General features: G+C 45.2%; 46 protein-coding genes and 1 pseudogene (1 of these 47 only partly in view). 18 read left to right on the top strand and 29 right to left on the bottom strand.

The window, feature by feature from the left end; genetic code table 11:
* Positions 1–4: 4 nt before the first annotated feature.
* Both ectB and ectA read right to left on the bottom strand, forming a co-directional pair.
* Entirely contained in the window at positions 5–1,270 is a 1,266-nt protein-coding gene (gene ectB / locus L4D79_RS00650) for a diaminobutyrate--2-oxoglutarate transaminase (protein WP_428645975.1), read from the bottom strand.
* A gap of 34 nt (positions 1,271–1,304) precedes the next feature.
* The gene (gene ectA / locus L4D79_RS00645) at positions 1,305–1,838 is read right to left on the bottom strand and encodes a diaminobutyrate acetyltransferase (RefSeq protein ID WP_428645973.1); all 534 of its coding nucleotides are present in this window, start codon (positions 1,836–1,838) and stop codon (positions 1,305–1,307) included.
* Between the two features lie 670 nt (positions 1,839–2,508).
* Between ectA and proV the strand changes: the two genes are divergently transcribed.
* The 3 genes from proV to proX are packed head-to-tail and all read left to right on the top strand — an operon-like array spanning position 2,509 to position 5,786.
* Positions 2,509–3,696, top strand: coding sequence for a glycine betaine/L-proline ABC transporter ATP-binding protein ProV (gene proV, locus L4D79_RS00640; RefSeq protein WP_428645970.1), 1,188 nt, complete (start codon positions 2,509–2,511; stop codon positions 3,694–3,696).
* Between the two features lie 4 nt (positions 3,697–3,700).
* A complete protein-coding gene (gene proW / locus L4D79_RS00635) occupies positions 3,701–4,786 on the top strand; it encodes a glycine betaine/L-proline ABC transporter permease ProW (RefSeq protein ID WP_428645967.1) in 1,086 nt (361 codons plus the stop codon).
* On the top strand, positions 4,779–5,786 hold the full coding sequence (proX, locus tag L4D79_RS00630; protein WP_428645964.1) for a glycine betaine/L-proline ABC transporter substrate-binding protein ProX: 1,008 nt from the start codon (positions 4,779–4,781) through the stop codon (positions 5,784–5,786). Before proW ends, proX begins: the two co-directional genes overlap by 8 nt.
* A gap of 194 nt (positions 5,787–5,980) precedes the next feature.
* Here proX and L4D79_RS00625 read toward each other — a convergent pair whose 3' ends face one another.
* The 4 genes from L4D79_RS00625 to L4D79_RS00610 all read right to left on the bottom strand — a co-directional run bounded on the left by L4D79_RS00625 (position 5,981) and on the right by L4D79_RS00610 (position 11,718).
* Positions 5,981–7,168 carry a potassium/proton antiporter gene (locus L4D79_RS00625; RefSeq protein ID WP_428645962.1) on the bottom strand — a complete coding sequence of 396 codons (1,188 nt, stop codon included), beginning with the start codon at positions 7,166–7,168 and terminating at the stop codon, positions 5,981–5,983.
* Between the two features lie 241 nt (positions 7,169–7,409).
* Positions 7,410–9,239: an alpha-amylase family protein gene (locus L4D79_RS00620; protein WP_428645959.1), complete on the bottom strand. Its 1,830-nt coding sequence runs from the start codon at positions 9,237–9,239 to the stop codon at positions 7,410–7,412.
* Positions 9,240–9,387: 148 nt separating this feature from the next.
* Positions 9,388–10,263, bottom strand: a complete 876-nt coding sequence (locus tag L4D79_RS00615; RefSeq protein ID WP_428645957.1) for a MalM family protein — start codon at positions 10,261–10,263, stop codon at positions 9,388–9,390.
* A gap of 135 nt (positions 10,264–10,398) precedes the next feature.
* Positions 10,399–11,718, bottom strand: a complete 1,320-nt coding sequence (locus tag L4D79_RS00610; RefSeq protein ID WP_428645954.1) for a carbohydrate porin — start codon at positions 11,716–11,718, stop codon at positions 10,399–10,401.
* Between the two features lie 371 nt (positions 11,719–12,089).
* Here L4D79_RS00610 and glgX point away from each other — a divergent pair, with 371 nt between their 5' ends.
* On the top strand, positions 12,090–14,039 hold the full coding sequence (gene glgX / locus L4D79_RS00605) for a glycogen debranching protein GlgX (protein WP_428645951.1): 1,950 nt from the start codon (positions 12,090–12,092) through the stop codon (positions 14,037–14,039).
* 68 nt (positions 14,040–14,107) lie between these two features.
* Here the strand turns inward: glgX and L4D79_RS00600 are convergent, their stop codons facing one another.
* Together L4D79_RS00600 and L4D79_RS00595 are read right to left on the bottom strand one after the other, a co-directional pair.
* Entirely contained in the window at positions 14,108–15,238 is a 1,131-nt protein-coding gene (locus L4D79_RS00600; RefSeq protein WP_428645949.1) for a tyrosine-protein phosphatase, read from the bottom strand.
* Positions 15,239–15,312: 74 nt separating this feature from the next.
* The gene (locus L4D79_RS00595) at positions 15,313–16,962 is read right to left on the bottom strand and encodes a glycoside hydrolase family 13 protein (protein WP_428645946.1); all 1,650 of its coding nucleotides are present in this window, start codon (positions 16,960–16,962) and stop codon (positions 15,313–15,315) included.
* 216 nt (positions 16,963–17,178) lie between these two features.
* Between L4D79_RS00595 and L4D79_RS00590 the strand changes: the two genes are divergently transcribed.
* Positions 17,179–18,078 (top strand): LysR family transcriptional regulator, encoded by a 900-nt coding sequence (locus L4D79_RS00590; RefSeq protein ID WP_428645943.1) that lies wholly within the window; start codon positions 17,179–17,181, stop codon positions 18,076–18,078.
* 172 nt (positions 18,079–18,250) lie between these two features.
* Entirely contained in the window at positions 18,251–19,507 is a 1,257-nt protein-coding gene (locus tag L4D79_RS00585; protein WP_428645940.1) for a maltoporin, read from the top strand.
* Positions 19,508–19,631: 124 nt separating this feature from the next.
* Here the strand turns inward: L4D79_RS00585 and L4D79_RS00580 are convergent, their stop codons facing one another.
* The 10 genes and pseudogenes from L4D79_RS00580 to L4D79_RS00535 form a co-directional block, all read right to left on the bottom strand.
* A complete protein-coding gene (locus tag L4D79_RS00580) occupies positions 19,632–20,777 on the bottom strand; it encodes a carbohydrate porin (protein ID WP_428645938.1) in 1,146 nt (381 codons plus the stop codon).
* Between the two features lie 310 nt (positions 20,778–21,087).
* Positions 21,088–22,101 (bottom strand): LacI family DNA-binding transcriptional regulator, encoded by a 1,014-nt coding sequence (locus tag L4D79_RS00575; RefSeq protein WP_428645935.1) that lies wholly within the window; start codon positions 22,099–22,101, stop codon positions 21,088–21,090.
* A gap of 108 nt (positions 22,102–22,209) precedes the next feature.
* Complete coding sequence (locus tag L4D79_RS00570) at positions 22,210–22,740, bottom strand: MltR family transcriptional regulator (protein ID WP_428645933.1); 531 nt, start codon at positions 22,738–22,740, stop codon at positions 22,210–22,212.
* 102 nt (positions 22,741–22,842) lie between these two features.
* Positions 22,843–23,877 (bottom strand): annotated as a pseudogene (locus L4D79_RS00565) (PTS mannitol transporter subunit IICBA); the annotation flags it as partial.
* Between the two features lie 111 nt (positions 23,878–23,988).
* Positions 23,989–24,345: a hypothetical protein gene (locus tag L4D79_RS00560; protein ID WP_428645930.1), complete on the bottom strand. Its 357-nt coding sequence runs from the start codon at positions 24,343–24,345 to the stop codon at positions 23,989–23,991.
* A 98-nt stretch (positions 24,346–24,443) separates the two neighbouring features.
* Entirely contained in the window at positions 24,444–25,589 is a 1,146-nt protein-coding gene (locus L4D79_RS00555; RefSeq protein WP_428645927.1) for a mannitol-1-phosphate 5-dehydrogenase, read from the bottom strand.
* 97 nt (positions 25,590–25,686) lie between these two features.
* Complete coding sequence (locus tag L4D79_RS00550) at positions 25,687–27,642, bottom strand: PTS mannitol transporter subunit IICBA (RefSeq protein WP_428645925.1); 1,956 nt, start codon at positions 27,640–27,642, stop codon at positions 25,687–25,689.
* 525 nt (positions 27,643–28,167) lie between these two features.
* Entirely contained in the window at positions 28,168–30,138 is a 1,971-nt protein-coding gene (locus L4D79_RS00545; protein WP_428645923.1) for an MtrB/PioB family decaheme-associated outer membrane protein, read from the bottom strand.
* 10 nt (positions 30,139–30,148) lie between these two features.
* A complete protein-coding gene (locus L4D79_RS00540; RefSeq protein ID WP_428645920.1) occupies positions 30,149–31,105 on the bottom strand; it encodes a DmsE family decaheme c-type cytochrome in 957 nt (318 codons plus the stop codon).
* A gap of 55 nt (positions 31,106–31,160) precedes the next feature.
* Positions 31,161–33,353 (bottom strand): OmcA/MtrC family decaheme c-type cytochrome, encoded by a 2,193-nt coding sequence (locus L4D79_RS00535; protein ID WP_428645917.1) that lies wholly within the window; start codon positions 33,351–33,353, stop codon positions 31,161–31,163.
* A gap of 736 nt (positions 33,354–34,089) precedes the next feature.
* Between L4D79_RS00535 and L4D79_RS00530 the strand changes: the two genes are divergently transcribed.
* Positions 34,090–34,707, top strand: coding sequence for a c-type cytochrome (locus tag L4D79_RS00530; protein ID WP_428645914.1), 618 nt, complete (start codon positions 34,090–34,092; stop codon positions 34,705–34,707).
* Positions 34,708–34,721: 14 nt separating this feature from the next.
* Positions 34,722–35,291, top strand: a complete 570-nt coding sequence (locus L4D79_RS00525) for a NapC/NirT family cytochrome c (protein WP_428645912.1) — start codon at positions 34,722–34,724, stop codon at positions 35,289–35,291.
* Between the two features lie 49 nt (positions 35,292–35,340).
* Here L4D79_RS00525 and hppD read toward each other — a convergent pair whose 3' ends face one another.
* Complete coding sequence (gene hppD / locus L4D79_RS00520) at positions 35,341–36,417, bottom strand: 4-hydroxyphenylpyruvate dioxygenase (RefSeq protein ID WP_428651668.1); 1,077 nt, start codon at positions 36,415–36,417, stop codon at positions 35,341–35,343.
* Positions 36,418–36,695: 278 nt separating this feature from the next.
* Here hppD and L4D79_RS00515 point away from each other — a divergent pair, with 278 nt between their 5' ends.
* Positions 36,696–37,667, top strand: a complete 972-nt coding sequence (locus L4D79_RS00515; protein WP_428645910.1) for a CHAD domain-containing protein — start codon at positions 36,696–36,698, stop codon at positions 37,665–37,667.
* Between the two features lie 169 nt (positions 37,668–37,836).
* On the opposite strand, the gene L4D79_RS00510 is transcribed toward L4D79_RS00515, so the two are convergent.
* From L4D79_RS00510 to L4D79_RS00480, 7 genes are all read right to left on the bottom strand, one after another.
* Positions 37,837–38,877 (bottom strand): hypothetical protein, encoded by a 1,041-nt coding sequence (locus L4D79_RS00510; RefSeq protein WP_428645907.1) that lies wholly within the window; start codon positions 38,875–38,877, stop codon positions 37,837–37,839.
* A gap of 39 nt (positions 38,878–38,916) precedes the next feature.
* Positions 38,917–39,840 (bottom strand): 6-phosphogluconolactonase, encoded by a 924-nt coding sequence (locus L4D79_RS00505; protein WP_428645904.1) that lies wholly within the window; start codon positions 39,838–39,840, stop codon positions 38,917–38,919.
* 30 nt (positions 39,841–39,870) lie between these two features.
* The gene (locus L4D79_RS00500) at positions 39,871–40,602 is read right to left on the bottom strand and encodes a sugar isomerase domain-containing protein (RefSeq protein ID WP_428645901.1); all 732 of its coding nucleotides are present in this window, start codon (positions 40,600–40,602) and stop codon (positions 39,871–39,873) included.
* Positions 40,603–40,615: 13 nt separating this feature from the next.
* Entirely contained in the window at positions 40,616–41,893 is a 1,278-nt protein-coding gene (locus L4D79_RS00495) for a TRAP transporter large permease (protein ID WP_428645898.1), read from the bottom strand.
* Positions 41,880–42,410: a TRAP transporter small permease gene (locus L4D79_RS00490; protein ID WP_428645895.1), complete on the bottom strand. Its 531-nt coding sequence runs from the start codon at positions 42,408–42,410 to the stop codon at positions 41,880–41,882. Before L4D79_RS00490 ends, L4D79_RS00495 begins: the two co-directional genes overlap by 14 nt.
* A 46-nt stretch (positions 42,411–42,456) precedes the next feature.
* A complete protein-coding gene (locus L4D79_RS00485; protein ID WP_428645892.1) occupies positions 42,457–43,476 on the bottom strand; it encodes a TRAP transporter substrate-binding protein in 1,020 nt (339 codons plus the stop codon).
* A 521-nt stretch (positions 43,477–43,997) separates the two neighbouring features.
* Entirely contained in the window at positions 43,998–44,480 is a 483-nt protein-coding gene (locus L4D79_RS00480; RefSeq protein WP_428645890.1) for a glutathione peroxidase, read from the bottom strand.
* 158 nt (positions 44,481–44,638) lie between these two features.
* Between L4D79_RS00480 and L4D79_RS00475 the strand changes: the two genes are divergently transcribed.
* Positions 44,639–45,166 carry a hypothetical protein gene (locus L4D79_RS00475; protein WP_428645887.1) on the top strand — a complete coding sequence of 176 codons (528 nt, stop codon included), beginning with the start codon at positions 44,639–44,641 and terminating at the stop codon, positions 45,164–45,166.
* Between the two features lie 289 nt (positions 45,167–45,455).
* On the opposite strand, the gene L4D79_RS00470 is transcribed toward L4D79_RS00475, so the two are convergent.
* Together L4D79_RS00470 and L4D79_RS00465 are read right to left on the bottom strand one after the other, a co-directional pair.
* Positions 45,456–46,475 carry an adenosine deaminase gene (locus tag L4D79_RS00470; RefSeq protein WP_428645885.1) on the bottom strand — a complete coding sequence of 340 codons (1,020 nt, stop codon included), beginning with the start codon at positions 46,473–46,475 and terminating at the stop codon, positions 45,456–45,458.
* 114 nt (positions 46,476–46,589) lie between these two features.
* Entirely contained in the window at positions 46,590–47,369 is a 780-nt protein-coding gene (locus tag L4D79_RS00465; protein WP_428645882.1) for a lipid-binding SYLF domain-containing protein, read from the bottom strand.
* Positions 47,370–47,863: 494 nt separating this feature from the next.
* On the opposite strand from L4D79_RS00465, the gene L4D79_RS00460 reads away from it, so the two are divergent.
* The 8 genes from L4D79_RS00460 to L4D79_RS00425 all read left to right on the top strand — a co-directional run bounded on the left by L4D79_RS00460 (position 47,864) and on the right by L4D79_RS00425 (position 56,338).
* Positions 47,864–48,766, top strand: a complete 903-nt coding sequence (locus L4D79_RS00460) for a LysR substrate-binding domain-containing protein (protein ID WP_428645879.1) — start codon at positions 47,864–47,866, stop codon at positions 48,764–48,766.
* Between the two features lie 296 nt (positions 48,767–49,062).
* Entirely contained in the window at positions 49,063–49,725 is a 663-nt protein-coding gene (locus L4D79_RS00455; protein WP_428645876.1) for a cysteine hydrolase family protein, read from the top strand.
* Between the two features lie 9 nt (positions 49,726–49,734).
* Positions 49,735–50,607, top strand: coding sequence for an oxamate carbamoyltransferase subunit AllH family protein (locus L4D79_RS00450; protein WP_428645873.1), 873 nt, complete (start codon positions 49,735–49,737; stop codon positions 50,605–50,607).
* 1 nt (position 50,608) lies between these two features.
* A complete protein-coding gene (gene fdrA, locus L4D79_RS00445) occupies positions 50,609–52,162 on the top strand; it encodes an acyl-CoA synthetase FdrA (protein ID WP_428645871.1) in 1,554 nt (517 codons plus the stop codon).
* A gap of 13 nt (positions 52,163–52,175) precedes the next feature.
* Positions 52,176–53,588, top strand: a complete 1,413-nt coding sequence (locus tag L4D79_RS00440) for a YlbE family protein (protein ID WP_428645868.1) — start codon at positions 52,176–52,178, stop codon at positions 53,586–53,588.
* 9 nt (positions 53,589–53,597) lie between these two features.
* A complete protein-coding gene (locus tag L4D79_RS00435; RefSeq protein ID WP_428645866.1) occupies positions 53,598–54,554 on the top strand; it encodes a carbamate kinase in 957 nt (318 codons plus the stop codon).
* Positions 54,555–54,603: 49 nt separating this feature from the next.
* Positions 54,604–55,002: an allophanate hydrolase-related protein gene (locus tag L4D79_RS00430; RefSeq protein WP_428645864.1), complete on the top strand. Its 399-nt coding sequence runs from the start codon at positions 54,604–54,606 to the stop codon at positions 55,000–55,002.
* Between the two features lie 79 nt (positions 55,003–55,081).
* On the top strand, positions 55,082–56,338 hold the full coding sequence (locus L4D79_RS00425; RefSeq protein WP_428645861.1) for a cytosine permease: 1,257 nt from the start codon (positions 55,082–55,084) through the stop codon (positions 56,336–56,338).
* Between the two features lie 131 nt (positions 56,339–56,469).
* On the opposite strand, the gene L4D79_RS00420 is transcribed toward L4D79_RS00425, so the two are convergent.
* Positions 56,470–57,671, bottom strand: the 3' portion of a protein-coding gene (locus L4D79_RS00420; RefSeq protein ID WP_428645858.1) for a BCCT family transporter. Its footprint extends 391 nt past the window's final position; the window shows 1,202 of its 1,593 coding nt (coding positions 392–1,593); its start codon lies off the right edge, out of view; its stop codon occupies positions 56,470–56,472.

Raw genomic sequence — 57,671 nt, 5'->3', positions numbered from 1 at the left:
CCTGTTAAGATGCTTTTTTGTAAAATTTTTCCGCGACCGCCTCTACTGCAGCCTCGAATATGTTCAATCCTTGGGTCAACTCAGCGTCGCTAATTGTTAGCGGACAAAAGAACTTCACGACTTCATCGTTTGGGCCCGCCGTTTCGATGACCATACCATTACCAAAACATGCTTTAGCGATATCACTGGCGATATCACCACTCTGGCATTCAATGCCAATCATCATGCCGCGTCCTTTGCTTTGTACGAACATATCTGGAAAACGTTGCTTACACCGGAGAAGGATGTCGTTCACCTGTTGCGAGCACTGCTGGATATGCGTTTCAAAATTCGCATTGGACCAATAAATTTCAAGGGCGTGGGCAGCAGTAATAAACGCATGGTTATTGCCACGAAATGTACCGTTGTGCTCACCCGGTTTCCAATGATCAAGTTGTGGTTTAAGTAGCACGACAGCCATCGGTAAACCATAACCGCTAATAGACTTTGATAGCGTGACAATATCTGGCTGGATACCTGAAGGCTCAAAACTAAAGAAAGTGCCGGTACGGCCACAGCCTGCCTGAATATCATCAACAATAAGCAAAATGTCGTTTGACTGACAAATTCGGCTTAATTTCTGCAGCCATTCGTCCGAAGCAACATTTAAGCCACCTTCACCTTGTACGGTTTCAAGTAGCACGGCAGCAGGCTTATCGATACCAGCGGAATTATCAGCCAACATGGTTTCGAATAGCTTAAGACCATCAACCCCGGCATAGCCTTCAAATGGTAGACGGGTGACATTGTGCAGTTCTGAGCCCGCACCTTGTCGGTGATGTTGGTTTCCCGTGGCCGCTAGTGCGCCTGCCGTGCAACCATGAAAGCCATTGGTAAAGGCGACAATACTGCTTCTCCCTTTCACCTTTTTGGCTAATTTCAAAGCAGCTTCAACCGCATTTGTTCCTGTTGGGCCTGTAAATTGCACTTTGTACTCTAACCCTCTTGGCTCGAGGATTATCCGGTTTAGGGCATCAAGGAAAAACGCCTTTGCTTCCGAGTGCATATCCAAACCATGTGCAATGCCATCCATTTCAATATACTCAAGCAGCGCTTTCTTAAGTAATGGATTGTTGTGACCGTAATTAAGAGATCCCGCACCAGCAAGAAAGTCTAAGTATCGCTCGCCTTGATCCGTTTCAAGCCAACACCCTTTTGCTTTGCGAAAAACAACGGGGAAACTATTGGAGTATGAGCGTACGTTAGATTCCTGCTTATTAAAAATATCCATGATTAGACCGTTTTTAATTCCTATTTATTAAGGGTTACTTAAGGGAAATGCGATAGAGATACTCTGTATCATGCTTACCATTAAAGTGAGATTGTTCATCAAGAAAAGTCGTCACTTCGCTAAGGTTGCCGTGAAGAGAATCCAATTTTTTGAACAGAGCCCAAGAGGCTTCATTTTCTTTGGTGATAGTGGTTTCAACCGCTGTTAGGTTTTCAAGCCCTTCTCTGTTCATAAGTGCTTCTAACATGCTAAATGCCAACCCTTTACCTCTGAAAGCAGAGGCGACAGCAACCTGCCAAACAAAAAGTACATTCGGTTCATCCGGTTTTTGATAGCCAGAAATAAAGCCCGCAATTTCACTGTTATGCTCAGCCAAAATACAGGTCCTACTGAAGTGTGCAGATTGCAGGAAGTTACAATAAGCGGAGTTCATATCTAATGGCGGACATTCTGCGATAAGGCGGTAAATGTCATCACCATCAGAGCGATTAGGTGCACGCAAACTCCATTTTTTGCTTGAGTCGTCTCCAACTTCTGGATACTGCACCCAAGGAGCTGATGTGATCATGTGTAGAAACAATCCTTCGAGTTCTAATTAATTTCCTTTTTATTATGGGCACTCTTCTTGACAGAAAATCAAACAATCATGGAATAAATAGCATTTTATGCGATCCAAATCACAATTATACCAACTATCAGTCAGAATAAATTAATTTGAGTTCTAACGTATTTCCTCTTCATACCGAGCGATAGCATAGATTGTCTTACACTAATGACTGCATTTGCCCCTCAGAGACACCGCCGGCTGGGCTTACTCCAAACTCACCGAAGTAGCAGCAATTTATGCCAACAACAAATCAAACTAACGCTAAGTATTTTAAAGCTCGTATACCTGCAATAGAAGAACAGAGGAAAACACCAAAAGATCAATTAGAGCACTAACCATTATACAAAATACGCAGCTCACACCACGCTACCTTCTGAAAGGTTATATTGAATGATGCAAATTAAAAAATTAATAATCACTTACAACGGATAACAACCAACAACACAAAATAAACAACAAGAAAAATAAAAGACTAAAATTACAAAGACTTGCATTAAGCCACCGCCAACCAAACAAGAAAACAATAATCATTCCCACCCACTATACAGTACGGTGTACATTGAAATGTGAGATAAAATTATTTAGAGTACAAAACGTTACGCAACAAAACATATTCAAAAGGACGATTGACATGGCTCCCATACTGGAAGTTAAGGGACTATATAAAGTGTTTGGAAACGATCCTGACCGCGCATTCTCACTTATCGAGAATGGCATAGATAAAGATCACATTTTCGAACAAACCGGGCTCACACTTGGCGTCAACGACGTTTCTCTAACCATCAATGAAGGAGAGATTTTCGTCATCATGGGCTTATCCGGCTCTGGAAAGTCGACGCTAGTACGGCTACTGAACCGATTAATAGAACCCACTAAAGGCAGCGTCTACCTGAAGGGAAAAGACATTGCCCATATCTCAGAAGAAGAACTTCGAGAAGTTCGCCGCAACAACATTTCAATGGTATTTCAAAATTTTGCACTGATGCCTCACATGACAGTGATTGAAAATACCGCTTTTGGCCTTGAGTTGGCCGGCGTCAATGTTAAAGACAGAAACGTCAGTGCACTGTCAGCACTGAGACGTGTCGGCCTCGACCCTTATGCAGAATCCTACCCTGATGAATTGTCTGGCGGCATGAAGCAACGTGTTGGTTTGGCTCGAGCACTGGCTTGCGACCCTGATATTTTGCTCATGGACGAAGCGTTTTCAGCACTGGACCCTCTTATTAGAACAGAGATGCAAGATGAGCTGATTCGTTTACAAAACGATGATAAGCGAACAATCGTGTTCATCTCCCATGATCTGGATGAAGCGATGCGGATCGGGGATCGGATTGCGATTATGCAAAACGGTGAAGTCGTTCAAGTCGGTACACCAGATGAAATTCTTCACCGTCCGGCCAATGACTATGTCGAAGCCTTTTTCCGCGGTGTAAACATAGCCAATGTACTGACAGCTAAAGATATCGCCCGTAAAAAACCCTCAGCGATGTTCAAAAAATCGGAAAACGATGGTCCAGGCTCCGCATTGCAGCTCTTAATGGATCATGACCGCGATTACGGTATCGTTATTGATAAAGCCAGCCGCTTTTCTGGCATCGTCTCACTTGACTCGCTGCAGCTTGCGCATAAGGAGAACCGTTCATTAGCCAGTGCCCAGCTAGAAGATACGATCACTTTACAACCTAATCAGCCAATTAACGCCATCTTAGGCCTTGTTGCGAGCGTGCCCTATGCCGTCCCGGTTGTTGACGAGCAAGGTCACTACTTAGGTGTCGTGACTAAATCACGTCTTCTACAAACACTGGATAAGGATTAGTCTCATGTCATCAGAACAAACGAATAACGATCCTTGGTCACAACCAACAAGCCAACAAAGTGATCCTTGGTCACAAGGAACAGATACCTCATCAGGCCCAGACTGGCTAAGCTCAGAAGTCGTTGAGGAGAAGCCTTTCGATTTGTTGCACCCCTTTCAAGATGCCGTTCTACCGCTTGATAGCTGGGTGGAATCTGGCCTCAATTGGTTAGTCGAACACGGACGCCCTGTATTTCAGGCCATTCGTGTACCTATCGATTTCATTCTCTCGTCTTTCGAAACGGCACTGGTTTCAACACCGGCCCCGTTCATGCTGCTTATCTTATTCTTATTAGCATGGCAGTTTTCAAATTTCCGGTTGGGTATATCAACCCTCGCATCGCTGGTGTTTATTGGTTTAATCGGCGCTTGGTCACAAGCTATGACAACGCTGGCCTTGGTCTTGACCTCAGTTTTCTTCTGCCTGCTGATCGGACTCCCTATGGGTATCTGGCTCGCGAGAAACAACACCGCCGCGAAATTTATTCGCCCCATTCTTGATGCGATGCAAACCACCCCGGCTTTTGTGTATTTGGTGCCAATCGTCATGTTGTTCGGGATAGGTAATGTCCCCGGCGTCGTTGTCACCATCATCTTTGCCCTACCGCCAGTGGTACGCTTAACCATTTTAGGGATTCAGCAAGTGCCTGAGGAGTTAATTGAAGCGGGTCATTCATTTGGCGCAAACAAAAAACAAATGCTATATCGCATTCAACTCCCTTTAGCACTTCCAACCATCATGGCTGGGGTTAACCAAACCCTGATGCTGTCGTTGTCCATGGTTGTCATCGCTTCGATGATCGCTGTCGGCGGCTTAGGCCAAATGGTACTTCGTGGCATTGGCCGGTTGGATATGGGGCTCGCCGCTGTGGGTGGCTTAGGTATTGTAATCCTAGCAATTTTGCTCGATCGCATTACCCAAGTCCTAGGCACTAATGCGGGTAATACCAAATTACGCTGGTACCACACCGGTCCGGTTTCATACCTGTTAAAACGTAAAAACAAAACGAAGCAGCCTGATATCAACCTGAGGAGAAAAACAAATGTATAATTCATGGAAGAAAGCGCTTGTAGTCGGGGCTATCGCCTCTGTCAGTTTTTCCGGTCATACACTGGCAAATGAACTACCGGGTAAGGGTGTGTCTGTTCAACCCGTACAGTCAACTGTTGCCGAAGAAACCTTTCAAACTTTGATCGTAAATCGCGCCCTCGAAGCACTTGGTTATGATGTCCAGCCAACAAAAGAAGTGGATTACAACGTCGGTTACACGTCTATCGCTAAAGGAGATGCCACTTTCCTCGCTGTTGGCTGGTTCCCTCTTCACGCTGATAAATACACTATGTCTGGCGGTGACGAAAAATTCTACCGCCAGGGGCAGTATGTCAGCGGTGCAGCGCAAGGCTACTTAATCGACAAGAAAACCGCTGAAAAATACGGTATTACCAATATTGGACAGTTGAAAGATCCAGAACTGGCCAAGCTGTTTGACGCCAATGGAGACGGGAAAGCCGATCTAACGGGTTGTAACCCTGGCTGGGGCTGTGAAATGGTGATCGAAGAGCAACTCAACGCCTACAGCCTACGTGACACTGTTACCCACAATCAGGGCAACTATGCAGCCATCATTGCAGATACCATTTCGCGCTACAAAAAAGGCGAGTCTATCCTGTACTACACTTGGACACCATACTGGGTTAGCGGTGTACTGGTACCGGGCAAAGACGTTGTGTGGTTAGAAGTACCATTCTCCGCCCTACCTGGCGAGCGCAAGAATATCGATACAACATTGGCCAACGGTAAGAATTATGGCTTTGAGATGAACTCGATGCGTATCGTTGCCAACAAAGAGTTTGCTGAAAAGAACCCAGCAGCCGCTAAACTGTTCGAAGTTATCAAACTCAACATCAATGATGTCAGTGCACAGAACATGATGATGAGCCAAGGCAAAAACAGTACTGCGGACATCGAATCACATGTAAACGGTTGGATTAAAGCCAATCAAAAACAATTTGACGCTTGGGTTGCCGAAGCTAAAAAGGCCTCGATTTAAAGCCTATTTTACACAGAGTCTACTTAATCTAGATAACCGTTTTGGCTAACAATAAAAAACCCCTCACTCTTGCAATCAAAGTGAGGGTTTTCTTTGCGCTGTCACTTCTTACCTTAGCAACCTTTCGATAGTTACTAAGTCTTCACCTTTCGTAACCGATTTAACGGCTACTGCATTTGAGTTAAGTGAGAAAACTATTTATCAACCAACTTTAGTTTGTTTGATAAAGGCTCGATAGCCCAGCCCTGTAGCACAACAGAAATCAACACGATAAAGAACACCATGTGGACCATTTCTTGCGAGCCCGCCACACCCGCAGAGGCAGGGATCAGGGCAAATACGATAGGCGTTGCGCCTTTCAAACCGATTGCTGAAATAAATAACTTCTTCTTAAACGATACCTTTCTGAAAGGCAGGTAGCTTAAGAACACGGCGAGCGGTCTGGCAATAAATATCAGGGCGACAGCCGGTAAGAGGGCTGAGAAAACATCACTGAACAGCTCTTTCGGGAAAAACTGCAAGCCAAGGATAATAAACATCAATGCCTGAGCAAGCCATGATAGGCTGTTAAAGAAGTGCTTACTCACCTCTCGGCCACGTTTAAGTTCATTCCCGATCACCACGCCAGCGACGTAAGACGATACCAAGATATTACCACCAAGCAAATCGCTGCCATATGCTGCAATAAAGAAGCACGCCAAAATGAAGACAGGGATCAAGCCGTACTCTTCAAGCTTGATTTTGTTTAGCAACCAAACGCAGCACCAACCGATAAGGTAACCCGCTCCTAGGCCGACAAGGATCTGCTGAATAAGCTCAATGCCAATACTGATCCCGCTGATCTGCTGGTTCGTATTAACCAACATCTCTGTCAATATAGCCACCAGCAATAATGCCACCGGGTCATTGGTGGCCGATTCAAACTCCAAAATAGTGTCGGTTGACTCTTTGAGTTTAAGTTTCTTTGATTCAAGGATAGAGAACACAGCCGCCGCATCGGTTGAAGAAACGACAGCAGCAAACAACAGACAGGTTAAAATGTTGAAGTCAGTGATGTAGTAGAGCAGTCCACCGAAAATGACAGTGGTAAACAACACACCAACAGTCGAAAGCACCCCTCCCTCTTTATAAGCCACCTTGATACTGGCTTTGGAAGTATTCAAGCCCCCAACAAAAACAATCACATTCAAGGCCAACGAGCCGATGAATGAGGTTAACGCCAAATCGTCATAAACAAAATTAAATTCACCATTACCGAACAATAGGCCGACACCGATAAAAATCAGTAGTGAAGGCAGGCCCAAGGTTTTTGATGGCTGATGAAGCAGGATCCCGATGGCAATCAGAGCCGACATCCCTAACATAATTAATTCTGTACTCAATAGACTTCTCCCAACAACACGGATGAATAACAATCTGGTAACTCAAATTGTACCATGCGCACTATTGCTTTGAGGCTAATGTTTGCTGACGAATTGAAATTATTAGCAAAATTGATGTAACTAAACGTTAAGTATTTTTGTGATCTGGCTTAAATTTTCTAGTTCAGCCCTAAAGTCACCACAAACAACAAAGGCCACACTTCTGTGGCCTCTCTATATGGGTGGAAAAACGAGCAGCTAATTAGTTATTAGCTCCAAGTGACAGCACAAAGCAATCCAGCGCACCCACCTCCAGCGTGATTGTGCCAAGCCCATTTTCAACGATCAGTGTTGCGTTAGACTTCTCGTAAAGTCGTTCAACCAGCGGATACTCACCGTCAACAAGCTGCCATTGTTCAATCAATACCGCCGGCAGTGACAACGTCACCCTACCTTTTGCACTATCTGCAAAATTCGCCAGCATGATTAACTGCTCGCTGGTATCAAAACGACTAAACGCAAACAGCTGATCGTCATACCCTACCCCATGTTGGCGGTTGTAAGTGTGCAGATCTAAATATTCCCCCATCAGCGCTGAGCTGTTCAGAGAGAAATTCATCAAGCGCTGATAAAAATCTCGTAGCCCACGCTCTTCTTCTGTTAGCTGACCGCCATCGAACTCACCATGGTTCATCCAGCGTTGATGGTTCGGTACACCGAAATAGTCAAATATCGTAGTACGTGAGGCCAGGCCAAAGCCCGCATCTTCGGCCCCGGCTTCACCGACTTCCTGGCCGAAGTAAAGCATGGTTGGCGAAGTGCTTAGCAATGTCGAGACCAGCATGGCAGGTTTACCCTTATTGGCATCTCCTGCAAACTCCGGGCTGGCAATACGCTGCTCATCGTGATTGTCCAAGAAGTGAAGCATATGGTGTTCAATATCCATCAACTGCTCTTGCACATCCACAATTACATCAGTAGACCCCTTGCCCTGCATCACTAGCTTCAAGGTATCGTACAGGTCGACCTTATCGTACAGGTAATCCATTTTCCCTAGGCGGATGTAGTCACGGTACAAGCCAGGCTGATACACCTCAGCCATCAGGAAGGCTTCAGGGTTTGTTTGCTTGATCGATGAGTTCATATAACTCCAGAACTCAACCGGTACCATTTCCGCCATATCATAGCGGAAACCATCAACACCCATAGCAAGCCAATACAGCGCTATATCACGAAACTTCACCCACGAATCAGGGACGTCTTTATCTTGCCAAAAGGCAAAATGCACTGCGTGATCTTCTTTATCGAAACCAACTGGCAGTTCGTCAAAATCTTTGCTGCCATCAGGACGGATACCGTAGTTCACCTTGACGGTCTCATACCAATCATCAAACTCCGGCTGAGCCAAACGTGAGCCGTTGCCGGTCCATTTGGCGGGCGTTTCTTCAAATGGTGTGGCCAACGTAGGGTGGTGTTCTCCGCCCAACGGCTTATAACCTCCCTTAGATTCAGGGACGGTAAACCTCTCGCCTGGAATGTAATAAAAGTTATTGTCTTTATGGTAGGCCACGCTGGTGTCATCAGAAGCACCAAAGTCTTCTACGCCCTCAGGGTTAGTCAGGCCCTGATAGCGCCTTGCAACATGGTTAGGGACGATATCAATGATCACCTTCAAACCCTGCTTATGTGAGCGCTCAACTAACGCCTTAAACTCTTCAAGGCGGTTTGCCGGGTCAACGGCGAGATCAGGATTCACATTGTAGTAATCCTTAACCGCATAAGGCGATCCAGCGCGCCCTTTAACCACGCTTGGATGATCATTTTCTACTCCGTAATCAGAGTAATCTCGCACCAATGCATGATGAGGCACCCCGGTATACCAAATGTGGCTCACCCCCAGCGCTTTGATTTCACTCAATGCCTTATCGGTAAAATCAACAAACTTGCCAACACCGTTCTCTTCCAACGTGCCCCAAGGCTTATTAGTGGTATGAGTATTACCGAACAACCGGGTAAATACCTGATACACCACTTCTTTGTTTTGCTTCGTCGTGCGCTTTTTATCAGCGGATGAATGCGTAGAATCTGTCATGAAAATAACTCAATACAAGCAAATAGAATCGATATAGATAATAGATAAGAGAACGGGCAGACGATCGCCTGCCCGATATACCCAATTACCTGAAGGTGAGGATTCGAAAAACACCTCGTATTAATGGGTATTGTTTAAACCTGCACCCTTACTTTTTAATCAGCTCAAGGAAGGTCGTTTCCGCAGTACTTGAACCTGCACGTTTGGCTTCTTCCATCAAGGTCAGGGCTTTTTTCATATCATTGCTCTCTACTGCCGCTTTAATCTGGCTGTTATAGAAAGCTTCACTCTCCGGTAGCATCTTCGCCGATGACGAAGTCACTACACTTGCCGCCGTGGCTGTGGTTACTGCAGCTGGAGCAGAAGTCGTTGCCGATGCCTTAGGCTCTTCAATTGCACGATATGAACGAAGAGCTGTCGGCTTCATATCAAGCTCAAGTGAACCAAATTTTTGGTGTTGGATAATTGGGTCGGTCACCATCGGACGCGCCAAACCTAGCTCTTCAGCACGGATACGCTCCGGATGCGGGATCTGGATTTCACCTTCGCGGTATTCCAGCGGCGAGTAGACCACCATATATGGCGTTTCTGTTTGGCTTAACTCGAAGCGTTTTTCATAACGAGATAAACGGAACATATCAGACGGCGCAATATCAAATTCATCCAGCTCTATTGAGTCAACCACTTCGAAAGTTGGGCTAAGCAGTAGCACTTTTGGTGCAAACACACCTGTTGAGCGCATCCAGCTTTTCAGGTCTACGCGCATACGTTCAACATTTTCAGGTAAAACGAAGCCTGCAAAGTAACTTTTACCCTCAGCAAAGTCACCGATTTGTGAATACTGATCAACAGCAAAATCAATACTGTCACCATTCATCGGAATCCACGAAAACTGGCTGAATGTCTCGCAACAAGCTGACTGCGTAACTGTCACGTCCTTGATAATTTCTGTTGAAGGGGAAGTTGCACAGCCAACCAGTGAAGCCGTCAGCAGTGCCGCTAATGTTAATTTCATTATTTTCATTTTATCTCCCATACCCTTTTTATGAACGGGGTATATACCTATTGCTTTTCACTAATCTACTAAAAAAAGCCAATAGGTATATAGCCAATGTAATTTGAAAAGGCAGCCCGAGGGCTGCCTTGATAAAAATGTGATTTAGAACCAGATTTCAGCGTGAACACCGAATACAAATTGGTTTTTCTCACCTTCTTCGGTAATGCCGATAGCACCAGCAGCTTTCTCGTCGTCAGTACCAACCCAAGTTACGTATGGTTTGATTTGTGGACGACCAAAGTAGTCAGCATTCACAGTAAATACTGTTGCTGCTTCAAGGGTGTAGAAGTCTGTAGAATCGCTTGAGCGACCCCAGTTATCATCGCCATCAAGTTTTTCGTTTGCGTATGAGCCAGTGAACTCTAGACGGAAGTTATCGTTCACTTTGTAAGTAGGACGAGCAGCGACAATGTAACGCGTTACTTTATCCTGCGCATTTGAGTCAGCCCAACCCATATTTTCTGGCGCCCAGTAGGTAAATTCAGTCCCTAGCTGCCAGTTATTGTTGATGTTTAGAACACCGTAAGACGTGACGAATAGAGACTTAGAGTCTTCCTTCCAATCGCCGCTCCAGCCACCGAAGTTCACACCGCGGTTAGCGCCGATACCTTCACCGTAAGCAATTGCCGTCTGTGTCCAACCATCTAGACCGTAGTAATCACGGTTATAGGTTACCGACACACCGAAGCCATCATCTGCAGAATTAGCTTCAAGTGCTTCGTCAGCGCGTGTCATGAACTTAGCGTCAAAGTCGAAGCTGCCGCCTAGTGCCTGAACACCGTAGTAGTAAAGGTCTAGCGATGAAACAGTTGTACGTTCACCATCTGCAGGACGATCTTCATGACCCGCTTCTGGGTCAGCAGATACCAATGCGATACCTGTTTTGTGGCCTGAGCTCAAGTTAGTTTCAAAACCTGCACCCATACCAGAAGACTGTTTCCAGAATTCACCAGATAGGATACCTGCAGCACGGTTCAGGAAGCGGCGGCCGGCCCAGATCTCGGTGCCATCACCTAGGTAAGGCAGGTTACCCAGAGCAACATAGGCTTCTTTTACTTCAAGCTGAGCAACAGTGTTTGTTTTCTCGGCACCAGAAGATGTGTAGTAAAAAGAGTCGCCGTTACCGTATTCAGTACGAGTGACAAAATCACTGTAAACACCGTTTGCGAACTCTGTATGTTTTTTTAGAACAAATTCAATCTGGTTAGCACTTTTGCCAGATGTACCAGCGGTGCGGTAATCAGGCTTGCCCAGTTCTGAATCAAATGACTGTAGGTCTTCGTTAAAACGGAAGTTCATTGAACCGTAACCATGTACTTCCCAACCATCAGTGATGATATCAGTGGCAGATTCAGCGGCTACATTGTGTGAAGCTAGCGCGGTAAGTAATGCCGCTGCTACAGGTACTAACTTGTGTTTCATAGGAGTGTCCCTTACTTATATTTTTTATCGTGATTGCTATCTAGCAATCTTTTCGGGACTCATATTCAGCCTTGATACAGTTTTCTACATCCTCCCGAAAAGGGAGGAGGAGGGAGGATGAGAGGGGCGTAGGAAATAGGGAGGAGAGGTGTTCCGTGATAAGCCTCACGAAGGTTAGGCGTAAAACTGAAAGAAAATTACAGATCAAGCCATAAAAACACGAAGCCAGTCACTTTTATTAACTGTTATTGAAATTATTGGTAACTCAAATTTATTTAATTTTTTTATAAAAAAAAACTTTCCTTGACTGAAAAAATTTTCCCGCTTAAATAGCACTATAGATATGTAAAATTAGCAAAGAGATGTACAGGATGTTCGCTAAATTAGCTCAACCATTTCCACTAGGGGCTACATTATGTGATCAGGGTTGTAATTTTTCTATTCATTGCCCGGACAACAAAGAGATCCAACTGGTTTTATTTGATTACAACAACAAAAAAACCATTATTGAACTAGAAAATCAACACTTAGATATACATTATGTTTTTGTCGAAGGAATAAAAAAGGGGCAGGTATACGGTTACCAAATAAAAGATAAAAATGAATCTCGCCTAATACTAGACCCTTATGCCCAAGCGCTGAATAAAGTCCCCTATTATATCGAACCATTTACTGCCGATAGAAGTTGGCACTTTACCAAATCGGTTGTTGTCGATCACAGCTTTGATTGGGATGGCACGACTCTGCCTCAAGTGCCATTTGAAGAAACCATCCTTTTTGAAACACACGTAAAAGGCTTTACCAAACAACACCCTCAAATTGAGGAAAAGTATCAAGGTACCTACCTCGGCTTGTGCCAGCCGGAGATGATCAACTTCTTTAAAGAGCAAGGTGTCACGAGTCTTCAATTGCTCCCTGTGACTTCCTGCATGTCAGAACCGCACCTGCTCAAGATGGACAAGCTCAACTACTGGGGATACAACAGCTTATGCTTTATGGCTCCAGAGCCTCGTTATGCGACGACCGATCCGGTTACCGAGATGAAGACCATGGTCAGGGAGCTCCACCGCCATGGCATTGAAGTGATCATGGATATCGTGTTCAACCATACCGCCGAAGGAGGGGAAGGCGGCCCCAAGTTCCACTTCAAATGTCTAGATAAGAACTATTACTTACAGGACTCACACAAGAACTACAAAAACCATACCGGTTGTGGCAACACCTTTGATCTGACTTATCAACCAAGCTTGGCTATCGTACTTGATACCCTGCGCCACTGGGTCACCCATTATCAAATTGATGGATTCCGTTTTGATTTGGCCGCGACACTAGGCCGTCATGGTGATCGCTTTAATACCCAAAGCGCTTTCTTTAAGGCCATCGCACAAGATCCTGTCCTGCAACAGGTTAAGTTAATTGCTGAACCGTGGGATATCGGCCCTGATGGCTACCAGTTGGGCTATTTCCCGCGAGGTTGGAACGAGTGTAACGATAAATTCCGAGACACGGTAAAGAGCTATTGGTTATGCCGTGAAAAAAATGTCAAAGAATTTGCGACCCGGATCATGGGTTCACGAGATTTGTTCAGTGCCGGGAAATGGCCCGACAAGCTGCCGGTCAACTTTGTTTCCTACCACGATGGTTTTACCCTGCAGGATCTGGTGTCATACAACCGTAAGCATAACCACGCCAACGGTGAGAACAACCGCGACGGCCATGGAGACAACCGCTCGAACAACCAAGGCGCTGAAGGGGAAACCACAAACTACGCGGTACTCAGTCGCAGGGAACGCCAAAAGCGTAACCTGATGACGACCCTGCTATTTAGCTTTGGTATTCCCCATATTTTGGCTGTTGACGCCCTGTCCCACACCCAGGGAGGAAATAACAACGCCTATTGCCAGGACAACGAGATCAGCTGGGCAGATTGGACACTGTGCAAGGATAAAACTGAATTCAGCCAGTGGCTGGCTACCATGCTAGAGCGCCGCAAAACCTACATGTCACCGTTTATTCGCGCTTTCAGCGGGCATAACAGGGGCCAACACCGGATACATTGGAACCGCTCGGATGGCCAGCCAATGAATGCTGAAGACTGGCAAGGACTCGAAGCTTTTTCATTATACCTAGGCTTGTTTGATTGCGGCAAAGAGCTGTTATTCCTAATCAATAGCTCCACGATACCCACCCGCTACCGTTTACCGGAAGGCAGTAAATGGCAAGTGATCTGCGATACGTCTGAGGCAACACTTGGCTCCCGTCAAGCACAAACAACATATATGCAAGGCGCTCAATCGCTAACTATTTTGTACCGCGACTAAACCTTCTCGTACCACAAAACACTCCAGCCCGGCCTAAAGGTTTAGGTCGGGCTGCGTTTATAACGCCTTTAAGCGGATAAGTTCGTTTTGGCTTGCTCAACTAACTTTTCAGGTATGTTCAGCTTCATTAGGTATGCTTTCACTTTTTCGTCCCCATCAGAAAAACAGCCCTCGCCAATGGCGGCTTGTAATGCTTGCTCCAACAGCCTAAAGCTTCGGAATTCTCCAATTCCAAGCTGGTTAGTCTGTAAGTAATTTTCTGCGATTTCCTGTTTCGAGGCCCCCATCAACAGCTGAAGAAAAGCACACGTGACACCCGTTCTGTCTGAGCCTAACCGACAATGGACTAAATATGGCCCTGCATGGTTGGCAACGACAGCAATCAAACGCCGGATACCATCTTCAAAACCTAGCTCATCATGATTTAGTGGCTCATTCCTGTCTGACATGAAATACACGGTCTCGTATGCCACTGGTACACTGTGTACACTCCCCCTTTGCCAGCAGGCGTGATAGTAACTTTCGGGCGCAGTTATCATAGACTCGGCAAGTGCCTCTTCACTGTCTGATAAATTAATGACACTGTGGATCTGATGATACTCCGCTAGCGCCATAACAGCCTCTTGCCTGATCGGCTCAATCATCTTTAGCTCTGAATGATCCCCTCTGGAGGGCGTAACGGGATGGTAAGAACGGAAAAGCCAATCTGATTTTAACTCACCACCGGTGACACCACGAAAGTTAGCGAGTTGATAGTCTGAAGAAAAATGTCCTTTTTGGTTTTTTATAATGAAAGATTGCTTAGACGCCTCTGATATCTCTTCTAACTGGCTCTTAGAAGGGGCTTCTAGAAACAATAGGTTGTTAAAGCCTCCATTGCTTTGGTTATTAAAATAGTAACCCTCTTTAAGGTGACCTATTTCAACAGAAGTCTGCGTTTCTTCATTCCAAATAACGTATTCAATATAGCCGGAGTTACCAATTTTATTCACTTCATTAACGCTTTTTGTCAACCGGCAACCGTCTTCCATTTTTTTAAATCGAAAACCTTCATCGAGCTTCCAATTAGTAAACGTCCCTTTTAAGTATAATTTTTCACATGCGATGGGAAGAGTAAATATAACCTGATTACCGTCAATTTTATAATGCATAATTTTCAGCCCGCAATGAATAAATAAACAATAAATAAACGAAAGCAAAAAGGGCTCTATTTCAGCAATGAAATAGAGCCAAGCCTAACAACAATAATGACAATTAACTGCAGTTACGGATATTAACGGTTTTCCGGCAGCAACACGGCAAATGACTCATAAGGTTTCAGTGTCATCGTCGCTGGCAGTGTTTGATGAGGCTCATAGTTCGCAATCACACACTCCACCTGCTGGGCCTGTATATGCTCTGGCAATACCAAGGTGATCTCTTCTGCCGTAAAGTTATTGAGTACAAACAAACGCTGGTTTGCATCAGAGCGGACATAGCCAAAGACTTTATCGTGCTCTTCAAATACTGGCTCAAATTCACCGTATACGATAACAGGCAAGGATTTACGCAGCTCAATCAGCTTCTGGTAGTGGTAGAACACTGAACTCTGATCGTCTAGCGCAGCGTTTACATTCACTTCAGGGAAGTTCGGGTTGGCCTTGATCCATGGCTCGACCGATGAGAAACCACCGTTATCACTGTCGTTCCATTGCATTGGGGTACGCCCGTTATCACGGCTGTTTTCATGTACCGCTGCCAACATCGTCTCTGGTGCGACGCCATTCTCCGTTCGCTCTTTGTAGAAATTCAACGTCTCGATATCGCGGTATTCATCAATGCTGTCGAACGCGACATTGGTCATGCCGATCTCTTCACCTTGATAGATGTAAGGCGTACCTTTCATCATATGTAACGTCGTTGCGAGCATTTTCGCCGACTCGACACGGTACTGCCCATCACAGCCATATTTCGACACAACGCGAGGAAGATCGTGGTTGTTCCAGAACAATGAATTCCAGCCGCCGTCGGCTAATTCAACCTGCCACTTGGTTAACACTTTCTTGAAGGTTGGCAGATCTAGCGGAATCGGCTGCCACTTATCACCGTGCTTCCAGGTCAAGCTAATATGCTCAAACTGGAAGACCATAGAAAACTCTTCACGAGCAGGATCGCTATACAGCTTGGCAATCTCAGGCGTGGCATCCCACGTTTCACCCACTGTCAGCAAATCCTTATCACCGAAGGTCGCTCGGTTCATCTGCTGGATCAACGGGTGAAGGCGTGGGCCATTTCCGGTGATTTTCTTATCAATTTCCTTACCAATAAGATCAATAACGTCGAGGCGGAAACCACCGATCCCCTTATCGATCCACCAATTCATCATCTTATGCACTTCCTCTTGAACCTTCGGGTTTTCCCAGTTCAAGTCAGGCTGGCGCTTAGAGAAAATGTGCAGGAAGTATTCGCCGGTTTGCTCATCGAACTCCCAGCCGCTTCCACCAAATACAGAGCCCATCTCATCCGGTACCCCACCGTCTTCTGCCGGTTGGCGCCAAACATAATAATCGCGATAAGGGTTATCTTTTGATTTACGCGCTTCGATAAACCAAGGGTGTTCATCGGAAGTATGGTTAACCACCAAATCCATAATGATGCGAATATCACGTTTTTTCGCTTCAGCCAACAACTCATCCATATCAGCCATGGTGCCAAACTCGGGGGCGATATCTTGGTAATCGGAAATATCATAACCATTGTCATCCATCGGTGATTTATACACCGGCGACAACCAAAGGACGTTGACACCCAAGGTCTTCAGGTAATCCAACTTGCTGATAATACCCTGAAGATCACCCATACCGTCATTGTTGCTATCGCAAAAACTGCGTGGGTAAATCTGATATACAACGGCATCGTGCCACCATTTAGGCGTAATATTCATGGCAAACCCTCTATAAGAAGTCTTGGTATCGTAATTAGCAATATCTTATGACGCCGCCCTCATTATGGAAAATACATCGCCCCACCAGTGATATAGCTTTTTCCTATATCATAAAGATAATTAACGACTGAGATCACAAGTTCGGACCCTTTCGCTTTGTGATGGATTTCAAAAAATGTGAGACTGCTTGCAAAGATATTTCACTGGTTTTTAACGATGGACAAGCACTACCGCCAGTTTCTCGCCATTGCAGAACATGGCAATATCAGCTCTGCCGCTGAGCAGCTAAACCTGAGCCAGCCAACGCTCACCAACAATATGAAAAAATTAGAAAAAAGCTTGGATGTCACCTTATTCACCCGCCGCTCCAAAGGGGTAGAGCTGACCGAATACGGTAAGCTGTTCCAAGAGCAAGTGCAGGAGTTAAGCCGCCGTCACGATACCATGCTGGATAAACTCGCCGATCTCAAAGCAAGGAAAACAGAAAAGATAAAAATGGGTACCGGAGATGCCTGGTGGGAGATATTTGTAAAATCCGCATTACAAAGCTATTGCAGCCGGCACCCCGGTATTTCAATTCAGCTCGAGTTTGGCAATCACCTCAAGTTAATGGATATGCTGATCCACGGTCATATCGACTTGTTTATCGGCCATGAAATTCACGGATTATCCCGTCGCTGCAACGTACATTTCACCCCAATTTTGCAAGATCAAGAAGCCCTGTTTGTTCATCGCTCCCACCCGTTATTAATCAGCGGCCATGCCGATGATGGCAGTCACTTGTACCCACTGCTGCAAGTCACCCCAGATCAAGACAGTTACCAGCACTTAATTGAAAACCCACACCCCAAACAGCAGGAAAAAGAGCGCAAGAAACAGAGCGAGCGAATTAATTATGAAATCAACTCTCTCAGCGCCAGCCTAGACTTGTTAGCAAGTTCCAAAGCTATAATGCCTTATACCAAAAGCATGGCTGACTATTTCGAGCAATTTGATATCGTCCCACTCCCCTCGACCTCACCACCACAGACAGGCATTGTCGGCATTTATCACCTCAATGAAACGCTTGCAACGCATGTCACTGATATAAAAGATATTTTATTAGCCTCGCACTAAAATACCCGCTTCGATCGTATTAAACATAATGTGAACCGATTCACGGAGTGGGAACATTCCCATTTACCTGAATACACTTCCCTGCCATTATCCCTCGCCAACAAGTGGGAACATTCCCATAAAAATAAATCCAATACGTATTACCAAACCATTTCCATTGAAGGGATGAAAAATGATGAAGATGAACCTTACCGCGCTGGCAATTTCAGCGGCACTATTAGCACCGAGCGTATTTGCCGATGACAGCTTTGTATTCCATGGTTATGCACGCTCAGGGATAGGGATTAGCGGTGATAATGGGCAGAATGTCGAATTCAATAAGCAACAACTTGGCCGTTTGGGTAACGAAGCCGATACCTTTGCAGAATTTGGTCTAGGAAAAGAAATCTACAACGAAGACGGCGCCCGCTTTTTCTTCGACTCCATGCTTGCTGTCGGCAGTGACGGCTCTAACATTTTTGAATCACTCAAAGATGACGAAGAAAACGGCTTTATCGATTTCCGCCAATTGAATGTACAGGCAACTGGCATTTTGAACTTTGCCCCGGAAGCAACACTATGGGCAGGTAAGCGCTATTACCAACGCCATGATATTCACATTACTGATTTTTATTATTGGAATACATCTGGTGCCGGTGCGGGTATCGAAAACCTCAACTTGGGTGATGGCCGCTTCTCGTTTGCGGTGATCCGTAACGATGACAATATGATTGAGGATATCGGTAACCGCGGTGAAGGGCTAAACGTCAATGTTATCGACATGCGATATGCCGGGATCGACCTTTGGAGCAATGCCGATTTAGAGCTGGGCGTTAATTACGCAATTACCAATCCTTCTGATGATGCATCCCAAGAAGCCAAAGACAGTAAAGATGGCGTGATGGCCACAGCCCAGATCACCCAAAACCTAAACAATGGCTTTAACAAAACAGTACTTCAATACGGTACAGAAGGTTATGCCACCGAGCTTGCTACCTTTGGCGCAGGTACCACCTACCATGCCAACACAGAAAGTGGCGGCAGTGCTTACCGTTTGATCAACTGGGGTGTAGTCAACTTAACCGAGAATATTGAGTTAGGCCACCAGCTGCTATGGTCATCCACCATTGACGATATCGAAGCCAACCAGAATGACGACCTGACTTACTTTTCTGCCGTGGTTCGCCCTGTATATAGCTGGGACAAACACCACAAAACCATTTTTGAAGCAGGTTACTTCAACAACCAAGATACCAGTGGCAAGGATCTTTCCGGCCAAAAATTGACGATTGCTCAAGCTTGGAATGCAGGAGAGGATTTCTTTGCCCGTCCAGAAATTCGCCTATACGGTACCTACTTCTCGAATATCGACAGCATCGACGACAACAATGTTGTTTCAACAGTAGATTCCGAGTTCAACGTTGGGGTGCAATTCGAAGCTTGGTGGTAATCGCTTAACCAATAAGATAAAAATCGGGAAGTGAATATCACTTCCCGAGTAAAAGTGGCAACAGAATCGACTGTTGCCAAAAAGGACTGAACAGAACAATAAATATTAGAAAAAGACTCCTAGCTTAGAAGAAGTACTTAAAGCGTACACGCGCACCTTTGTCATCAAGTTCACTGAACATGGCACCATCGTTCAAACGCGTCCCTTCTTCATTCAGGCTAGTGTGGAACGCACCTAGATAAATAGAGAAGTCTTCCACATCCAATACGTTAGCAAACTCATAGGATGCATAGAACGTATCAATTTTCACTTTACCGTCGTAGAAATTAGAGTCTGCATCAAAGTCGTTCACACCATAGATATATCCAAGACCAAACCCTTTCCACAGCACGTTAAGGCCCAAAGAGGTATCTTTCTCATTCAGTGCATCCAGGTAGGCAAAGTTCGCATTCACCGATAGGTCATTGAGTGTGTAGTTGGCCGTTAGACCATAACCAATACGGTCGCTGACATCGTTACCTTCGCTGTCAATAACAGCATCTTTGACAAGGTTAGCTTCCATCGCACCGGCAATACTGAAATCCCCCATCTGATAAGCAATGACTGGGCGAAGAACAATCGCATCTTTGTTCGAGACAACCTCACGACCATGGTAAGTAACACCCTGGTCCTCAGTATTTGTACCAAATAAATCCGCACGCTCACCGATCACACTAGCTAGCTCAACATATAGGTTCTCGAAGTTCTGGCTATACATAAGCTGGCCAGCTGAAGTCGCACGGCCGCGGGCTTCCTTCATCTGATAAATATAACCTGCACCATCACGGTAAAGATCATTGGCTGTATCGCCCGAGTATTCAAGGAAAGTATCTTGGCCTACCGGGAACATGTCGTAAGCTTCAAAACGACCCATTCGTAGATCCCAGCCACCCTGCTCACCGAACGAGAAATATGCATCATCCAGGTTTACTTCACCGTTTGAATCCATCAGTGGCTGGGCTTTGATTGCCAAGTAGTGGCCGCTTTCTGTTTTGCGCTCACCGGCGAATTCAACTAACACACGGCCCGTTTGATTGTAGTTAGAGTCTTTACCACGGTTTAGCTGATCGGCTTTATCGTTATCTTGATAGTTGAAATCAAACTCAACATCACCACCAATAGAGAAGCTGCCTTGCTCGTTATCAATGATGCTGATCCCAGCTGTTGCAGTCAGAGAAGTTGTTACTGCCAAAGCCGCTAGGGACAGTTTGAATAGACCACTACGTTTCATAAAAGTTACTCCGGATAATTGTTATATATGCTAATCATTGTGTTCGCTGCGATTATTGCTAAACTGTTTTAGCAGATCGAGAAAAAGATGCTAAAACCGTTTAGCTTTGTGATCACCAAAACAACTTTGTACTTTTTTGTGATCAGGCTATATGTCGTTAAACACACATGGAAAGGTAATAAAGGTGTGAGTGTAATCAAACTTTTGCAGGGGGTTTTAGAACATCGGTAAGTTTATCGTTTTACCGTTGCTGTATTTCAAAGAAAAAAACAGCCCCTACTAGTTGCTAGCAGGGGAAATAAGACGAGCTTTAGCTTCGCCAGCGGATTGTTGCATCCAAGGCAAAGGTCGTCGGATTGACATTTTGGCTAGTCATCAGCAATTGAATAAGCTGAAAGCTTCTCTTTGCCAGTTCTTCACTATTTTGTGCAATCGAATCGATGTTCAAAGGCAGGCAATCTAGCAAATCATGGTTATCAAACGTCACCAGACGCATTTCTTTAGTTAATAACGCGTCGAGCAACTTGTGCTCATTGAGATAACGCAGCACCCCTTCGAGCAAGGTATAGGAGGCGGTAAATAGTGCCTGGGGCAATCTACCTAGCTCTTGATGCAGTTGCTCCATCAGAATATAACCAGACTCGGTTTGATAATCACGATGGCGAATCCAATGATCATCCAGCACCAAACCCGCCCTATTCAGACCTAATTTGAAGCCGGCTAGACGATGGCGACTCGGAGACAATTCCAACTGACCACCAAAATAATAGAACTCATCAACTGACTTGGCAGTTTTATTGATCAGCTCTGCAGTCACCTTGGCAGCATCAGTGATCACCATAGGCAGTGATGACTGACCGATATGGCGATCGAGTTGAAGTACTGGGATCTGTTTGGTCAGGGTTTGAAAATACTCGTCATCCGTCTGGCTTGACGCAATGATCAGCCCATCAACCTGCCGCTTCACCAATCCCTCGACAGCCTGCTGTTCGATAGTGGGATTATCTTCAGAGCAAGCAATAAATAACTGCAAGTCCGCCTCGCGGCATAAGCGTTCCAGCTCACGGGATATTGAAGCAAAACCAAAGTTTGTCAGATCAGGGATCACCAAGCCGATTGCATCAGAGCGTTTGGCTTGCAGAGATTTAGCATGGACATTCGGCGAGTATTTTTGCTCTTTCGCCACCGCCAAAACCCGTTCCCGAGTCTCATCTTTGATCCGAAAAGTGGATGCCCTGCCATTGAGCACCATACTTGCGGTTGTTTTGGACACCCCTGCCAGTTTGGCAATATCGGCTATCGTTATGCGTTTTCTTTTTTCCACGGCTAACCCGTTTTAGCTACATCTTGCCGTTCATTATGTGTAGAGAGTGCAAAAATGAAAAGCAAAACAGGCGAAAAGTTAGGGCTAGCGTCAGGAAAATGCAAAGAGTTAGAAAGGACTTTCTTTATCAAGTTCGCCACAAATACCGGAAACAGCCAGTGCCATAGCCGATTTTATAACTTGTTCCTGACGGGCAAGCTGCATCTGGTAAAAAGTAATATCGGTATCATCGTCTGGCGGCGCCACGTCCAGTAATACCACCCCCATCGTTTGCACCATATGCAGCTGCTTTATCGCATCTACAATCGCAGGCTCAGTAAAACTGTATTCTTTACCTTCTTTGTTCAAGAAGTCTCGCAGCTTGATGATTGCTTCAATGTCGTGATAAACATTGTCTTCCACCACGCCCAGACCAAACAGCAACTTTAAACGGACGGACAACTCGCCGAGTGGGCCAGACTGGCTCAATAAAGGCTCGACCACAGACTTCACCGCAAAATCGTCTTTGCGGAAAATCCGTTGGATCAAGTTTTCAACCGCCTCATCAAACACCTCAACAGAAGTGATGAAAAAACCTCGTACGGTTGGGGCATCATTGAGACGCTCTAAAATGTCAGACTCTTGGTCACTATGTGCCATAAATTAAGTATCTCTGTAACAAAAGGATAGCACTTAGCTTCCTTAACCTGTTGTTATGAAAGTAATTGTACCATCTTATGACGCCACGTTATGTGTCTTTTCATCCTTTTCATCTTCTGATGGCTCTGTCTTGAGCAAAATTCCCGCAACGATAAAAGAAACCACCGCCGCTGAGACAATAGATAGCACCACACCCAAGAATGAAGATTTTGGCGTCAGCAACAATATGGAAAAAATCGAACCCGGCGAAGCCGGTGAAACCATCCCTGCATCAAAGAATGACAGTACAAATACCCCTGTCATACCGCCAGCAATCGCCGCAAGAATCAACCTTGGTTTCATCAGGATATAAGGAAAATAAATCTCATGAATGCCGCCGAAAAAGTGAATGATTGTAGCGCCACCAGCCGTTTGCTTAGCCATCCCTTTGCCAAAAACCATATAGGCAAGCAGAATGCCGAGCCCTGGCCCCGGATTGGCTTCGATCAGGAAGAACATCGAGTCGCCCATTTCCCTGACCTGCTGGACACCCAATGGTGAAAATATCCCGTGATTTATTGCATTGTTCAAAAACAGGATTTTAGCAGGCTCAACAAAAATAGACGTTAAGGGTAATAAACCCGCATTTATCATGGCGTTTACACCAGCAGCCAGCGCCACCGATACCATTTTTACCGCCGGGCCAATCATAAAAAAGGCAATGATGGCACAAACCATCCCAATAATGCCGGAAGAGAAGTTGTTCACCAACATCTCAAAGCCACTTTTCACCTTCCCTTCAATGGCTTTATCGAACTTATTAATGATCCAACCGCCCATAGGACCAAGGATCATCGCTCCCATGAACATCGGGATATCAGTACCAACAATGGCTCCCATGGTTGTCACGGCCCCCACCACAGCGCCGCGCTCTCCACCAACCAACTTACCACCGGAATATCCGATCAACAGGGGTAGCAAATAAATGATCATTGGCTCGACAAGTTGGGCTACCGTCTCATTCGGCCACCAACCTGTTGGAATAAACAATGCGGTTAAAAAGCCCCACGCGATAAATGCACCAATATTAGGCAGCACCATATTGGTCAGAAAACGCCCGAAGCTATGAATTTTTATTTTTGTTGTTGGTGAAAGCATAAATCATCCCATCATTTTTCTTTCTTTAACCACTATACCCAAGTCGAGCAGAACCACACAATTGCTTATTTCACAGTATTGTTTTCAACCACTTAAATTACAAATTTTCAATTAACATAATGCAAAACCCGCATATGAAGAAGCCCGCTCGCGCCTAGGAAGGCTTAAGCACTGCTTAATAAAATGTTTACCCCGTGCTGATGAATGGAGGGAAAGTTCACTTTCAAATAATTGCATGGTTTCAAAGTCTAAACCTAGCTCTTCGCAGGACACCCTCAACACGCTATTCTCTTTCAGTGTTTCGTCACTCCAACGTACAATGTATATATAGCCACTACCCTCTACAAGGCGGCAATGCTCGATAGTCCCAATCCAGCCTGAAATCTCTTGCCCGAAGTCAGGATCAATCATCCCGTGATTGATACTAACCATATCGTTAATACTGAATTTATTTTTCATCAGGTTCATGACTCTGCCTCACTACCTACATCGAGATTGCACATCTATACAGATAGTCACCACAAGAAAAAAGGAGACGCAATGGCGCCTCCTTGGTTTAGTGTGACTTAAAGCGACAGGAACAGCGCTTCAATTTGTTTGGCCTCGTCACCTTCAGCATCAAGGCCGGTGTATTTCGCCAACGTCTGACGCAGACCGATTTCTTTCAACGACGTTTGCAGCTCGATTGCCTGTGGATCCGTATCGTTGGTGTATTTAAATGCAGCGGCAATACCTTTTAGCAAAGTACTATTATCAACACCGTATTCCATGGTACCCAGCAATGGCTTGATCAGACGGTCATTCGCACCCAGCTTACGGATTGGCTGACGGCCAACCCGGTCGATTTCGTCACGTAGGTATGGGTTAGCAAAACGACCAAGGATCTTCTCAATGTAAGCATTGTGCAGTTCACAATCAAAACCATAACGACGGATCAGCACTTCACCGCTTTCCTGCATGGCTGCTTTCACTTGATCATAAATTTCTTGGTCTTCAATCGCATCACGAATAGTCTCGTGACCCTTCAGGGCACCAAGGTAAGCCGTCACAATGTGGCCAGTGTTTAAGGTAAATAGCTTACGCTCGACAAAGGCCATCAGGTTGTCCGTCGTCTCCATCCCTTCAATTGCAGGAATATCCCCTTTGAACTGCTGCTTGTCGACAATCCACTCGCTGAAGCTTTCTACTGTCACTTCCAATGGATCATCATTTGCCGCTTCCGAAGGTGGCACGATGCGGTCAACCGCTGAATCGACAAAACCAACTAGCTCATCCGCCTTTGCGTGGTAAGTGCTGTTAAGGTGCTTGTATACCTCTTCTTTAAGATGAGTCGTACCGCGCACCATGTTTTCACAAGCAATAATGTTAAGAGCATTGCTATTGCCAGACTCAAAACGATGCGTCAGGCCTGTGGCAATGGTTTTTGCAATGATATCCAATACGTTAGGGCCGACCGCAGTGGTCACCATGTCAGTGTGGATGATTTGGTCAATCACATCCTGGCTAGCAGAATTAACCGCTGTGACATGACTAACAGTATCGATTTTACACTTACTACCTACCACTTTTACTTTGTATGACTGGTCATGGCTAAGTTGATCGACCAATGGCTCATCTACATCTGCGAAGGTGACGGCTACGTTAGCGTCTGCCAGCAATTTACCGATAAAACCACGACCAATGTTACCTGCACCAAAGTGTACTGCTTTCATAATAATTCCTACCTAAAACTTGTTATCTCATAAAGAGATAAGGGGTGAGGCCGGAGGGGGAACACCGGCCTCGGTGTGACTCAATGACTAATGCTGATTAAGCGGCTTTCTCGCCGGCTAGGATTTCTAGCACCTCGTTGACATCACTGGTCGTGGTCAAGCGCTCAATCGCATCTGGATCATCAAGTGCATTGGTGATGGTAGTAATTACCTGAATGTGTTCATCGTTCTTGGCCGCGATACCGATGACCAGTTTCGCTACATCGTCCTCATCCTCTGTAAACTGTACGCCCTCTTGGTATTGGCAAATAATGATACCGGTTTTCATTACCTTGTCTTTAGCTTCGACCGTACCGTGCGGTACCGCGATAGATTCACCAAGGTAGGTCGGAACCAACTTTTCACGCTCGAACATGGCGTCGACATATTCTTCTTGTGCGTAGCCCAGTTTAACAAGCTGCTCACCAGCGTAACGGATAGCATCTTCTTTGTTATTCGCCTTCAGGCCAAGGTGGATATTTTCAGCTTGAATCTGGAACACCGGTGCAGACTGCTCCTCAAAGCTGTCATCGTTGGCTGCAATTGGAGAGGCCTTTACCATCTCACCATCATTAGCCGCATTTGGGCTGCTCGCAGCGACAATGCTTGTGATGAGGTCGTTATACACCTGGCTATCAAGGAAGTTAGTTAGTGAAAGGTGTTGGGCATTAGCAGCATGCTTACGTGCACGCTCTGTCAAATCTTTATGAGTAATCACGATATCCACCTCTTGCGGCAAGCTATTGATAGCACAGTTGGTCACACTGATATTTAGGCCAGCTTCCTGAACTTTCTTACGAAGTAGGCTGGCACCCATCGCACTGGAGCCCATACCGGCATCACAAGCAACGATGATGTTGCGCACATTGGCTAGGTTGAATTCCGACTGAGCAAGTACTGTTGCAGGAGAACCTTTTGACGCATCTTTTGAAGAAGCTTTCAGGCCTTTCATCTTGCTGGTTGCTTCAGCGAGATCGTCACCTTCTTCATCTGTCACTTTCTGGGTTTTCATCAGCAGTGCAGCGACACAGAAAGACACGGATGTTGCAGCGATAACAGAAAGGATTACCCCGACAAATGACGCTTTAGGAGTCATCAGCAAGATTGCGAAAATCGAACCTGGTGAAGCCGGAGATACAATACCTGCATCAAAGATTGTCAGGGTGAACACACCTGCCATACCGCCAGCAATAACCGCAAGGATAAGACGTGGGTTCATCAGAATGTACGGGAAGTAAATTTCGTGGATACCACCGAAGAAGTGAATGATAGATGCACCACCGGCGGTTTGTTTTGCCGTCCCGCGGCCAAACACCATGTATGCCAGCAAGATACCTAGACCAGGACCTGGGTTTGCTTCAATCAGGAAGAAGATAGACTGGCCAACTTCATTCGCTTGCTGGATACCTAGCGGGGAGAAGATACCGTGGTTAATCGCATTGTTGAGGAACAGGATTTTCGCTGGCTCGACAAAAATTGACGTCAGAGGAAGCAGACCTGCGCTCACCAGCATGTTTACCCCACCAGCCAAGGCTGATGATAATACCTTAACGAATGGACCAATCATGTAGAAAGCAAGGATGGCACATAGCATACCAACGATACCGGCAGAGAAGTTGTTTACCAACATCTCAAAGCCACTCTTCACCTTGCCATCAACCCAGCGGTCGAAACGCTTGATTGCCCAGCCGCCTAATGGACCAACCATCATGGCGCCCATGAACATCGGGATATCGGTACCGACAATCACACCGATGGTAGTGATGGCACCCACAACGGCGCCGCGCTCACCACCTACCAATTTACCACCGGTATAACCAATAAGTAGCGGCAACAAGTAAGTGATCATTGGACCAACCAACTTAGCTAGTTCTTCATTCGGAAACCAACCTGTTGGGATGAAAAGTGCAGTAATGAAGCCCCACGCGATGAATGCGCCAATATTAGGCATCACCATGTTTGATAAGAAGCGACCAAAATTTTGTATCTTGATCTTTGCATCTGGTGATATCATATCGATTCCCCGTCTGATGTTCAGTTATAGATTTTGTGTTAGATACGGTTCGCCAAAACCGTCCAATTGCTTAGTACCCAATTAATCTAACACAGAAATTTCAAACCGATCTGATGACGGGTTTTTTGTGAGCCACCTCCCCGAAACATTCCTCAAAACCATTTTCCCTGTGATCTATATTACAAAACCGTAATGAAACTTTGCTACAAATTAATTAGCGGCAAATTGTCAACAAAAAATAAAAGATCAAGATCACAAATACATATCGTGCAACCATTAATCACTTGGTGACATAGATCACATTTATATCAATTTAACTCAACTCCCAAGATCTTCATGGTGATCAAGATCACATACTGTAAGCGAATAATAGCCCGGCATGATATGTCACCCGTTCCATTATTACGTTTTGTAACCCACTTTCAGTTGTAAGCCATTTTTTTCGGCATTGAAACGCAGGCTTATAGCAAAAAAAAGACCGGCATTAGCCAGTCTTTTGTCTTACTTATATGGTTATACTTGCTATCAGTAACGGTATTCCCAGGTTACAAACCCAAAATAACCATCGTATTTCTGATTAACATCCCCCATATTGGCCGTTTCACCATTAAACAAATAGTCATCTTCAGAGAAGTTCTCGTATCGCATATCCACGCGAATGGTCTGATTCTCATCAAGACGATAATCGCCTTTCAGTTCAACACGGTGCCCTTTGGAGCTGTTATTCGGGTAGCGGTAACCGGATCCTGTTGTATCCGTTCTTCCTCTGCCATAGTGGTAACTGTAATCTAGCGCGATATCCAGCTTCTTAGAGAGCAAATTATCACGACTCAGGCCAATGCCAACGGTATTGATGTCATCCTCAATGGAGGTTGAGTAGCGACCCCAATCAGGCGAGTTGCTATTGGCATGCTGCTGCTCAGAACGAATCGACTGCTGGTTATAATAGGCATAACCTGTTGTATCATTCTCCAAGTAGAAGTTAATGCCAAGATCATAACCGTAATCCTGCCCCTCACTCACCCCAACATCAGGTGTTGGGTATTGTTCGTCGGCATACCATGCCTCGGCCGTTAGCTGAACATTATCGGTAACATCATAATTAGCATCACCGCGAAGTTCGATACGATCTCGATCAGCCAGATAATACTGGCGAAGATTCACATCGCTACTGTTGGAGTTATGCCAATCTGAGCCATCCCGAGTTTGATAAGAAAGCTTAGCTCCCGCATTCCAATCAGCATCAGGACGATAACGCGCACTCAGGTACAACGTATGATTTTCTGTCCTTTCCCGATCAGCATATTCACGCTTGTCATAACGGTAGTTATAACCCGCACTCATACGCAATGATCGGCTGAAACGATGATCGACAGCGGTACCAAGCCGACTCTGGGTACGATCATACTCTTTCCGAGTAACCCCAATTAACGCATCCAGATCAGAGCGATCATCACGATCACGATAATCTGCCGTCACTTTCAGACTTGTTTTACGGCTCAAACGGTTGAGATAATTTGCATCGACCTGCCACGTATTCACATGCCCTTTGAACTTGCTCTTTCTGTTATGGACATCAGGAAATGCATCCAGACCACCATCAGATGTCGATTGTGACCACATAACACGACTAGTTAGACTCTGCCGGTCCCACCGGTAATTGCCTGACAATGCAAGCTGATGGAACTCATTATCCGGCTCAAGCGAAAACTGGTTCATGTAAGGATCACCACTCGGCCCGTAATACAAAGCCGTATAGTCATTCCTAAAGATCGAGGTACGGTAGGCGAAATCCACCATCCAGCGTTCTTCCAAATAACTCACGCCAGCACTGGCATTCAATGTCTCATGCTCAATAGGCTTTTGAATATATCCCGGTACACTGCCCACGCCAGGGACTGCTGAGGTATAGAAGGACTTCGTCCCTTCTTTTTTCTCAAATGTCATATCGGCGTGAGGACGCCAAGGGGTATGCGGTGTATATTTCACTCCAAGATCGAGTTTCTTACGAGTCACTGACTTATCGAATGCTTTCAAGTCACCCGATGTCTGAACGTTATTGGTGCCGCTGTAAGTACTCAGGCTTGAGTTATTCCAGTAATACGGTGTTTCACTGTAGCTACCGCGTACCCGAAGTCCATCGTAGTGACCAATCTCACCCTCTAAAAGAAAGCGATCAAACCCAAGATCCTCAACTTTTACCTTTTGATAAAAGCCATCATCATCATGCCGTTCAAGATCAGCATTGAAACTGCCGACCATTCCCTCGCCGGTATCCGCTGGTACCCAATTGTTAAATCGAGTGGAATCACCGTTGTTACTGTAACCAGCACCAAAACCGACCGTTCCTGTCCACTGACCATCACTACTGCACCCGCTGCAACGCCAACGGCTGGTATCAACTTCCCCAGCATTTTGCAGTGCATAGTCTCCCTCCGCTAATGCCGGAAGAGCCAATGCCGCTGTGATAGATAGCCATAATGGAGATAATTTCATGACACTCTCCTTAGTATCTCAATGCGCTTCCACGAGGATGGTTGGAGCCATGAACTTGGTTATGACAGTTCATACAGCTACCGCCCCGAACTCGCAGATCATTCTCTGGAATATCAACATTGGCATGAGGCACTTTGTGACAATCCTGACAAAGCTGAGGAAGGCGCTTGTCCAGCATCCCGCTGTTAATAGAACCATGTGGGTTGTGGCACAACGTACAATCTTCTGTCACCGGTTCATGTTCCCACAAGAATGGCCCACGCTTTTCAGCATGGCAGTCATAGCAGGTTTCATTGATAGACGAGAAGTTAAGGCTGTACTCGTTCACCGTCTGGTGTGGATCGTGGCAGCTTGAGCATTGCATATCACCGTTTAGGATCGGGTGACTGGTGCGCTTGTGTAGATCCGATTTTGTCTTCGAGTGACAGGACGTACAAGTTTCCGCCTGCAGTTTCGGCGTCATCATCGGATCATCTTTCTGGTGAACCTTATGACAGCTCGAACAAGATAGATCTTCAAATGCATGCTCGCTACTGTGCCAAGCCGAACGGCTTGAATCGGTATGACACGACAGACACACACTGTTCTGCTTCTCCGGTGACACCGGCGAATCAGGACCGAAGGTGATCATCGGCTCGCGCATCTGACCCCGACGCGGATTTCGAGGATGGTTTTCTGCTGGCCCATGACAAGCTTCACATTGCCTGTCACTCATCGGTCCATGCTTGTTGGCAGCCATTCCGTGAATGTTGTCAAAAATCCCCGTAGCAGGCTTTTCAGACTGATCGTCATGACAACGCATACAGCCATCAGCCCCCTGGCGGGAATATTTGCCATCACTGAACTTTTGATCCAACACAGCCTCGATCTCTTCACGAGGATCAACATCTGCGGCATGCACCGAAGCAACCATGCCCACCAACGCGAGCATCACCGCTACGAGCCACCGCTGAATTGTTGTATTCATTATAGTTTCCTATTTTCCAACAGTTATCCGGGGGTATGCCCCCGGATAAGCTCACCTAACGGTAGTCATAGATGTTATGAACACGGTCAACACCCGCTTCCTGGCCAACGGCATGACACGATGCACATTGCTCCATTCCGGATGCCTCTTCTGCAGTTTCAGCCGCAAACACCGCACCATGACGCAGCATATGACTAATGGCCTTATCGCCATCTGCAGGGCTGCTCGTATTAACACTGCCCAACGCCGACTCTAAGTGACAGCTACCACAGGTAACCAATGCAGGACTGAAGTATTTCGCTTCACCCTCAACATTGATCACCGAAGGCCGCGCATTCTGTTGATTCGGGAGGTTATACTGCTCTGCGGTGTGGCAAGACTCACAGTTGTTCAGGGCTCCAGGGTAATCGGAACCACCTTCACGTTTCGAACCAAAGGCGTGGAACGAGTGAACATGGTATTTCAGATCACCAGGGATCCCGTCATACCAAGAGGTACGCTCCGCATTGTGACAGCTTGCACATTGGTACAACTCTGTCGCAGCGTGGTTCTCTAGGTGGATGGTGAAGCCTTCGTGACAGCTCGAACACAGCTCTTTTTCAGCACCGATAGTAAACTGGTGGTTGTCGCTAAAGCCACTTTGGTCAAATGAAGCCGTCGTGGTATTCGCCGCAATCAGACCGCGGTTGTTGATGTTTTCAAAATCAGTAAACATCGCACATTCCATCAGCTCACCACTACGGCGATCCGCACACAGTGGCATCTCAGCTACCGAAACGGTCAGGACAGAGTGTGGCTCAGGCTGCTTGTCATCGTCACCGAAGGTTTTGCTACAGCTAAACCAACCATTACCTTCTGCCAGACAAGCATCACTGGCCAAATCAATGGTGTTCGCGGCAGAGAAGTTAAGTGGTGATGAATAGCCGATTTCCGCTCCCTGACCATTATCCCAGTTGATCAGCAAGTAAGCCTTGCCGGTCTTGATAAATGGCGTCAGCTCCGACATCGTTTCGATACCGTTGCCATCAAGCATAACGCGGGCACGTACACGGTAGGTGGACTCAGAGTAGCTTGCTTCTTCGATAGAAACATCGACGAGATCACGGGCTATCGCTAGATTGTCAATACGTCCCAAGTGGACACTTCGGGCACTGCGCGCCGCATCGGAACCATCGTCTTCATACGGTTTGTGGCACCCTGTACATGTTGGCCTATTCCAGTCAGTACCCAACTTACCCGGGTGGGCAGAGCTACCGGCCTGACTACCCTCTGCTGTAGAGTCACGGAACAAGTGGCAGGTTTCACAGGTCTGCTGGCTCGGGTGTTCGAACCAGTTGTTAGCATCCGGTGTTTTCTCAGACACCTCATTGTGACAGGTGGTACAGTTGCGGGCATCCTGAGGAAACGGGCTGCCAACAACCACAGGGTTACCGTCTTCATCAACTACCGGCTCTTTATCGCTACCAACTTGGAAAATATTACCGTGTTTCTGGTGCACAATCGCCGACAGCGGGCGACGGCTAGGTGCTGCACCCGGGTTACTGTCGTTGTGGCAGGCTGCACACACCGCGAAATTGTTATCAATCGCGCGATACCCCGATGAGTGATAGAGAGGTTCACCCATGTGGCAGCTTTCACAATTTTCGTACTCGATAATATTTCTCGATACCGTTTCCACCGCGGCAGATGGGTCAGGCACCCATTCATGGACATGGGTAAAGCCGTAGCCCTGCTCGCCGTAGGCCATCACTATGCGGTGCAGTTTATCGGCATCCCAGGCAATGAAGCCATTGTTGTCAACTGAGTCAGATATATGCGGATCGACCACTTTCAGGATGTCTGGAATGGCGAAAGTGTATGAATATCCATCACCTTTCTCTGTCAGAACCCCATCCGTGACCCTTTCCATGCTAGCTTTACTATTTGAACTGCTGGAATGATGGAAGCTTTTCCAGTAGCTGTTGCCGTCTCGTTCGCCAGCACTGCGCTCAGGCATCGCCTTCATCACCGCAATTCTGAAATCTTTGTTCAAGTCCACCTGGTACGGCTGGCCAAACCCGTCATAGACAGTAAAGTCGACGACCAATTTAGTTTCACCGGTTTCTGCCAGTTCCAGCTTTGGCGTACTGACATTGACCGTGAAGTCACCTTGTATCGGTGGCGGCGTATTTTGATCTTTTTTATCTGTATTACATGCAGCAAGCAAGCTACATAGCAACACAATCCACATTGCTTTTAATATCTTCATCTTTTTTTCCTTGATGAGGACTTATTCTTATTGGACTAAATTGGCACTAATATCTATATCCAGTAGCAATGATTCGACCTCAATAACGACGCACGATGAACTATCCACAACAAGACGCTGATCGAAACTTCGATTCAACAATACGCATATCCACGACCAACAATAAACCACCCAAATAAATAAACAAATACCTATATGCAAAATGTATCATTGATCATCCATACATACCTTGTAGATGAAACATTCTAATATCTAGTCCGAAAAAAGATCTTTTCCTCATTCACCACATTTTTTTAAAATATTAATCAGCACCTATGAACATTTTTATTTTTTAAGTAATCATTCTAATTTTAAACCTCTCTTTACCAGCTTGAAAATTACATGTCAAGCACGCAATAAGTGACTTTCAACCCAAAAGTACACTTTTCACGTGCAACACACTAACTCATTAATAAACAATAAGTTAGCATCAAAACCAGACAAACAACCATTTACAATATATCTTACATATCAATAACTTAGAGCTAACATCGCATTTCATAAATCTGTAAAGTTATTTGTTGATATTAATTCAAAACATATAAAACAAATAAACCATTAGCACAAAACGGCTCGCACAAATATAAAACCGAAAGCAAACTAACCCTTAATGATTATTTACAATTTATCATAACCACACTTTTTCTATTAGAATATAATAATTTTGAAAATAATTGTTGCTGCGGAGTTTGCTTGTATGTCGTCTTGTAAAAAAATAAAAAAAACAGCTGTGTTCATTGCTCTAACTTCAACTTTCATGGCATTTAATGCCAATGCCATCTCTGATGAGTTGCTACAAAGCTGTGAGTCTTGCCACGGTACTGACGGAGTCAGTACACAGACAGATATCCCAACGATTGCTGGTATTCCAGAGTGGAACTTGAGTGATCAGATGTTTCAATACTTAGATGGAAGGCCCGCTAAAACGGTTAACTATGTTCTAGGGGATACAAGCAAAACGGGGGATATGCTAAGTATCGTTGAGTCACTTAGCGAAGATCAAATTGAAGATCTAGCTGCGCATTATGCTGAATTACCTTTTGTCCGCGCACAACAGCCATTCGATGCCGATCTAGCTGCCGCAGGTAAAGTACTTCATGACAAGAGTTGTGCTCGCTGCCACGCAGACGGAGGTAGTGATCCATTTGATGAAGCATCAATTCTTGCAGGACAGAAAAAAGGTTACCTACTGGCCAGTATGATGGAATACAAAAATGGCCAGCGTGATGCTGATAAAAGCATGGTTGATGCTATCAAAGCGATGAGCGATGACGATATCAAAGCCGTGGTCGAATACTACGCTAGCTACCAATAATAGAGAGAATCACCTTGAGTAACCCTCAACAAAAAAAAAGCTTATGGAGTAAGCCAGGCAAAAAATGGTTGCTGGGCATTCCTGTCGGTGGTTTTCTGGCTTTTATCCTAGGTGCCATCGCACTGGGCGGCTTTCATTATGGAATGACATACACCAACAACAATAACTTTTGTTATGGTTGCCATGTCGGTATGGATACTATTGTGGAAGAGTATGAAGCCTCACCACACTTTACCAACACCAAAGGCGTCGTTGCGGCTACCTGCAGTGACTGTCACGTTCCCCAAGAGTTTTTTCCGAAAATGGCACTCAAAATTGGTGCGAGTGTGGATATCATTCACATGATAACGGGAAAGATTAATCTGGATAATTTTGAGTCTGAACACCGCCCTCGGCTAGCCGAGAAGGTGACTCATGAATTCAAGGAAAATGACTCAAAACAGTGCCGCTATTGCCATGACGTAACACAAATGGATTTTGAAAATCAATCACGCAACGCGGCCCGACGTCACCAAACTATGGAGTCACGTGGCCTAACTTGTATTGATTGTCATGCCGGAATTGCCCACAAGCTACCAGAGTAAAAGAACAGCGCCTCTGATTTCTCAATCTAGTAATCAGAGGCGTTATTTATTAACTTTCATCGTCTTGAATCAACACCCCGCGGCGGATTTGATCTAATTCGATAGACTCAAATAGCGCCTGGAAGTTACCTTCGCCAAAACCTTCATTACCCTTGCGCTGAATAATTTCAAAAAATACCGGCCCTATAACCGTATCGGTAAAGATTTGTAGCAATATACCTGTCTCATCACCATCGATCAGGATCTTTAACTCACTGAGTTTAGCAACATCTTCATGATGGCCTGGCACGCGCTTATTGATCCCTTCATAATAGGTATCGGGTGTATTCATGAAGCCCAAACCACCCGCCTTCAACTTTGATACCGTCCCAAATATGTCATCAGTGCTCATGGCTATATGCTGGATCCCTTCTCCATTATATTGATTAAGGTACTCCGCTATTTGCGATTTATCATCACGCGACTCATTGATCGGGATCCGGATTTTGCCACAAGGTGCTGTCATGGCACGGGAAAGCAAACCTGTCATTTTACCTTTGATATCGAAGTGTCTAATTTCCCTAAAATTAGCAATCCGCTCATAAAAGCTCGCCCATAAATCCATGTTTCCCTGTTTCACATTATGGGTAAGGTGATCAATCACGAGCAGTCCAGCATCGCACTCTTGCATGCGGTCTTGATAATCGGGATAAAAATCGAAGTCGATATCGTAGATATTGCTATCACCGTATCGGTCGACCAAATAAATCAAGGACTCACCAATACCGTAGATTGCAGGGATATTGAGCTCCATCGGTCCCGCTTGAGGAGGACAAGCTGTTGCGCCTTTTTCAACGGCATACGCCATTGCTTGAACGGAATCTGCTACCCTAAACGCCATGGCATTCACACTGGCGCCATGTACTCCGGCAAAGCCTGCCGCCTGAGAATGTAACTCTCCGTTGATGATAAAATTGACATCACCTTGGCGGTATAACCAAACCGATTTGTGCTTATGCTTGGCGACTTCAGCAAACCCCATATCGTGAAAGAGTTGTTTGAGGTTTGCGATCCCTTCAGGCGTTGGGGCGGTATATTCCACAAACTCAAAGCCGTCCGTCCCTAGTGGGTTATCAATCATCTTCATCATCCTTTTTTCTGCCATAAATCAACATGGTCGTATGACCTTATCTAAAGAATTAGCAGTTCCGTTATAGGATGAGAAATTCGTGCCGCAAACCATGTTATAAAATTGTAAAGCGTAGACGTAAACTCTCATTGCCAATTTCAAACACTCAGCTTTTATGAGTCATGAGCTAACCGTCATAAATTGTTTTTTCTTCTTATTTGTCAGTGAGATTTTCCTTTTCTCATCACCAAAAAAGAAAATTCCACACTACAGTTAATGAAGGAGGAGAAAATGATATGACAGTGACAAAGCGGGACCAGCTCAAGCTACCAAAACGAAAAAAATCAGCGGTACAACTCTCACCCGAAGTAGAAATTTACCTACCTACATACCATTTTCTTGTTAACGAGTTTGAACACGCTAGAAGACACGAGCCGGGCATCATCCGCGATGATCACGAAGAATTTATTCATCAATACAGAGTAGCATTGAGAAGAAGCCGTGCGCTGATCAGCCAACTCAAACCCTTATTCCACCGACAGGAAAAAGAGATATTGAAAGAGTGCTTAAGGCAGCTCATGCAACATACCAATTTAATGCGTGACCTAGATGTCTTCTTGCTTAATATGGAGCAGTATTTTTCACTACTCGAGCATCAACATCACAAAGGGTTGACCCGCTTCTTTGACGATATTCAATCCCAGCGTAGGAAATCACTGAAATACCTTAAGGGATGGCTTAAGTCCGGAGAGTACAAGTCTACTTGCAAGCAGGTGCTTACTCAGCTTGATAACATGCGGGAAAAACCCACCGCCGAGGGACAGCTAGAGTGCAAAACCACGGCACATAATTTTTTATGGCATCAATTCAAACAGATAGAAAGCCAGTGCCATAACATTGATGCCAATAGCGATGATGCTATCATCCACCAGCTACGGATCGACTGTAAAAAATTCCGTTATTTACTTGAATTCTTCACTCCGATTCTATCGGTTAAAGAGACCAAACAGCAGATTGCCCAACTCAAGATATTGCAGGATAAATTGGGCAGTTTTAATGATTCATCTGTTCAATTGGAATTCTTAAAGCACTACCTGACTGAGCAAAAACAGAAGAGCGGTCGCTATAAAGCGATTGAGGAGTTGATTGATATTTATGGGGATTATCACTTAAAAGTAAAACAGTTAACGGTAGAACAGCTTGTACAATTCAGGCAGCCTCAAAGCCTCGATATTTATTACACGCTTTATCATGAAGTTTCAGGTTAGAAAAAAGAGGATGCATGGCATCCTCTTCCACAGTTGACTAAGCTGCTTGCACTAACCGAACTCTATATTTCTGATGCCCATTCTTAATACGGCACCGTTTAGCAGGTCTCTGTCAAATCGCTAAATTGGCTGAAGACACTTATAACTTGGTTTTTTATATATTTTGTTTTTAGGAGGGTTTATATTCCTGCCCATCAATTTCAGCAGCAGTCACGATAAACTCACCGTCAATCCAAGCCCAGTCGATTTTGCTCAATGCAGCACCATCGACAAATCTTTTATCAAGCATAGTGAGCGCATTTTCGCGTCCGACTTGAACCAATTGTGATGGTGACAATTCAAACCAATTCACCATATGTGACATCATTTGACGCATGGTTACACCTGAGCCAGCCAATCTGTCCTCCTCAAGCATTTTCACTTGCCCATCTACATCAAGACGAATATCAACACTTCCAAGTGTGTAATTGCCTGGTTGTGCAGAAGAACCGGCTGTGCCATCGGTAACAAGAAATAATTTATCAATCCCCTTGGTACGCCATATTATGGTCATAATATGTGGCAGTATATGAATGCTGTCAGCAATAATCCCAGCGTGAATAGCATCATTCGATAGGATAGAAAACAATGGGTTCTCATTCTTATCTAGGGTAGGAGTCAGGCCATTGTTCAGGTGAGTAGCGCAAGTAACCCCAGATTTTGTCGCGTTGACAAGTGCATGGCGATCAACGGCACTATGGCCGATAGAAACACATACGCCAAGGCTGGTAAGGTACTTTGATAACACTAAATCACGATCAGTTTCTGGCGCCAATGTTACCATTGCAACCGGCGTTTTTAGCCCTTCGATCAAGCCTTGATAATTCTCAATAGTCGGCTCTTGAATACCTGACAATGGGTGGCATCCACGATAACCGTCCTGCGCACTAATAAAAGGCCCTTCTAAATGAATACCGAGAACCATCTTTTTGGCTAATTCTGAGCCCTGAATAGCATCATCAAGGACTTTTAAACGATAACGCATTGTTTCAAAAGTATCTGTAATGATTGTTGGCAAGCAAAAGCTTACTCCATCCATTAGCATTTTAATCAGCGCCGACTCTAGCTGCTGAGCGGTAAAATCACCTGCGTTAAAGTCTAATCCGGCATAACCATTGACCTGAAGATCAACCATGCCAGGAGTTTCAAATGCTTTGTATTTATAATCCATTAATAAACCTTATGTAGCTATAAGTTGTTCTTAGCTAAATCACTTAATCACCAAATCGCAAGCCATCAGGCTTGGTCGATAAATGTTAAATACTACGTTGGGATGCTCAGCGAGAACTGAAATCGGCGCAAGACTGGACTGGATTCCTTCTGATAACATCAGCAGTGCCAACTTAAGTCCAAAAGGATTCTGGTTGTTACCAGGGTACCATATTGACACTTTGTCACACTGAAACGTTTCTGCCGGCCCCACTGTTACTGCAGAGGTAGGCATACCATTCAAGTAACGCCCAGCAATACCAGTTGCGTTCTGAATTGTTGAGATCGGGTGCAGGTCAACAGTCCGCGCTTTTAACTGGCGATAAGCTTCTGCGCTCATGGGCGTTTCAGAGTCACGAGCTAGAGGCTCATTAAAAGCCCAATGTAGAGTGTGTCCCAAGCCACCCTGCATCACTTTACAGTCAAATGTATTAAACGACTCACTGAATGTGTCCAAATTATCTAGCGTCGGAAAATGCAGATGTTCGGCTGGAATCCGAAGTTCAGGCCGAATTTTATCAATCCATAAACGATGATTTGCGCCAGTAAAACTCAAAAGGTGGGCAGGATCGATCGTTTTACCATCAACACACCACTCATCCATTCCCCAAAAATGGCAGTGGCGCAAATCGAGGTTAAGCTCATTGATCAGTTTTGCAACAATGGGCATCTGCCGTGTTGGTCCAACTGGACCACATATTCCAGTTGGAGCATCTACAGAAGCTTGTTTCCAAGTCGAAATATATTCCATGGCTTGAGATAAAAACATCTCGTCCAAATCATCATAGATATTAATTCGCAAGTTATCATTAGCCAGTCGCAGTACTTCTTGTTCGCTTAAGTTGGCGGCTCGTTCTAACAAATCTTGATCAAGACAGGTGAAATCCCACCAGTGTTCGTTAACCAAGCTTTTAGCATATTGCATTTTTCGTACTCCTAGGCAATCTGACCGTTGTTATAGGCACCGTACTTTTGATTTGTATTCCTGAAGATAGCGTTGATTTATTTCATCCCCACCATCAACGTTTGAACTCGTCCAAACTGGTGGATTAATACCTTTATTTACCAGCGTATTCACACATTCCGTAACCATGCTCTGCAGTATGGTGCAAGAAGCAATTGAAGACGTAGCACCAACTTTGCTTTCAAACCCTTCGATAGTCATTACCGCATCGCCAACTTCACTATGATCATCCACTACAATATCAAGTACATCTGTGAACTTATAACCACTACTATGGCGAGATGAAACCTCATTACAGAACTTACGGCTAACCAGACCAATTACTGTCATACCCCGTTTTTTAGCTTCTATGGCCATATCAATTGGAACGGCGTTACGGCCCGCCGTTGATACTATAATTAAGCAATCATTTTCGCTGATAGTTTCAGCATCCAGAATTACCTTCGCAAAGCCTTCTTGCCGCTCAGCAAATGTGCTTAACGGAGCACAAGGATAAACAGAAAAAGCAGGAGTAAATATTGCATTAACTGGTACCAAGCCCCCAGCCCGATAAAAAATCTCCATGACCTGCGCTTGGGTATGCCCAGTCCCAAAGATATGAATAATCCCGCCTTTCTCTACGGTATTGGCAAGTGTATTTGATGCTTGTTTGATCTCATCACATTGAGATTCTTTAATTTTATTGAGAATAGAAATTACTTTATCGAAATATTGATTATACATGTTTGTACCATTATTAGATTAAGAAAGAGCTGAGAATTGGGAAAAAAGCAATGATGATGACACCAATTACCATACCGATTAGCATGGGCATCGAACCAGTAAATACTTTTTGAATAGAAGTGTTACTGATCTGATTAGCGATAAATAAATTGCCCCCCAGCGGTGGTGTAATAAAGCCGAGACCAAGACCCATAATGAGCATGATGCCAAACTGATATTGATCCATACCAAACTCGTTAGCTAATGGGTATAGAAGAGGTGTCAAAATAATGATTGACGCAAGGGTATCCATGAAGCAGCCAAGGAACACCAATAGTGCAATAATCATCAACAGGGTTGCAGCTTTACCAGACACGGAGCTGGACATCACATCTGTGAGTAGTTCTGGTATGTGGTAATAAGTTAGTAATTTACATAATGTTACCGCAAATGGAATCAACACCATTGCTATAACTGTCACGATAGCCGCATTAGATAGAACTTTATAGGTGTCTTTAATGGCTAATTCTTTATGAACAAAGGCACCAATAATATAGGCATATAAACAAGCAACTGCGGCTGACTCTGTTGGTGTAAATACACCGGAATAAATCCCCCCTAAGATAATTACAGGAGTTAAGATTGCCCACTTAGCTTCCTTCAAAGCATTCCAACGACTTTGCAAGGTTCCCTTCGCTTTTTTTCCACCCCAGTTATTTTTCTTTGAAATCACATACGCAGGGATCGCCATACTTAGAGCAAAAACTAATCCGGGTATGATGCCAGCGATAAACATAGTTGAAACTGAAGTGCCAGGCTGAGAAAGAGAATAAATGATCATTGGGTTTGATGGAGGGATGATAATCGCAATTACACCCGCACAAGCCGCTACGCCAGCTGCAAAGCCCTTGCTATAACCTTGCTTCACCATTGCAGGAATGGTGATTGCACCAACCGCTGCAACGGTTGCAGGTGCTGACCCCGATAGGCCTCCAAATAACAGAGATGCAAAAATTGTCACGATCGCAAGACCACCGTACATATGGCCAACAAACTCTTCAGCCAAATTGAGGATCCGTTGTGCAACCCCCCCGGTTGCCATCAAACTCCCGGCAAGGACGAACATAGGCACGGCAAGCATAGGAAAGCTATCGAGGGCGTAATAAGAGTCCATCACAATATCGATCATATGGGTGCCAGTCATAATAAACGCGAGGAATATTACCAGCCCCAAGCTTGCCATGATCGGAACATGTATAAACACCATTACAAAAAATAGTAGAATCAGTAATGCAGCCTCATATGACGCCATATTTCTCGCCCTCTATAGTTTTTTGTTGAGAAACATTTACTTTATATGAATTTATTGACTTCAGAATACTCTGCACTAGACGAACTATGGTTAATAAAGCACTTCCTGGGATGACACAAAGCAATAACCAAAGTGGTAATTCAAGCCCCTCTGTTGTACTACCTAACATATGATGGAATTCAATTGCTAAATAAGAAGCATACACAAGTAATACGCATAGAATGCTAAACAGTACTTTAGATACAATTTCCAATATTAATCTCAATAAGTATTTTGAATCTTTTGGTAGCAGATCGATGATAATATGCCGTTCAGTTTTTACTGCCCAAGGAATACCAATGAACACAATGAAGATCATAAGTGTGCGCGATATTTCATCGGTATATGCAGATGGAGAGTTAAGTACGTAACGATTAAATACCTCAATATTCAATGTGACCGCTATATAACCAAGCATCACACTGCATAAAAACTCTTCGAATCTATCAGTAATAATTTTTAATTTATTTAGTAACATAGATAACCTATTTACCCCCCTAGTTTAGGGGGGCTAAATTTTGTTATTAGTTAAGGACTGCTTGAATCGCTTCGTAGAAAGCAATTTCATCCGCGTCTAGACGCTCAAGCGCAACCTTGGTTGCCTTTTCAAGAATGATGTCTTTAAATTCGTCTTTTTCTTCACGAGTTGGATAATAGATATCAACACCTTGGCTTGTGAGTGTTTCAATTGCAGTCTTGAATTCAGTTTCGTAGATATCCAATGTATCAATAATAGATTGGTCCGTTGCGCGCTGAACGTTCTCGCGTACTTCGTCTGGAAGGCTTTCCCAGAATCGCTTATTGACAACGGTATAGCTACCATGATTTTGGAAATCTAGCATAGTGAAATTACCGGCCACTTCACCCAACGCGAACGCTGTAGAAGTAATTGGTGGAATGGCGAGACCATCAACTGTCCCCGTTTGCATAGCAGTAAATACTTCAGAAACGGCCATAGTGGTTGGACCGGCACCCAAGCTACGCATGATTTCACGCTCTACTGCACTTGGAGTAACACGGATTTTCAAGCCATTAACATCTTTTGGAGAGCGTATAGCGGCATTGGAGCTCATGATACCGCGGAATTCGGTTGGGAAAACACTTAGCAGGTGGAGATTCTTTTTATGCATATTTTTCTGCAACGCATCTACAACAGGACCTTCTAAGCGGCCTTCCGGGTAGAATAAAGCGCGTAATGAATCTGCGTCTTCAACCAAAAACGGAATATCTAACACTCGGAATGCCGGTACCGTTGAACTGATAACGGCACCAGAAGTTACGGCGGCTTGCACCTGGCTTCCTAATTGTGTTTTTTGGATCAACTGGACATCGTTGCCCATTGCGCCGCCCCAGCTAACACTGACATCGAATTTTTCATCAGTATATTCAGATGCGTAATCAGAAAACAAATTAATTGTTTTCGCCCAATGAGTATTATTATGAGTCGGTGTTGCGTAAGTCATTGTAATATCACTTGCAGCAACATTCAGTGAGGTAAAAGACATAACGGCTGCAGTAAGTAAAGCCGATATAGAATACTTCATATCTAAATCCTTGTTCACGTTTTAAATGTATTTACTTTAATATAATATTTTTTCTAGTAAGAACTTAACAAAACAACACATGGCACAAATAGATATAGATCACACATTTACATACAGTGATATTTATCACACAACCACAAATAACAACAAAAAACACTATAAAAACAATATGGTATCAAATTGAAATCAATATAAAACCGAACGCTCACTTTTTAAAAATGTGACATCAATGTGATTTTATTGTGGGTAATATAACTCAGACTCATATTAATGGTGCGATATACTGCTTTGAATATCATTTATTTAATATTTTTTAAAGCATTAAATAAGAAAATCAACTATTGCGTATTATTAATATGATACATTTTTTTACATCTCTATTTAATAATAATATAGAAACATACAAAAAATTATGAACAGAAAAACTGACTTCTATTCTACACTTATAAATAATTCTCTAATTCAGTTGTTGTAAGTAGAGCCCACGCATTCTCTCACGTGGGCTAAGTCTCATTAAGTCGCTATAGGCCCAACGCGCGGACGATATCTTTTTCAATCGCCTCTGGGGTTTTGGTAGGGGCAAAACGCTTCACTGGCTTGCCATCACGGCCAATCAGGAACTTGGTAAAATTCCATTTGATCTTCTTACCCATCAAGCCCGGCAGCGCACTTGTCAGGTATTTGAACACTTCGTGGCTATCTGGCCCATTAACATCCACTTTTTCAAACATCGGAAAGCTAACACCGTAGTTTAGCTGGCACACTTGTTCTATTTCATTGTTCTCACCCGGCTCTTGGCCGCCAAACTGGTTACAAGGAAAACCAAGAATAACGAGCCCTGTATCCTGATACTTATCAAATAGCGTCTGCAAGCCTTTATACTGAGGCGTAAAGCCACACTCACTTGCAGTATTCACCACCAGTACCACCTTCCCTTCAAACTCGCTCATATCAACAACATCACCGTTGATCTTGCTGGCAGAAAGCCCATAAAAGCCTGACATAACTTTTCCCCCTGAGTGATTAGGACGTCGTGTTTACATACACAAGTCACTTAGTTATATAGTCTAAGTGAATGATTTAGAAAGTTAGCTCTAATTTTCGTATACTGGCTAAAGCTTATGTTTACCTATAGTGCAGTATGAAACCATTAAAACACCTATTGAATGAATTTGGCTTTGAGCAACTTCCATTTAGTGACACCGAACGTGAGTTTGCTACCGGATTCATCGATTTTCGCTCTGAATTTTTCCTTAGCGTTTGCCAACAGAAAGCAGAAAAACCTCAGCAAGATCTTGCACTTGGATTATTGACTCAATCTTTCCAGCAAATATTAGATGAGTTTCAAGCGACCCAGAGCAAAATCTCAGAAATGGATGCGCTATTTCAGCAACATGTTGGAGAAGAGCATGCACAGAAGTTCCACACAATGAATGAAGTGGAAGTGAAGGCCATAGGAATGATTTGGTTCCTGTGTCAGGGTTTTAATGGTATTGATTTTAGCTATGCCAATGACCATGCCACAGAAGTCAGCCATCAGCTTGCCACAAGCAGCAGCCAGCACGCTGAAGCACTCCGACAGCAATTCATGCAATCCTATTACATTGGGGTTGATCAGGCTCTCAAAATCAAACCGAAAGCCGGCTGGCTATTAACATTACAAAAGGCCGTGAAATCGCTTTTTAATTAAGGACTTGCTCTAACGAGACGATAATAGCCAATTTGGCATATCCGATTAAAGACCTTTAACCATTGAAAAATAATGGTTATTACAAAATTCAGCCAGCAAATAAAAATATTGAACAGTCAGCACAATGTAAATAGTTAAGCCAAAAGAAAATTAACAAAACAGCGTACAACTTTTACATAAACGATCGTTGCACGTTTTTTACCCAGACCGTATGATTATCGCACTTCAAATATGTTGTTCCTTAATCGATTTATTGCTACGCCTATCATGGACTTGATAGGCGTTTTTTTTAGATAATCGGCCGAAACTGAATTTCCAGATAATGTTCCAATTTCTGCTGCAATAGCCGTTTCTTCTCACCACTCAAGAAACTTGCCTGAATCGCATTCTCGCTAAACTTTGCCACGTCTTGCTTAGTCAAATCGAAAGCCTCAGCAACAGCCAAGTAGTTATCATTGAGATAACCACCGAAATAAGCAGGATCATCGGAATTAATTGTTACCAGTACCCCTTGCTTCAAAAGATCGACAATATTATGTTCAGCGATGTCAGCAAATACATTTAGCTTCACATTGGATAATGGGCATACCGTCAAAGGAACTTGGTGTACAACTAAGTAGTCCACCAACTTGGGATCATCACTGCATCGCACGCCATGATCAATACGATCAACGTGAAGCGCTTCGATCGCTCCCCAGATATAATCGGCTGATCCTTCCTCCCCAGCATGGGCGACAGTTTTGAACCCCGTATTCCTCGCCATGGCAAATACCCGTTCGAATTTTTGCGGAGGGTTACCCAATTCAGCCGAATCTAATCCAACCCCAATAATGTCGTCCCGATAGCTTATTGAATGCTTCAGCGTCTCTATGGCGTCTTCCTCCGATAAATCACGCAAGAAGCACATTATTAATCCAGACGAGATCCCTAACTCAGTTTCACCGTCCGCCAAAGCTTGAGTGATCCCTTTTATTACGGTGTCGAAGGCTACCCCAGCCTGAGTGTGTAGCTGAGGATCAAAAAAAACTTCGGTATGAATAACATGCTCTTCTTTACACCGTTTGAGATAGGCGTAGGTCAGATCATAAAAGTCCTGCTCAGTTTGGAGTACCAAGGCGCCTTGATAGTAGAGGTTGAGAAATGCTTGGAGATTATTGAACTGATAAGCCGCTTTTAACGACTCTACTGAAGAATAGGGAAGCGTGACGTTATTGCGCTCAGCCAGAGCAAGCATCAACTCTGGCTCAAGCGTACCTTCGAGGTGAAGATGAAGTTCAACCTTAGGTAAACCACTGATAAAGCCTTTCATTACTCTTCCTCCACAGAAAGGGTAAGGTTCCCTACCCTTTGGAGTCTAAGATCGTATTGATTCAAATAATCACAATAGTCGATACTCGAACCGCCTACCCGGCATTTACCGGTATTACTCGGTCAAATCAGTATCAATCCAGTATTTCGAACCTGAAATGTTAGCATCAAGCAACAGGCCTTTCTCACCAATCTGGTAAATGGCCATACCCCCATTGTATTTCGCTGCCAGCTCGGCACTCTCCGTCCCGGCTACAGCGCCAACCTCTGAAGTCGCTTCCCAACCATCGGTAACAAATCCATCAAAGGTTTTTTGATCTTCAAAGAAGATCACTTGCTGGTAGAACTTGCCGCCAAATCCAGCAGCAAGCCCTGCACCAAACATTTTCATGTAAGTGTGTTTATCCGTTTGGCGGTTCACCGCAACGCCAGCCCCTTGGTTGGTATGGAGCATCAGTGAAAACTTACGAGAATCGAATACGGCATAACCATAGGCACTATCGAACAGTAACTTGGCAGAAGGCTGTTCGTTGAATAACCGAACCAGAGCCGTATCAGCCATGGTATTCAAAGCAAGGCGGGCTTCCTCTGGGGTTTCAGGCTCTAGCATCTCATCAAGCTTAGCATCGGCCACATCCAGCCACTCTTTGCTTTTCTTGACGGAGGCATCCGTCCACTCACCGGCAGTGTTATAGGCATCTTCTCCCCATTCAGAGACTGAGTCCCAAGTCTCCTTTGAGAAATCCGACACGGAATCCCAGGCTTCTTTAGAGCCTTTACCAACCTCTTCGCCTAGCTTTGAAGCGGCATCTTTAATTTCATCCCAGCCGGCATGTACTGGGGCTGTTACTGCAGTGGCTAGTGCCAATGCAATAATTAGCGTTTTAATTTTCATTCTTTCCTCCTATACCCAAGTGGCGTCATGGTGCTTGGTTCAGCGAGAATTACTTGGTTGATAGGCAAGGCGGCGATTTGCAGATACTAGTCGCTCTAATACAAAAATCGCCAACACAGCATAACAGCCAAGTAAACTCGCCCTTAGGGAGCCAATTTCTACATCTGCTAACCTCGAATAAGTCAACAACTCCATTCAGTTATCTTCTTTGAAATGAAAACCTCGATAAAGCTCTGAATCCAGCTTCTTGATGTCACTTGGGTATAACATATCATCGTTAATAGTAGCTCCTCTACAATCTGTAACAACAAGGCTATCAATATGGTTCAAGGATATTTACATAGAAGCAGTTTAAAGAAGGTGTTGAATTGAAGAAACTATTTTGAATATTAATGAAATCAAGCTGTGACACTGAGCTTGCAAATGTACACAGAGCGTTGATTACCCCCTGCAAAAACATATAATTTTATCAACCTTGCTATTCGGATATCAGCATGCCCCTGTCTAAAGACGCGCTTAAAACCATTCATGTCATCGCTAAATCAGGCAGCTTTGCCGTTGCCGCAGAGCGGCTCAGTCGTGTACCTTCAGCCGTTAGCTATACCGTAAAGAAAATGGAAGAGGAGCTTGGTTTTCCATTGTTTGACCGAACAGGTCGGCAGGTGAAGCTTACACCTGCGGGGCAGTACTTTATCGACCAAAGCCAATGGATGCTTGATTCTTACGAAGAGCTCGTTCGCAACACAGCCATGATCAGCACCGGGGTGGATGTTTCATTTTCGATTGCCATTAATAATATTATTAATCGTGATGGCCTCATTGATTTAATTGCACAGCTAAACGAGCAGTTTCCCTCGACCCAGATTTCAATCAAAACTGAAGTCTATAACGGCTGTTGGGATGCGTTATACGATCGGCGAGCAGACTTGGTCATTGGTGCACCACACTCAGCACCAAAGATGGAAGGGATTATCTATCATTCCATTGGTAACATTGAATGGGACTTCATCGTCGCACAGTCTCACCCACTGGCAAGTAAAATAGCCGTATTAACGGCAGAGCAGCTACGCTACTACCCCGCTATTGTCGTCAAAGACACCTCACAGCACATCTCACCGCAAGATACCTGGTCCCTCACAGGGCAGAAAATTATTTATGCCCCAGAGTTAACAACCGCGATAAAGATGATTGAGCGTGGTGTCGGAATTGGCTATATCCCCCACCATCGTATAAAGAACTTGCTAGACCAGGGAACTGTCATTAAGAAAGCCATTGTCGAACATAAACAGCCAACGCAGCTATTTTATGCCTGGCATGCCAACCGTGAGAGTCCTGTATTGAACTGGTGTATCGAATACTTGATGCAGCCAGAAAACGCCAATCAGTGGTGCAGTTAAAAACGGTGCTCAAACGCCGTGATCCAGTTCAGATTTTCAGCCTTTTGGCTCAGTAAAAAGCTGAAACGACACATCAGTTTTTTCGATGTAAGTATAAAAACTGTGATTTGTTCCCAATCACAGCCATCTCGCACCATAATAATGTGATGAGTCACGCACCAATGTCTGACTCATCAAAATCTTTGATTTCAGAGGTCTAATTTACTCACTTTTTTAATTAGTCACAGCTGGATAATATCAGTCCTGTGCTAACCACCAAGAGTTAGCCTGACCCAATAATTAAAGGTTATTGAACTATGACTAGAACATTTAATGCCGAACCCTTTGCCCTCGAATTTACTCCTGAAACAACTGCTTTGGTTGTCATTGACATGCAACGTGACTTTGTTGAGCCCGGCGGGTTTGGTGAAGCACTCGGTAATGATGTGTCGCTGGTTCGCTCTGCCATTGAGCCTTGCGGCAAAGTACTACAAGCAGCACGCAATGCGGGAATGATGGTAATTCATACTCGTGAAGGTCACCGTGCCGACCTTAGCGATTGTCCACCTGCGAAGCTAACGCGTGGTGGCAAGACGTTTATCGGTGAAGCGGGTCCAAAAGGTCGCATTCTCATTCGTGGTGAAGAAGGCCATGACATTATTCCTGAGCTCTACCCTATCACTGGCGAACCTATTATCGATAAGCCAGGTAAAGGGGCTTTCTACCAAACTGACCTTCACCTTATTCTGCAAAACCACAATATCAAAACCCTGATTGTTTGCGGTGTAACGACCGAAGTCTGTGTTAACACGACAGTGCGTGAAGCCAATGACCGCGGTTATGAGTGCATCATTCCCGAAGATTGTGTGGGTTCTTATTTCCCTGAGTTTCAAAAATATGCACTCGAAATGATCAAAGCGCAGGGTGCAATTTTCGGTTGGGTATCTAACGCGGAAAATATTATCGAGGGTCTAAAGTAAGCTGCAGACATGATCCTTGCGCTTACTAAGGGATACCTTTGCCCAACTCTGTCATTCAATGGCAAAGTACACAGCGTCTTTAAGCGGTCGGTAAACATAGCAACAGACCAAAAAGAGACACCTTTGGTATCCCTACTCGACGACACATTACCTGAGACCCCAACAGCCTATCAGTGCAATTGGGGAGCACAAAAAAACTTAATGGCAATGGTAAATGTGGGTGACGCCGTATTTATGCGAGGAGGTATTATACGCTTTAGCTCTCCTTCATCGCTGGCAATAAATACTTTAACAGCCACAAACTGGTCACAGGCGCCACCTTTACCACAAATAAATAGAGAGAGAGTTAAAGATAATATTCTCGTCGCAGAAAAAGTCTTGGCTAAACATATTTCTAAAAACGAAATACAGCCACTATCTTCTGTTGATGAATATATATATCACCTAGGTTTAATCACACCTAAATGTATTAACTCGTTCCCAGAAACACTCGTTAAAAACATAGGTTATGGCATAGGACTCACACCTTCCGGTGATGACTTTTTGATCGGCGTTATGGCCGTGCTGGCCAGCATTCAGAAATTAAACCCTGCAGCTGGCGTAGCCTTCCAATGTTTGCAAAAGCAAGTACCACAAGGTATTGCAAAGACGACAGATATCAGCGCTCACTATTTATCACTGGCACTATCACAGCATTTTTCAAAGCCAGTGCAATGGCTGATTTATTACTTATTTACGGCAACAGAGATACCAACAATTGAAGCAACAATAACAACCAATCTCAATATTGGTTCAAGTTCTGGTGCCGATACGGTTGCAGGCATCGTGTACTGCATAAAGAAATTATTACTGAGTAAACAAGTTAAAACTGACTGGTATTAATATGGTTATTAAATATAAAACGTTTGAAAATCTCTATCAGGACTCTGTTTCCCTGATGCAGATTTCAGCCAGCCTTAATAAAACTGATGGCATCGAAGAAGCTTCAGTCGTTATGGGAACCGAAGCCAACTTATCCCGCATGGCTGATGCCGGTTTTGGTACAGACATCGCAGCCAAACCCAACGACCTCGTCATTGCAGTTAGAGGTGACGACAAAGCCTGTGATGAAGCCATCGAGCACGCACAAAAAGCCCTAACAGCCAAACCTGATACCGGCAATGATGGTCAGCAGTTCTCGCAAACTCTCACCAGTTTTGCGCTTGGTTTAGAGCATCACCCCGACGCTAACCTCGCGCTGATCTCCGTACCTGGCGAATATGCGGCGGCAGAAGCGATGAAAGCACTGAACCTTGGCCTGAATGTCATGATGTTCAGTGACAATGTTTCGCTCAATGATGAAAAACGTATCAAGCAGCTAGCGCAACAGAAAGAATTAATGGTGATGGGCCCAGACTGTGGAACAGCCATTATTAACGGTATTCCACTTGGTTTTGCCAACGTTGTCCGTCGTGGTGCCATTGGCGTAGTCGCGGCATCAGGTACTGGATTACAGGAAGCAACATGCCGTATTCATCAACTGGGTGAAGGGGTATCCCAAGCCTTGGGGACTGGCGGCCATGACCTACACCAGGAAGTCGGTGGGATCTCTATGTTACACGGCCTGCAAGCACTGGCCGAAGATGAAGAAACGCAAGTTATTGTATTGATATCTAAGCCACCAGCAAAAGCGATTGCCGAGCGTATCTTGTCAACCGCATCGCAAATAGATAAACCCGTTGTCGTTCACTTCCTTGGTGCCGGCAAAACGGAATCTGCCCCAAGCAATGTATATTTCGCTGACTCACTGGCACACTCTGCTGATGTTGCTGTCGCTATTCTTGGCAACCAAGCAATCCCACCAGCCACTGTGCAAGCACAGAGCAGCGTAACAGCATGTGAAGCACAGTTGGCAAAACTACAAACCCAGCTTTCAGTAACCCAGCGTTACATCAGAGGTGTATTTGCTGGCGGTACCTTCTGTTATGAAGCCCAGATTATTGCATCACAATATGGTTTTAGCGCGTACTCAAACACCCCTATCATGGGTAATAGCTTACTTGATGATGTTTGGAGCAGCCAACAACATACCATTGTTGACCTCGGTGATGACGACTTCACCCAGGGCCGTCCGCATCCAATGATCGACCCTAGCTTGCGTAACCAGCGTATTCTTCAAGACGCTCAGGACCCCAATACTGCAGTTGTACTGTTTGATGTTGTTCTCGGTTACGGAGCCTCTGAGCAACCTTTGTCTGAACTCCTTGCCATCATTGAGCAAGTCAACAGTGAACAGGCCACTCCGCCAGCCTTTATCGCCCATGTTTGTGGTACCGAACAGGATCCCCAATCACGCGAATTGATCCGTCATTCATTGGCAGATGCTGGTGTCTTGGTGGCTAACAATAATGCTGATGCTGCACATCTCGCCGCTCACCTTGTCTCTCAACTTGGCTAATTAGGTAATTCCAATGAAAGCACTTTTCACTCAAAAGCTTACGGTCCTTAATGCCGGTCTCACGAGCTTTGCCTCTAACATTGAGCGTGCCGGTGGTGATGCCATTGCCATGAATTGGCAACCACCAGCAGGTGGCGACCGTGACGGCGGTCTCGCCCTTGCGAGTCTACTAAACCAGCCTGAGGTTGAGCAGGCAAACCAAACGGCGATGGATCGTTACCTCGCCGCCCAGCCGATGCTAGTGGATGTCATGTATGCCGGTGAGGCAATACCAGCACTGGCAGAGAAGAAACTGATCTTACACGCTGGCCCTCCAATTGCTTGGCATGACATGTGCGGTCCTGTTCAGGGCGCTATTTTAGGTGCCATTTTATTCGAGAAGTGGGCTGAAAACCTTGAACAAGCAGAAGCACTTATCCTCGATGGGGAGGTCACCTTTGAACCCTGTCACCACTATGATGCCGTTGGGCCAATGGCCGGCATAATCAGCCGCTCTATGCCGCTATGGGTCATCGAAAACCCAGCGCATAACAACGAACGCGTATACAGCAACTTCAACGAAGGTCTTGGTAAAGTATTACGTTTTGGTGCTAATAGTGAAACGGTTATTGAGCGCCTTGAATGGATGGGAACTGAGCTTGCCCAAGCCATGAAAGCCATGCTGCTACAGTCTGGTCCCATTGAGCTCAAGCCAATTATGGCTCAAGCGCTACATATGGGCGATGAAGTCCATAACCGCAATGCAGCAGCAACAGGCTTATTGCTAAAACAGCTGGTGCCTGCGCTACTAAGTTCCTCACTACCACAGGAACAAATTCAGCGTGCCGTTGGTTTTATCACAGCCAATGACCATTTCTTCCTGAACCTCTCGATGGCAGCTTGTAAGAGTATGCTTAAGGCCGCCGAGAATGTGCCGCACAGTACCATGGTAACTGTCATGGCGCGTAACGGTGTCAATTTTGGTATCCGTCTTTCCGGTACAGGCAACACATGGTTCCAAGCCCCGGCGAACCCCGTTGACGGGCTTTTCTTCCCGGGATATGGCGTCGACGATGCTGCCGCTGATTTGGGCGATAGCGCCATTACCGAAACAGCAGGCGTGGGTGGCTTTGCAATGGCTTCCTCGCCAGCCATCGTGAAATTTGTTGGCGGTACGCCAGCAGATGCGACAAACAACAGCCGCTCAATGCAAGCCATCACGCTAGGAGGCAACCCGGCCTTCACCCTTCCAGCACTTAACTTTGCGCCTACAGCTGCAGGTATTGATGCTCGTAAGGTAGTTGATCATTCCGTACTGCCAATTATCAATACGGGCATTGCTCACAAACAAGCGGGCGTGGGCCAGATTGGGGCCGGTATCACCACCGCGCCGATGAAATGCTTTGTTAATGCATTACGTTCACTCGCAACCCAACACTACCGCTAGGAGTTTGATATGAACAAGAAACCCTTAGCCGTTGTGGCTTTTGGTGGTAATGCCCTGATTGACGATAACGCACATTGCTCTATTCAGGATCAATACCAAACAGTGACCAATAACGTTGGTTATCTGGTGGATTTAATCGAACGAGGCTGGGACTTGGTGCTAACCCACGGCAATGGTCCGCAAGTCGGTTTTATTCTCCGCCGCTCAGAGCTAGCCGCCCATGAAGTGGATCAGGTACCTGTCGACTATGCCGTTGGTGATACCCAAGGCGCGATCGGTTACATGTTCCAAAAAGCGTTATGCAATGAATTACAACGTCGTGGGCTTACCCGTCCTGTAGTCACATTAGTCACTCAAACTCTGGTAGATCCTCGTGATCCAGCCTTCCAGGCACCAAATAAGCCAATCGGCTCATTTATGGATAAAGCCACCGCTGAGAAATACGCCGCAGAGCTGGATTGGCACATTATGGAAGACGCAGGTCGAGGGTGGCGCCGCTGTGTTGCTAGCCCTAGCCCACAGGAAGTGATTGAAATCGATAGTATCAAAACCTTATTGGACTGCGGCTCATTGGTCATTGCCGCTGGTGGTGGTGGCATTCCGGTTGAACGAAATGAAAGTGGGGATCTTGTTGGTGTCGAAGCCGTGATAGACAAAGACGTTGCGTCCGCCTTGCTTGCCAAAGAATTACAGGCCGACATGCTGATCATTCCTACAGGTGTCGAGAAAGTCGCCATCAACTTCGGTACACCCGAGCAGCAGTGGCTGGATCACCTCACGCCAACCGACGCAAAAGCACTCAGCGAACAAGGCCAATTTGGTGAAGGCTCGATGAAACCGAAAGTCGATGCACTGCTGCAGTTTCTAGATGTCAATCCCGATGGCGCAGGCGTAATAACCAAAGCCAGCACATTAATCCAAGCCATTGATAGTACGACTGGCACCTGGATTCGCAACCACAACTAATTCAACTTGGTCCGGCATGGCCGGGCCACTTTTTTACGGAGTACACCTTATGTCAAACACAACCCTTTTAGCCGTAAATGGCACTTTGATGCGCGGCCTTGAACTTAACCCAAACCTTACCAATGTAGGAGGGAAGTTCATCCGTGAAGACAAAACCGACAACCACTATCGCCTATGGTCAATCAATGATGTCCACCCTGCGATGATCCGCACCATCGAAGCAAACAACAGCGTTGATCTTGAAGTCTGGGAACTGCCGATGGAAGCCTTCGCTTCTGTACTGAGTAATGAGCCTGCCGGCCTGTCTATTGGCAAGGTGAAATTGGCTGATGGAACGGAAGTACTTGGAGTGCTTGGCGAACCTTGGCTGGTTGAGGGCAAGCGAGAAATCACCGCGACCGGAGGATGGCGCAGCTATATCCAAACCCAAGCAGTGATAGAAGAATAATAAAACCACTGCGAATAAGCACCTTATTGCCCATGAACATCTTAAAACGAATTAATTCGTGAACGAAAGGCGTAATCATATGAGTAGTAAAAATAAAACGGATTTATCCAATACTGCCTCCGGCTTCCAAATTGCAATGATCCTGCTCGGGATCCTTGTTACACCGGTCTTGCTGGCCTCCTCAAGCTTGGGCAGCCAGCTAACATTAGGCACAGCGGCTGCTGTGATCGCTGTGGGTAGTATTATCTTGACCGTGCTCGCCGTGATCAACATTTCAATCGGCGAAAAAGCTCGCTTACCAACCTACGGTATCGTGAAATACTCCTTTGGCAGCAAGGGGGCAACAGCCATCAATATTATCATGGCCATCAGTCTATTTGGTTGGATAGCAGTGACAGCTAACATGTTTGGACACAGTGTGCATGATCTTCTTGCTACCCAGTTCAACCTTGATCTACCGGTCCCTGTTATCGTTGCATTTGGTTGTATTATTTTCGTTGCTTCTACCGCCTTTGGCTTTGAAGCTCTGGGTAAAGTGTCGAAGTTTGCCGTACCAATCATTGCCCTACTGATGTTTGTTATTCTGTACTTGGCACTTAACAGCTCCGCCCCTGTAGCAGAGAAACTCAGTAGCTTAAGCTTCGGCGCAGCAGTATCATCCGTCGTAGGTACAATTATTGTTCTGGTCGCAACCTCACCAGATTTTGGTAGTTTTGTCCGCAACCGTAAACATGCCGTACTCGCGGGTATCCTAACATTTGGTTTGGCTTACCCGGTATTGTTCTTAGTCGGTGCAGTACCAGGCTCTATGACCTCGGAAGGCTCACTGCTGGCAGCAATGGCAGTAATCGGAACTACCTTGCCCGCTGCTATTTTGTTGGTTTTCGCCTGCATCACGGGTAATGCCGGTAATATGTTCCAAGGCACGCTTGTCGTTTCGACTTTGTTCTCCCAGTTCCCCAAATGGAAGATCACAGTAGCGCTAGGTATTCTTGCTACCATCGTCGGTAGTATGGATATCATGGCATGGTTTATTCCATTCCTGTTATTCCTTGGCATTGCAACCCCACCGATTTCGGGGATCTACATTGCTGACTACTTTATCAATCGCCGTAAAGGCTACAACGAAGCAAGTCTGGAAAACGACCCTGCAATTAAGCCATCCACGTTTGTTGCCTGGGGGGTGGGTTCGTTTGTTGGCTTTTGCACCGTCAACGGCTGGTTCACTTTAACAGGCATCCCTTCTTTAGACTCAATTCTTATTGCATCGCTTGGATACTTCCTGTTCTCTCGAGTTGGAACGTCCAAAAATAAACTGGAAGCCAATAAGGCATAACCCACACGATTAACCACTCCAGTTGCTTATAACTAAAACGCCCTTAGCAAGGCTAAGGGCGTTTTTGTTTAATGAACGGAAAAGTAAATCATAGAAAGCACATCACCTGTATGGGTTCGGTACTGCTAAGGTTAAGACTTCTCGTATACCGGAGATCCACCAGCGTTTTTGTCATCAAGTGACTGCGCTGCCTCATTTTGGTGAGCAGCAGAGGTCAAAAGTTCAGGCTTTCTCAACCAACGTATCAGTGTCAGGCTACAAGCTAGAATAATCACTGTCGCTGGTAGCCCTCCTAGGTTCGACAGTTGCTTCACGCCATTAATACCAACGGTACTCACCATGATCCAAGCCACTAAACCAATGACGGTACCCCACAGTATTTTGATCGGGAGTGAAGTTCCTTCATCGGACTCCGAATCAAAGTCTTTGGTACATAAATCACCAATAGCATCGGTACTGGAATCAGCAGCCGTTACATAGGAAATAAACGCTATCAGGATCAAGAAAAATGAGGTTATTCCACTGAAAGGCAGTTGCCCCATAATGTGATACAAGAGCTGTTCAACACCCTGATCATTAAGCACGGCATAAAGCCCGCCATCACTTTGCGCATCCATGAAGATTGCAGTGCCAGAGAAGACAGCAACCCAAAGCAAGATGAACATACTTGGATAAATCAAGTTAACCTGAATAAACTCTTTCACCGTGTAGCCGCGAGCAATTTTACCGAGGAACATTGCAGTGATAGGTGCCCAAGCAAACCACACTGCCCAATAAAAGACACTCCACCATTGAGGCCAGGGATCATTAGCAGCCTGACCCGTAAACAAGCTCAGACGGAAAAAGGACTGAACAAACTCACCGACCCCTTCTACACCCAGAGCCAATATATAAGTTGTCGGGCCGACAAAGAGCAAGAAGACAAACAATACAATCAGCATCCAAAAATTAGCTTGAGACATTCGGGCGATACCGTTGATCAGACCACTGGCTGCAGAAAAGATAAACGTACCCACGATCACTGCGATAAAGATGCCAAGCGTAAACATATTGCGCTCAATCTCGACGAACTGACTGACCCCCCCAACCAAGGTTAGTGCACCAGTACCGAGCGATGAAGCCATACCCACAACCAAGGAGTACAGGGCCAAGGCATCAATAACATCACATAGTTTCGGTGTCAGATAACGGCCAAAGACCGGACGCAATGAGCTGGAAATCGAAAACGGCAGTTTAAGGTTATAGAAAGCGAGCGCAAAAATAAGTGCCGGAACACAATAGATAGCATAAGGTGTCGGCCCCCAATGTAGGAACATCGCTGACATCGCAAACA

Origin of the sequence: Photobacterium satsumensis, from assembly GCF_050336935.1 — a bacterium.
Classification (GTDB): Bacteria; Pseudomonadota; Gammaproteobacteria; order Enterobacterales; family Vibrionaceae; genus Photobacterium; species Photobacterium satsumensis.
Note: the sequence above shows the minus strand (reverse complement) of the source record. Positions and strands in the feature narration are given on the sequence as shown.

What these genes read in the sequence shown, in the direction of transcription:
- ectB (WP_428645975.1), bottom strand. Translation starts at nt 1,270, where the DNA reads ATGGATATTTTTAATAAGCAGGAATCTAACGTACGCTCATACTCCAAT.
- ectA (WP_428645973.1), bottom strand. Translation starts at nt 1,838, where the DNA reads ATGATCACATCAGCTCCTTGGGTGCAGTATCCAGAAGTTGGAGACGAC.
- proV (WP_428645970.1), top strand. Translation starts at nt 2,509, where the DNA reads ATGGCTCCCATACTGGAAGTTAAGGGACTATATAAAGTGTTTGGAAAC.
- proW (WP_428645967.1), top strand. Translation starts at nt 3,701, where the DNA reads ATGTCATCAGAACAAACGAATAACGATCCTTGGTCACAACCAACAAGC.
- proX (WP_428645964.1), top strand. Translation starts at nt 4,779, where the DNA reads ATGTATAATTCATGGAAGAAAGCGCTTGTAGTCGGGGCTATCGCCTCT.
- L4D79_RS00620 (WP_428645959.1), bottom strand. Translation starts at nt 9,239, where the DNA reads ATGACAGATTCTACGCATTCATCCGCTGATAAAAAGCGCACGACGAAG.
- L4D79_RS00615 (WP_428645957.1), bottom strand. Translation starts at nt 10,263, where the DNA reads ATGAAAATAATGAAATTAACATTAGCGGCACTGCTGACGGCTTCACTG.
- L4D79_RS00610 (WP_428645954.1), bottom strand. Translation starts at nt 11,718, where the DNA reads ATGAAACACAAGTTAGTACCTGTAGCAGCGGCATTACTTACCGCGCTA.
- glgX (WP_428645951.1), top strand. Translation starts at nt 12,090, where the DNA reads ATGTTCGCTAAATTAGCTCAACCATTTCCACTAGGGGCTACATTATGT.
- L4D79_RS00595 (WP_428645946.1), bottom strand. Translation starts at nt 16,962, where the DNA reads ATGAATATTACGCCTAAATGGTGGCACGATGCCGTTGTATATCAGATT.
- L4D79_RS00590 (WP_428645943.1), top strand. Translation starts at nt 17,179, where the DNA reads ATGGACAAGCACTACCGCCAGTTTCTCGCCATTGCAGAACATGGCAAT.
- L4D79_RS00585 (WP_428645940.1), top strand. Translation starts at nt 18,251, where the DNA reads ATGATGAAGATGAACCTTACCGCGCTGGCAATTTCAGCGGCACTATTA.
- L4D79_RS00580 (WP_428645938.1), bottom strand. Translation starts at nt 20,777, where the DNA reads ATGAAACGTAGTGGTCTATTCAAACTGTCCCTAGCGGCTTTGGCAGTA.
- L4D79_RS00570 (WP_428645933.1), bottom strand. Translation starts at nt 22,740, where the DNA reads ATGGCACATAGTGACCAAGAGTCTGACATTTTAGAGCGTCTCAATGAT.
- L4D79_RS00560 (WP_428645930.1), bottom strand. Translation starts at nt 24,345, where the DNA reads ATGAACCTGATGAAAAATAAATTCAGTATTAACGATATGGTTAGTATC.
- L4D79_RS00555 (WP_428645927.1), bottom strand. Translation starts at nt 25,589, where the DNA reads ATGAAAGCAGTACACTTTGGTGCAGGTAACATTGGTCGTGGTTTTATC.
- L4D79_RS00550 (WP_428645925.1), bottom strand. Translation starts at nt 27,642, where the DNA reads ATGATATCACCAGATGCAAAGATCAAGATACAAAATTTTGGTCGCTTC.
- L4D79_RS00545 (WP_428645923.1), bottom strand. Translation starts at nt 30,138, where the DNA reads ATGAAATTATCTCCATTATGGCTATCTATCACAGCGGCATTGGCTCTT.
- L4D79_RS00540 (WP_428645920.1), bottom strand. Translation starts at nt 31,105, where the DNA reads ATGAATACAACAATTCAGCGGTGGCTCGTAGCGGTGATGCTCGCGTTG.
- L4D79_RS00535 (WP_428645917.1), bottom strand. Translation starts at nt 33,353, where the DNA reads ATGAAGATATTAAAAGCAATGTGGATTGTGTTGCTATGTAGCTTGCTT.
- L4D79_RS00530 (WP_428645914.1), top strand. Translation starts at nt 34,090, where the DNA reads ATGTCGTCTTGTAAAAAAATAAAAAAAACAGCTGTGTTCATTGCTCTA.
- hppD (WP_428651668.1), bottom strand. Translation starts at nt 36,417, where the DNA reads ATGAAGATGATTGATAACCCACTAGGGACGGACGGCTTTGAGTTTGTG.
- L4D79_RS00515 (WP_428645910.1), top strand. Translation starts at nt 36,696, where the DNA reads ATGACAGTGACAAAGCGGGACCAGCTCAAGCTACCAAAACGAAAAAAA.
- L4D79_RS00510 (WP_428645907.1), bottom strand. Translation starts at nt 38,877, where the DNA reads ATGGATTATAAATACAAAGCATTTGAAACTCCTGGCATGGTTGATCTT.
- L4D79_RS00505 (WP_428645904.1), bottom strand. Translation starts at nt 39,840, where the DNA reads ATGCAATATGCTAAAAGCTTGGTTAACGAACACTGGTGGGATTTCACC.
- L4D79_RS00500 (WP_428645901.1), bottom strand. Translation starts at nt 40,602, where the DNA reads ATGTATAATCAATATTTCGATAAAGTAATTTCTATTCTCAATAAAATT.
- L4D79_RS00495 (WP_428645898.1), bottom strand. Translation starts at nt 41,893, where the DNA reads ATGGCGTCATATGAGGCTGCATTACTGATTCTACTATTTTTTGTAATG.
- L4D79_RS00490 (WP_428645895.1), bottom strand. Translation starts at nt 42,410, where the DNA reads ATGTTACTAAATAAATTAAAAATTATTACTGATAGATTCGAAGAGTTT.
- L4D79_RS00485 (WP_428645892.1), bottom strand. Translation starts at nt 43,476, where the DNA reads ATGAAGTATTCTATATCGGCTTTACTTACTGCAGCCGTTATGTCTTTT.
- L4D79_RS00480 (WP_428645890.1), bottom strand. Translation starts at nt 44,480, where the DNA reads ATGTCAGGCTTTTATGGGCTTTCTGCCAGCAAGATCAACGGTGATGTT.
- L4D79_RS00470 (WP_428645885.1), bottom strand. Translation starts at nt 46,475, where the DNA reads ATGAAAGGCTTTATCAGTGGTTTACCTAAGGTTGAACTTCATCTTCAC.
- L4D79_RS00465 (WP_428645882.1), bottom strand. Translation starts at nt 47,369, where the DNA reads ATGAAAATTAAAACGCTAATTATTGCATTGGCACTAGCCACTGCAGTA.
- L4D79_RS00460 (WP_428645879.1), top strand. Translation starts at nt 47,864, where the DNA reads ATGCCCCTGTCTAAAGACGCGCTTAAAACCATTCATGTCATCGCTAAA.
- L4D79_RS00455 (WP_428645876.1), top strand. Translation starts at nt 49,063, where the DNA reads ATGACTAGAACATTTAATGCCGAACCCTTTGCCCTCGAATTTACTCCT.
- L4D79_RS00450 (WP_428645873.1), top strand. Translation starts at nt 49,735, where the DNA reads ATGATCCTTGCGCTTACTAAGGGATACCTTTGCCCAACTCTGTCATTC.
- fdrA (WP_428645871.1), top strand. Translation starts at nt 50,609, where the DNA reads ATGGTTATTAAATATAAAACGTTTGAAAATCTCTATCAGGACTCTGTT.
- L4D79_RS00440 (WP_428645868.1), top strand. Translation starts at nt 52,176, where the DNA reads ATGAAAGCACTTTTCACTCAAAAGCTTACGGTCCTTAATGCCGGTCTC.
- L4D79_RS00435 (WP_428645866.1), top strand. Translation starts at nt 53,598, where the DNA reads ATGAACAAGAAACCCTTAGCCGTTGTGGCTTTTGGTGGTAATGCCCTG.
- L4D79_RS00430 (WP_428645864.1), top strand. Translation starts at nt 54,604, where the DNA reads ATGTCAAACACAACCCTTTTAGCCGTAAATGGCACTTTGATGCGCGGC.
- L4D79_RS00425 (WP_428645861.1), top strand. Translation starts at nt 55,082, where the DNA reads ATGAGTAGTAAAAATAAAACGGATTTATCCAATACTGCCTCCGGCTTC.